The organism is Aeromonas sp. 61P (assembly GCF_051919545.1).
GTDB lineage: Bacteria > Pseudomonadota > Gammaproteobacteria > Enterobacterales > Aeromonadaceae > Aeromonas > Aeromonas veronii.
This window is the reverse complement of the sequence record NZ_JBQBEL010000001.1, coordinates 1345001-1402261: the sequence shown is the minus strand read 5'-3', so window position 1 is coordinate 1402261 and position 57261 is coordinate 1345001. Positions and strand designations below refer to the sequence as shown.

At 60.6% G+C, this 57261-nt stretch carries 46 protein-coding genes, 6 tRNA genes, 2 rRNA genes, 4 pseudogenes and 1 riboswitch (2 of these 59 only partly in view); of the genes and pseudogenes, 30 read left to right on the top strand and 28 right to left on the bottom strand.

Annotation, left to right across the window (positions count from 1 at the left end):
* A protein-coding gene (gene dmeF / locus ACTG2O_RS06880; protein ID WP_203119323.1) for a CDF family Co(II)/Ni(II) efflux transporter DmeF crosses the window boundary here: on the bottom strand, positions 1-213 show its 5' end (the start). It extends 753 nt beyond the left edge of the window; the window shows 213 of its 966 coding nt (coding positions 1-213); it begins with the start codon at positions 211-213; the stop codon falls past the left edge of the window.
* A 71-nt stretch (positions 214-284) separates the two neighbouring features.
* On the opposite strand from dmeF, the gene ACTG2O_RS06875 reads away from it, so the two are divergent.
* The 3 genes from ACTG2O_RS06875 (at position 285) to ACTG2O_RS06865 (ending at position 2979) form a co-directional block, all read left to right on the top strand.
* Positions 285-560, top strand: a complete 276-nt coding sequence (locus ACTG2O_RS06875) for a metal/formaldehyde-sensitive transcriptional repressor (RefSeq protein WP_005340299.1) — start codon at positions 285-287, stop codon at positions 558-560.
* A gap of 127 nt (positions 561-687) precedes the next feature.
* Positions 688-1884, top strand: coding sequence for an amino acid aminotransferase (locus ACTG2O_RS06870; protein WP_236285435.1), 1197 nt, complete (start codon positions 688-690; stop codon positions 1882-1884).
* 162 nt (positions 1885-2046) lie between these two features.
* Complete coding sequence (locus ACTG2O_RS06865; protein WP_439975507.1) at positions 2047-2979, top strand: LysR family transcriptional regulator; 933 nt, start codon at positions 2047-2049, stop codon at positions 2977-2979.
* A 63-nt stretch (positions 2980-3042) separates the two neighbouring features.
* Here the strand turns inward: ACTG2O_RS06865 and ACTG2O_RS06860 are convergent, their stop codons facing one another.
* The 4 genes from ACTG2O_RS06860 to ACTG2O_RS06845 form a co-directional block, all read right to left on the bottom strand.
* On the bottom strand, positions 3043-3366 hold the full coding sequence (locus tag ACTG2O_RS06860) for a DUF1820 family protein (RefSeq protein WP_005340296.1): 324 nt from the start codon (positions 3364-3366) through the stop codon (positions 3043-3045).
* A gap of 138 nt (positions 3367-3504) precedes the next feature.
* The gene (locus ACTG2O_RS06855) at positions 3505-4392 is read right to left on the bottom strand and encodes a YjjW family glycine radical enzyme activase (protein ID WP_439975506.1); all 888 of its coding nucleotides are present in this window, start codon (positions 4390-4392) and stop codon (positions 3505-3507) included.
* Positions 4393-4402: 10 nt separating this feature from the next.
* A complete protein-coding gene (locus tag ACTG2O_RS06850; RefSeq protein ID WP_139403007.1) occupies positions 4403-5929 on the bottom strand; it encodes a YjjI family glycine radical enzyme in 1527 nt (508 codons plus the stop codon).
* A 162-nt stretch (positions 5930-6091) separates the two neighbouring features.
* A complete protein-coding gene (locus tag ACTG2O_RS06845; RefSeq protein WP_031227763.1) occupies positions 6092-6571 on the bottom strand; it encodes a L,D-transpeptidase family protein in 480 nt (159 codons plus the stop codon).
* Positions 6572-6849: 278 nt separating this feature from the next.
* On the opposite strand from ACTG2O_RS06845, the gene ACTG2O_RS06840 reads away from it, so the two are divergent.
* Positions 6850-10017 carry a S41 family peptidase gene (locus ACTG2O_RS06840; RefSeq protein WP_439975505.1) on the top strand — a complete coding sequence of 1056 codons (3168 nt, stop codon included), beginning with the start codon at positions 6850-6852 and terminating at the stop codon, positions 10015-10017.
* 15 nt (positions 10018-10032) lie between these two features.
* On the opposite strand, the gene ACTG2O_RS06835 is transcribed toward ACTG2O_RS06840, so the two are convergent.
* Positions 10033-11331, bottom strand: a complete 1299-nt coding sequence (locus ACTG2O_RS06835) for a ferredoxin reductase family protein (protein ID WP_439975504.1) — start codon at positions 11329-11331, stop codon at positions 10033-10035.
* A 307-nt stretch (positions 11332-11638) separates the two neighbouring features.
* On the opposite strand from ACTG2O_RS06835, the gene ACTG2O_RS06830 reads away from it, so the two are divergent.
* A complete protein-coding gene (locus tag ACTG2O_RS06830; protein WP_439975503.1) occupies positions 11639-11875 on the top strand; it encodes a hypothetical protein in 237 nt (78 codons plus the stop codon).
* A gap of 80 nt (positions 11876-11955) precedes the next feature.
* On the opposite strand, the gene ACTG2O_RS06825 is transcribed toward ACTG2O_RS06830, so the two are convergent.
* Positions 11956-13821, bottom strand: a complete 1866-nt coding sequence (locus tag ACTG2O_RS06825; RefSeq protein ID WP_439975502.1) for a M3 family metallopeptidase — start codon at positions 13819-13821, stop codon at positions 11956-11958.
* A 276-nt stretch (positions 13822-14097) separates the two neighbouring features.
* Between ACTG2O_RS06825 and ACTG2O_RS06820 the strand changes: the two genes are divergently transcribed.
* The gene (locus ACTG2O_RS06820; protein ID WP_439975501.1) at positions 14098-15780 is read left to right on the top strand and encodes a methyl-accepting chemotaxis protein; all 1683 of its coding nucleotides are present in this window, start codon (positions 14098-14100) and stop codon (positions 15778-15780) included.
* A 264-nt stretch (positions 15781-16044) separates the two neighbouring features.
* A riboswitch (cyclic di-GMP riboswitch) is annotated at positions 16045-16130 on the top strand.
* A gap of 65 nt (positions 16131-16195) precedes the next feature.
* A complete protein-coding gene (gbpA, locus tag ACTG2O_RS06815) occupies positions 16196-17617 on the top strand; it encodes an N-acetylglucosamine-binding protein GbpA (protein WP_439975500.1) in 1422 nt (473 codons plus the stop codon).
* Positions 17618-17676: 59 nt separating this feature from the next.
* Here the strand turns inward: gbpA and cbl are convergent, their stop codons facing one another.
* The 6 genes and pseudogenes from cbl to ACTG2O_RS06785 form a co-directional block, all read right to left on the bottom strand.
* Positions 17677-18624: an HTH-type transcriptional regulator Cbl gene (gene cbl / locus ACTG2O_RS06810; protein WP_042030338.1), complete on the bottom strand. Its 948-nt coding sequence runs from the start codon at positions 18622-18624 to the stop codon at positions 17677-17679.
* A gap of 123 nt (positions 18625-18747) precedes the next feature.
* The gene (locus tag ACTG2O_RS06805) at positions 18748-19815 is read right to left on the bottom strand and encodes a sulfate/molybdate ABC transporter ATP-binding protein (RefSeq protein ID WP_128834901.1); all 1068 of its coding nucleotides are present in this window, start codon (positions 19813-19815) and stop codon (positions 18748-18750) included.
* Positions 19816-19837: 22 nt separating this feature from the next.
* Positions 19838-20728, bottom strand: a complete 891-nt coding sequence (gene cysW, locus ACTG2O_RS06800; RefSeq protein ID WP_439975499.1) for a sulfate ABC transporter permease subunit CysW — start codon at positions 20726-20728, stop codon at positions 19838-19840.
* A complete protein-coding gene (gene cysT / locus ACTG2O_RS06795; RefSeq protein ID WP_439975498.1) occupies positions 20725-21564 on the bottom strand; it encodes a sulfate ABC transporter permease subunit CysT in 840 nt (279 codons plus the stop codon). The genes cysW and cysT overlap by 4 nt, the downstream gene beginning before the upstream one ends.
* Before the next feature lie 271 nt (positions 21565-21835).
* The gene (locus ACTG2O_RS06790) at positions 21836-22411 is read right to left on the bottom strand and encodes an RBBP9/YdeN family alpha/beta hydrolase (RefSeq protein ID WP_058058574.1); all 576 of its coding nucleotides are present in this window, start codon (positions 22409-22411) and stop codon (positions 21836-21838) included.
* Between the two features lie 56 nt (positions 22412-22467).
* A pseudogene (locus ACTG2O_RS06785) lies at positions 22468-23467 on the bottom strand (sulfate ABC transporter substrate-binding protein).
* A 215-nt stretch (positions 23468-23682) separates the two neighbouring features.
* Here ACTG2O_RS06785 and ACTG2O_RS06780 point away from each other — a divergent pair.
* The 4 genes from ACTG2O_RS06780 (at position 23683) to ACTG2O_RS06765 (ending at position 26284) form a co-directional block, all read left to right on the top strand.
* Positions 23683-24945, top strand: coding sequence for an MgtC/SapB family protein (locus ACTG2O_RS06780; RefSeq protein WP_421313744.1), 1263 nt, complete (start codon positions 23683-23685; stop codon positions 24943-24945).
* Between the two features lie 86 nt (positions 24946-25031).
* On the top strand, positions 25032-25622 hold the full coding sequence (locus tag ACTG2O_RS06775; protein ID WP_043820589.1) for a sugar O-acetyltransferase: 591 nt from the start codon (positions 25032-25034) through the stop codon (positions 25620-25622).
* Positions 25619-25957, top strand: coding sequence for a DUF1294 domain-containing protein (locus ACTG2O_RS06770; RefSeq protein ID WP_374845032.1), 339 nt, complete (start codon positions 25619-25621; stop codon positions 25955-25957). The genes ACTG2O_RS06775 and ACTG2O_RS06770 overlap by 4 nt, the downstream gene beginning before the upstream one ends.
* Positions 25958-26071: 114 nt before the next feature.
* Positions 26072-26284 carry a hypothetical protein gene (locus tag ACTG2O_RS06765; protein WP_198505418.1) on the top strand — a complete coding sequence of 71 codons (213 nt, stop codon included), beginning with the start codon at positions 26072-26074 and terminating at the stop codon, positions 26282-26284.
* Between the two features lie 67 nt (positions 26285-26351).
* Here the strand turns inward: ACTG2O_RS06765 and yrfG are convergent, their stop codons facing one another.
* A complete protein-coding gene (gene yrfG, locus ACTG2O_RS06760) occupies positions 26352-27032 on the bottom strand; it encodes a GMP/IMP nucleotidase (protein WP_439975497.1) in 681 nt (226 codons plus the stop codon).
* A 144-nt stretch (positions 27033-27176) separates the two neighbouring features.
* On the opposite strand from yrfG, the pseudogene nudE reads away from it, so the two are divergent.
* The 3 genes and pseudogenes from nudE (at position 27177) to ACTG2O_RS06745 (ending at position 30342) form a co-directional block, all read left to right on the top strand.
* Positions 27177-27783, top strand: a pseudogene (gene nudE, locus ACTG2O_RS06755) (ADP compounds hydrolase NudE).
* A 37-nt stretch (positions 27784-27820) separates the two neighbouring features.
* The gene (gene cysQ, locus ACTG2O_RS06750) at positions 27821-28633 is read left to right on the top strand and encodes a 3'(2'),5'-bisphosphate nucleotidase CysQ (RefSeq protein ID WP_139478335.1); all 813 of its coding nucleotides are present in this window, start codon (positions 27821-27823) and stop codon (positions 28631-28633) included.
* 437 nt (positions 28634-29070) lie between these two features.
* Positions 29071-30342, top strand: coding sequence for an aromatic amino acid transport family protein (locus tag ACTG2O_RS06745; RefSeq protein ID WP_439975496.1), 1272 nt, complete (start codon positions 29071-29073; stop codon positions 30340-30342).
* A gap of 67 nt (positions 30343-30409) precedes the next feature.
* Here ACTG2O_RS06745 and ACTG2O_RS06740 read toward each other — a convergent pair whose 3' ends face one another.
* The 3 genes and pseudogenes from ACTG2O_RS06740 to metJ form a co-directional block, all read right to left on the bottom strand.
* Positions 30410-30748: a tRNA-binding protein gene (locus tag ACTG2O_RS06740; protein WP_069530010.1), complete on the bottom strand. Its 339-nt coding sequence runs from the start codon at positions 30746-30748 to the stop codon at positions 30410-30412.
* Positions 30749-30832: 84 nt separating this feature from the next.
* Positions 30833-31586, bottom strand: a pseudogene (locus ACTG2O_RS06735) (helix-turn-helix domain-containing protein).
* Positions 31587-31592: 6 nt separating this feature from the next.
* A complete protein-coding gene (gene metJ, locus ACTG2O_RS06730; RefSeq protein WP_005340251.1) occupies positions 31593-31916 on the bottom strand; it encodes a met regulon transcriptional regulator MetJ in 324 nt (107 codons plus the stop codon).
* Between the two features lie 205 nt (positions 31917-32121).
* Between metJ and metB the strand changes: the two genes are divergently transcribed.
* Complete coding sequence (metB, locus tag ACTG2O_RS06725; RefSeq protein ID WP_439975495.1) at positions 32122-33294, top strand: cystathionine gamma-synthase; 1173 nt, start codon at positions 32122-32124, stop codon at positions 33292-33294.
* Positions 33294-35750, top strand: a complete 2457-nt coding sequence (locus tag ACTG2O_RS06720; protein WP_346212944.1) for a bifunctional aspartate kinase/homoserine dehydrogenase II — start codon at positions 33294-33296, stop codon at positions 35748-35750. The genes metB and ACTG2O_RS06720 overlap by 1 nt, the downstream gene beginning before the upstream one ends.
* Positions 35751-35844: 94 nt before the next feature.
* Here the strand turns inward: ACTG2O_RS06720 and ACTG2O_RS06715 are convergent.
* Positions 35845-37109 (bottom strand): annotated as a pseudogene (locus ACTG2O_RS06715) (inorganic phosphate transporter).
* 25 nt (positions 37110-37134) lie between these two features.
* Positions 37135-37815, bottom strand: coding sequence for a TIGR00153 family protein (locus tag ACTG2O_RS06710; RefSeq protein ID WP_439975494.1), 681 nt, complete (start codon positions 37813-37815; stop codon positions 37135-37137).
* 169 nt (positions 37816-37984) lie between these two features.
* Between ACTG2O_RS06710 and ACTG2O_RS06705 the strand changes: the two genes are divergently transcribed.
* Positions 37985-38953 (top strand): CYTH domain-containing protein, encoded by a 969-nt coding sequence (locus ACTG2O_RS06705; RefSeq protein WP_231720290.1) that lies wholly within the window; start codon positions 37985-37987, stop codon positions 38951-38953.
* 78 nt (positions 38954-39031) lie between these two features.
* Here the strand turns inward: ACTG2O_RS06705 and dapA are convergent, their stop codons facing one another.
* The gene (gene dapA / locus ACTG2O_RS06700) at positions 39032-39904 is read right to left on the bottom strand and encodes a 4-hydroxy-tetrahydrodipicolinate synthase (RefSeq protein ID WP_439975493.1); all 873 of its coding nucleotides are present in this window, start codon (positions 39902-39904) and stop codon (positions 39032-39034) included.
* Positions 39905-40185: 281 nt separating this feature from the next.
* Here dapA and rsmC point away from each other — a divergent pair, with 281 nt between their 5' ends.
* From rsmC to ACTG2O_RS06655, 9 genes are all read left to right on the top strand, one after another.
* A complete protein-coding gene (gene rsmC, locus ACTG2O_RS06695; RefSeq protein ID WP_439975492.1) occupies positions 40186-41214 on the top strand; it encodes a 16S rRNA (guanine(1207)-N(2))-methyltransferase RsmC in 1029 nt (342 codons plus the stop codon).
* Positions 41215-41365: 151 nt separating this feature from the next.
* Complete coding sequence (glgC, locus tag ACTG2O_RS06690) at positions 41366-42583, top strand: glucose-1-phosphate adenylyltransferase (protein WP_005340236.1); 1218 nt, start codon at positions 41366-41368, stop codon at positions 42581-42583.
* Entirely contained in the window at positions 42573-44033 is a 1461-nt protein-coding gene (glgA, locus tag ACTG2O_RS06685) for a glycogen synthase GlgA (protein ID WP_236285764.1), read from the top strand. The genes glgC and glgA overlap by 11 nt, the downstream gene beginning before the upstream one ends.
* Before the next feature lie 128 nt (positions 44034-44161).
* A tRNA-Leu gene (locus tag ACTG2O_RS06680) sits at positions 44162-44247 on the top strand.
* 53 nt (positions 44248-44300) lie between these two features.
* Positions 44301-44386: transfer RNA gene (locus ACTG2O_RS06675), tRNA-Leu, on the top strand.
* A 44-nt stretch (positions 44387-44430) separates the two neighbouring features.
* Positions 44431-44516 (top strand) — tRNA-Leu (locus ACTG2O_RS06670).
* 46 nt (positions 44517-44562) lie between these two features.
* Positions 44563-44648, top strand: a tRNA-Leu gene (locus tag ACTG2O_RS06665).
* Positions 44649-44719: 71 nt separating this feature from the next.
* Positions 44720-44805: transfer RNA gene (locus tag ACTG2O_RS06660), tRNA-Leu, on the top strand.
* 109 nt (positions 44806-44914) lie between these two features.
* Positions 44915-45187: a late competence development ComFB family protein gene (locus ACTG2O_RS06655; RefSeq protein ID WP_005343036.1), complete on the top strand. Its 273-nt coding sequence runs from the start codon at positions 44915-44917 to the stop codon at positions 45185-45187.
* Here ACTG2O_RS06655 and ACTG2O_RS06650 read toward each other — a convergent pair.
* Positions 45182-45391 (bottom strand): hypothetical protein, encoded by a 210-nt coding sequence (locus ACTG2O_RS06650; RefSeq protein WP_005357820.1) that lies wholly within the window; start codon positions 45389-45391, stop codon positions 45182-45184. The two genes, ACTG2O_RS06655 and ACTG2O_RS06650, sit on opposite strands and share 6 nt — an antisense overlap.
* 301 nt (positions 45392-45692) lie before the next feature.
* On the opposite strand from ACTG2O_RS06650, the gene nhaC reads away from it, so the two are divergent.
* Complete coding sequence (nhaC, locus tag ACTG2O_RS06645; protein WP_019446455.1) at positions 45693-47102, top strand: Na+/H+ antiporter NhaC; 1410 nt, start codon at positions 45693-45695, stop codon at positions 47100-47102.
* Between the two features lie 138 nt (positions 47103-47240).
* On the opposite strand, the gene erpA is transcribed toward nhaC, so the two are convergent.
* The 3 genes from erpA to clcA form a co-directional block, all read right to left on the bottom strand.
* Entirely contained in the window at positions 47241-47591 is a 351-nt protein-coding gene (erpA, locus tag ACTG2O_RS06640; RefSeq protein WP_005340225.1) for an iron-sulfur cluster insertion protein ErpA, read from the bottom strand.
* An 87-nt stretch (positions 47592-47678) separates the two neighbouring features.
* A complete protein-coding gene (locus ACTG2O_RS06635) occupies positions 47679-48374 on the bottom strand; it encodes a DUF6776 family protein (protein WP_005343032.1) in 696 nt (231 codons plus the stop codon).
* A 91-nt stretch (positions 48375-48465) separates the two neighbouring features.
* The gene (clcA, locus tag ACTG2O_RS06630; protein WP_019446454.1) at positions 48466-49854 is read right to left on the bottom strand and encodes a H(+)/Cl(-) exchange transporter ClcA; all 1389 of its coding nucleotides are present in this window, start codon (positions 49852-49854) and stop codon (positions 48466-48468) included.
* A gap of 244 nt (positions 49855-50098) precedes the next feature.
* On the opposite strand from clcA, the gene hemL reads away from it, so the two are divergent.
* Positions 50099-51385 carry a glutamate-1-semialdehyde 2,1-aminomutase gene (hemL, locus tag ACTG2O_RS06625; RefSeq protein WP_139494971.1) on the top strand — a complete coding sequence of 429 codons (1287 nt, stop codon included), beginning with the start codon at positions 50099-50101 and terminating at the stop codon, positions 51383-51385.
* A 217-nt stretch (positions 51386-51602) separates the two neighbouring features.
* Entirely contained in the window at positions 51603-52400 is a 798-nt protein-coding gene (locus ACTG2O_RS06620; RefSeq protein WP_439975491.1) for a hypothetical protein, read from the top strand.
* On the opposite strand, the gene ACTG2O_RS06615 is transcribed toward ACTG2O_RS06620, so the two are convergent.
* Complete coding sequence (locus tag ACTG2O_RS06615) at positions 52333-53235, bottom strand: sulfite exporter TauE/SafE family protein (protein ID WP_064338862.1); 903 nt, start codon at positions 53233-53235, stop codon at positions 52333-52335. The two genes, ACTG2O_RS06620 and ACTG2O_RS06615, sit on opposite strands and share 68 nt — an antisense overlap.
* Before the next feature lie 296 nt (positions 53236-53531).
* Entirely contained in the window at positions 53532-54281 is a 750-nt protein-coding gene (locus tag ACTG2O_RS06610; protein WP_139461907.1) for a DsbA family protein, read from the bottom strand.
* 197 nt (positions 54282-54478) lie between these two features.
* Between ACTG2O_RS06610 and ACTG2O_RS06605 the strand changes: the two genes are divergently transcribed.
* Positions 54479-54566 (top strand) — tRNA-Ser (locus tag ACTG2O_RS06605).
* A 618-nt stretch (positions 54567-55184) separates the two neighbouring features.
* On the opposite strand, the gene rrf is transcribed toward ACTG2O_RS06605, so the two are convergent.
* Positions 55185-55299 (bottom strand): 5S ribosomal RNA (gene rrf / locus ACTG2O_RS06600).
* Positions 55300-55420: 121 nt separating this feature from the next.
* Positions 55421-57261 (bottom strand): 23S ribosomal RNA (locus ACTG2O_RS06595) (it continues 1047 nt past the right edge of the window).

Here is a 57261-nt window from a genome sequence, read left to right as displayed (position 1 = left end):
GGCCAGCACCGAGAGACCGAGCGCCAGGGCGTGGGAGCTCATGTGCCAGCCATCGGCCAACAGCGCCATGGAGTTGTAGAACCAGCCGCCGCCAATCTCCGCCACCATCATGATGACGGTCAGCAATACGGCCCAGCGGGTCTTCTGTTCGGCCAGCGGATTGCCCTCGTGGATGACGGGTTGATGGCAGTGTGATTGAGCGAGGGATGACATGGATTTCTCCTGAGAGCGACGATGCAATATACTATACCCCAGTATAGTTTTATTGATCGAGAGGATCCGTCATGTCCCACACCATTCACGACAAAAAGAAGCTGCTGGCACGGGTGCGCCGCATCAAGGGACAGGCCGGTGCGCTGGAGAGCGCGCTGGAGCAGGAGAGCGACTGCACCGCCATTTTGCAGCAGATCGCCGCCATCCGCGGCGCCGTCAACGGCCTGATGCTGGAGGTGCTGGAGGGGCATATGCGCGAGCATCTCGGCGCCCCCGATGCCACCCCGGCCGAGCGATTGGAGGATCTGGATCAGGTGGTCAGCGTCCTGCGATCCTATTTGAAGTAAGCAGGATCGCGGCGCCATCCCTTCAGGCTCGACCAGCGTCGGGCTTGAGCCACCGCCAGCTTTGCGCCATGATGTCCAGCCCGGCTGACCGCCGGTTTTACTGGACAGTCAATTTCAAGGATCCCCCATGTTTGAACACGTCGATGCCTATGCTGGCGACCCCATCCTGACGCTAGTCGAGACCTTCCACAAAGACACCCGCGAGCAGAAGGTGAACCTGGGGATCGGCCTCTACTACGACGAGCAGGGCCGCATTCCGCTGCTGCCGTCGGTGCAGCAGGCCGAAGCCCAGCGCGCCGCCGCCCCGGCCCCGCGCCCCTACCAGCCGATGGAAGGCGCCGCCAACTACCGCACCGCAGTGCAACACCTGCTGTTTGGTGCCGACCATGAAGCGGTCAAGGCGGGACGTATCGCCACCATCCAGACCATCGGCGGCTCAGGCGCGCTGAAGATCGGCGCCGATCTGCTCAAGCGCTACTTCCCGACCTCCGAGGTGTGGGTCAGCAATCCGACCTGGGACAACCACAAAGCGATGTTCGAGGGAGCCGGCATCAAGGTGCATGACTACCCCTACTACGATGCGGCCACCGGTGGTGTGCAGTTCGATGCCATGATCGACTGCCTGAGCACCCTGCCGGCCAAGAGCATCGTGCTGCTGCACCCCTGCTGCCACAACCCGACCGGGGTGGATCTCTCCCGCGCCCAGTGGGATCGGGTGATCGCGCTGGTGGTCGAGAAGAACCTGCTCCCCTTTATGGACATCGCCTACCAGGGCTTCGGTGACGGGCTGGAAGAGGATGCCTACGCCATTCGCGCCATGGTGGCTGCAGGCGTCAGCTTCTTCGTCAGCAACTCGTTTTCCAAGAACCTCTCCTTCTACGGCGAGCGCTGCGGCGGCCTGTCGGTCATCTGCAAGGATGCCGAAGAGGCGAGCCGGGTACTGGGTCAGATGAAGGCCACCGTGCGTCGCAACTACTCAAGCCCGCCCACTCACGGTGGCCAGATCACCGCGGCTGTGATGAGCCAACCCGAGCTGCACGCCATGTGGGTCGATGAAGTGACCGAGATGCGCACCCGCATCAAGGCGATGCGCCAGAAGCTCTACGAGGTGTTGAGCGCCAAGGTGCCGGGCCGCGATTTCAGCTACTTCATCAACCAGCGCGGCATGTTCAGCTACACCGGCTTCACGCCGGAGCAGGTTGACAGACTGCGCGAAGAGTTCGCCGTTTATCTGGTGCGCTCCGGCCGCATGTGCGTGGCGGGCCTCAACAGCCGCAACGTCGACTATGTGGCCGACGCCATGGCGGCCGTGCTCAAGGGCTAATCCGCACCAGCCCCGCTTTGGCGGGGCTTTTTGTCTGTTGCGTTCGCAGTCACCTCTTGAGGAGTCTGCTCACCCTCCCCCTGCTGTGAGAGAATGCCAGCAGGTCACGCTGAATCTCCCTGATTCCAAGCCTGTTTATCTTCATCAATTTCAGGAGCCACTATGGATCTGATCGCTCTCTCTCGGCTGGGAGGTCGCCATCTGGTCACCCTGCACCTGTTGCTCGACAACCAGAGCGTCACCCGCACCGCTGAGCGGCTCTGCACCACACCTTCCACCGTCAGCAAAACCCTCAACCAGCTGCGGGATCTGCTGGGGGATCAACTGCTCTACCGCCAGGGCAACCAGCTGCTGCTCACCCCCATGGCCGAGCGACTGGCCCCCACCCTGCATCGACTACTGGGGGAGCTGAACGGCCTCACTCGCCAGAACGCCTTCAACCCGCAGCAGTGGCAGGGCACATTGCGGCTGGGATTGCGCGAGAGCGTGATGACCTGGCCGGTGGGCCCCATTCTGGGTCAGCTGATTAAAGAGGTGCCGGGCATGGTGCCGGAGATCTGGAACAAGGATGAGCAGGGGCTGGAGGCGCTGGCAGCGGGCAAACTCGACTTCGTGATCCTGCCTCATGACCAGAGCCAGCCGTTGCCGCGCCAGCCCGGGCTGGTGTGGGAGACCCTGCGGGAAGAGAAACTGGTCTGCCTGCTGCGCAAAGACCACCCCGCGCTGGCCAAGCCCTGGGATCTCGATGCTTATCTGAGCTGGCGCCATATCGCCATCCGGGATCAGGAGCTGGCCAACCCCTTCTTCGAGCAGAGCCTGGCCCAGCAGCAGATGCGTCGCCAGATTGGCGCCACCCTGCCCGATTTTGCCAGCGCGGCGGCCCTGCTACCCCAGACTGACCTGATCCTCACCGCCATCGGTGGCTGGGCGGCCTGCATGGCCAGTCAGCCGGATCTGGTGATGCGTCCGGCACCGTTCGATTACGGCAAGGTGAGTCACAGTCTGGTCTGGTATGGCCCGGCCGGTGATGGCTCGGCCCGTCACTGGTTCCGCCAGCGGATCCTGCAACTGGGTCGCGAATTGATTGAGCCCTGAGCCGGGCGACAGCGAGAAGAGGTTGATGTTTCGCCGCGGCGAAACATCAACGGCAATGAGGGATCAGGGGCGTTTGGTATAGATGGGGCTGGGGAAGGAGGCGACGTTGCTGCCCAGATCCGTGATGCGGGCTGCCCCCTGCTTTTTCACCTGATCGATGCGCAGCACCTGATGCATAGGGATAAGAGTCTGGCGCACATCGGCAAATTCGCTCTTGAGCTTCTCGTGACTGGGATCGACGATAAGCGCCGTGTGGTTGTCCCAGACAAAGTCGGCAATCTCGATAAAACCGAACAGCTGGCCCTGATTGACTTCGCGCACATAGACTTCGTAGCGCTCGCTGTGGCAAATAAACTGAACCCGATATAACGCCTTGCTTTCACTCATGATTATCTGTCATTGAGGGGTAAGAAGATGGCCATTATTCTAGCCGCCGTTCTCGCCCCCTCCAATAGACAGAAATCACAGTTGCGGCCTTTCCATGCCGCACCTCACGCCATGACGGTCACCGGATGACGCAACCACTCAGCCCATCAAGGCAGGCAGTGAGACCGGCCCCAATCCCGCTGCACGCAAACGGCTGGCCAGCTGTTCCAACTCGGTTTGGTGAGCCTGCGGCCATTGCGCCGCCTCTCCCCGCACTCCGTGATGGCGAAAGCCGTTCAGGCGAATGGGCACAGGCCCCAGCCGCTGCAAGAAGGCGGCAAGATCTGCGTCCAGCTCACCACTCGCATCAAGAAAATCGCTCTTGCCAGGTACATGGAGCAGCCGCAGTTCGGTCAGCTTGCCGTGGCGTGCCAGCAGTTGCAGCGACCCTAGCACCCGCTCGCGACCATAGCCGGTCAGGGTGTGATGCACCGAGTCACGCCACCCCTTGAGATCGAGCATGGCGCCGTCGAGCACCGGCAGCAGCCGCTGCCAGCCGGTTTCGGCCAGCGAACCGTTGCTGTCGAGCAGGCAAGTGAGATGGGTCAGACCCGGCGCGGCCTTGATGGCGGCAAACAGCGCAACCACGAAGGGGAGCTGGGTGGTCGCCTCACCACCGGAGACGGTAATCCCGCTCAGCAAGGGGCCGTAGCAACGCAGCAGGGCCAACACCTCGGCCACCGTCATGGTGGCAGTCTTGGGATTGGCACTGCGCGGGCAGACATCCAGACAGGCGTCGCAATCGGTGCAGAGCGTTGCCTGCCATTGCACCTTGCCCTCGCTCATGGAGAGGGCGCCGCTCGGACAGACCTCGAGGCAGTCGCCACAATCGTCGCACAGCCCTATGGTGTGCGGGTTGTGGCAGCCGGGGCAGCGAAAGTTGCAGCCCTGCAGAAACAGCACCAGCCGGTTGCCCGGCCCGTCGACACAGGAGAACGGCAGCACCCTGCTTACCAGGGCGCTGCGTGTTGGCAAAACATCAGCCATCGGTGCGAACTCAATACTCGCCGATAGTCGATTCGTGGGCGACCACTCGTGGTGCCCGCTGACGAATGGCGGTCACTTCACTCGCCTCGGCACCGAGACAGGTGGTCTGCAAGCGCGACCCCTCCTCTGCGAAGCGGGCCACGTCGCTCTTGCGGATCATGTAGCCGGTCACCCGCACCAGATCGCTGTCGGCCACGTTGGCGGTGAACTCGCGCATACCGATAGCGAGCGCCCCTTTGCAGAGCTGCAACAGCGCCTGCGGGTTCTGGCGGATGGTGGGATCCAGCGTCAGGATCTCGCTGATCCCCGAATGGTAATAGGTGTGGTGCGGCGCCAGCGCCAGCACATGGCTGGTCGGATCCGGCTCATGCCCGTAGGGAATGCGCACCCCGGGGGTAACAGCCACATCGATGCTGAGGCCACCTTGCGAGTGCAGCAGGGCGCGCCCCCCCCAGGCATGGGTTTGCGGCGTCGCAGTGACATATTCCGAGAGCTGGGCCGAGATGCGATAGCCAAGCTGGTTCGCCTCCTCGCCATGGCCATAGCGATCCGGAAGATTCTCTTTATCCATCAGGATATTGACCGCTTCCGCCATGCCGTAGATGCCAAACATGGGGACGAAACGATCCTCATCCAGCAGCCCCTCCTTGACCAGGAAGCTGTCGAAGAAACCGGACTCATCGTGGAGGAATGCGGCCCGCGCTTCGATCAGCTGGGAGGCCAAACGGCAGTAGTGGGGCAGCAGGCAGCCGAGGAAGTCGTCGATCCCCTGACACTGCTCGGCGACCCGCTTGAGGGAGATGCGCACCAGGGTATTGGCGCCACCGGCCTGCGGCAGGGCGTTGTAGCAGCTGACGATACCAAAACCACGCTGGTCGAAGGTATCGCGGTGGATCGGGTAGTTGGCGATGTGCGGCTTGCTGCACTCGGCGATATTCTTCACCGCCTGCAGCAGCAGGCTGTCCGGGGTCTGCTCCGGATCGTGGAAGAAGGTGAGGTTCGGCGCCACCTGCTTGAGCTCGTTGTCGATGCGCAAGATCAGGCGGCAGATACGGTTGTCATCGGGACCGATGTTGACGTGCATGAAGGCGTCCGGCAGCACCCTGTCCAGATAGACCCAGAACCCCTTCAGCTTGCGATAGAGGGTCTCGTCATCCAGTTCGCCGACAAACGGCAGCAGCAGATGGTCGAGCCGACCCAGCCAGACCGGCATGCCGGTGACTGAGGGGACATGGTGATAGAGGATGCGCAGGGCGTTGAGCGCCTCGTCGAAATCCTGCGGCGCCGCCAGCTCCAGCCAGGCAGAGCCCTGAGTCAGGAATTTTTCATAGTCCGGCAGCACATAACGCGGCTTGTAGGGGGCGTGCCCTTCGAACATGTCGCAGATAAATCCCTGCTCCATCGCCTCGGCGACTGCGGCAGGCAGGTCGGGGTAGGGCAACGCATTCTCGGCGGCCAGCGCCAGCGCGTGGCTCTTCTGGGCGGCGGAGAGATGGGGATCGCGCACGATGCGCTGACAGGTTTCGATCAAAGACATGGGACACTCCTCCAGATAGAACCCATATCCTCACCATTTGCAGGTTTTTTTTGAAGTGACATTAACAACAATACGAATGTCTCAAAAAGACATCCGTGAGAGAGGATCACACCCCAAACAGAACGGGGGCCTTGTCTGCCGACAAGACCCCCGTTGTGCGGATCAGGGCTCGATGACGATGGGCGTACCCGGGTCAACGGCGTCCCACACCTCATCCAGCTCGTGGTTGAGCATGGCGATGCAGCCGTTGGTCCAGTTGGAGGGCTGAACCCTGCGGTTGCCAATGCTGTTGCGCTGGCCGTGGATCATGATCATGCCACCCGGACGAACACCCAGCTCATTGGCGCGCTTGATGTCATCCAGGTTCGGATAGTTGATATGGATGGCTTTGTAGTAGCCGGAATTGGTCTTCTTGTAGTCGAGGGTGTAGCGCCCTTCCGGCGTACGCTGATCCCCTTCCTGCTGCTTGTGCCCCTTGGGCGCCGGGCCCAGAGCAATCCAGTAGCGCTTCAGTTCTTTGCCATCCTTCATCAGGGTCAGGCTATAGGTCGACTTCTTGACCACCACCAAATCGGCTTTTTCGGTCAAGGCAAAACTCAATGCGGGCCAAAGCCCCAACAAACACAGTAATACGGCTCTCATTCCATCCCTCGACAAGCCTCTGGTGCGGGCTTTTCTTGTTACCAGATCATCTGAACGATGCCCGCCGAGCGGCGAGCGAGCGCCATGATATTGGATCGCCATCAATACTCAATATGCTCGGCAAAACATATCTTGCCGCAGCCAGGCCATCTTCCTTGAACGCCGTCATTTGGCATTGGTAATTAACAGTTAAAACAACAAGATACAAAAATTATCGCGCTGGCACCCGGGGCAATGATCGGCGAAGATAACACTCCACTCCCCGACAGGATCATGCCATGCGCTCTTCGTGCCGCCTCGCCACCCTGCTGTTCTCGCCACTTCTGCTCTGGCTGCCCGCCAGTGTCGCCGCCGATGCACTCTGGCTGCGCGAGCCCGCCCTCTCCCCCGATGGCAAGCAGCTTGCTTTCACCTGGCAGGGGCGCATTTTTGTCGCCAGTGCCGAGGGTGGCCCCGCTACGGCGCTCACCGGCAGCGACTACCTGAGCCAGCGGCCAATCTGGTCACCGGATGGCAAAAAGCTCGCCTTTGCCGCCAATCTCTACGGCAACGAGGATGTGTTCGTGGTACCCGCCAACGGCGGCGAGATGGTGCGCCTCACTCGCGATTCGCGCACCGATCTGCCGCAAGCCTTCAGCGCCGATGGCAAACGGCTGCTGCTGAGCAGCCAGCGCCTGGGGGCGCCCGATGCCGATCATTTTGTCGCGGAAGGCTACCAATGGGGCGAGCTCTACTGGACCCCGATCACCGGCGGCACCTTGCAGGCCGATCTGCCGCTGCCTGCAACTCTCGCCCGCCCCCACGGGGAGCGGCTCGTCTACCAGATGCCCGCGGCGGATCAACCCTTTCGCAAGCATCAGCACTCGTTCGCGGTGCCCCGTCTCTGGCTGTTTGATGGCAAGCAGCACAAGCAGCTGACCGAAGATCGGGTGGCAGCCACCGATCCGGTCTGGAGCGACAAGGGAGATACCCTCTTTTACCTGAGCGAGCGCAGCGGCGATTTCAACGTCTGGCGCCGGGATCTCGCCAGCGGCAAGGAGCAACAGCTGACCCACTATCAGGGCCATCCGGTGAGGGGGCTCAGCGCCTCTCGCAATGGTGATCTGGTCTGGTCATGGCTGGGTGAACTCTATCGCCTTGATGCCGGTAGCAGCGAGCCACGCAAGCTGACCCTCACCCCACAAGTGGCGAGCGCGCCGGATGAGGCGAGCGAGGCCCTGACCCTGGCAGACGAAGCGCTGGTCAGCGAAGAGGCGGACGAGCTGATCCTGGTGAGCGAGGGCAACCTGTTTGCCGTCGACCCCGAGCGGGAGCGGGTGCGCCAGCTAACCCGCGATCCGAGCGAGCAATCCAGCCCTCTCTTCGCCGAGCAGGGCCGCGCCCTCATCTATCTGTCGGAGCAGCAGGGGCACGCCGCCCTCTATCGCCTGCGCAAGGGGGACCCTGATCTGCTGTTCAGCGATCCCGGCACTTTGACCGAGAGTCTGCTGCTGGCGATTCCCGACAAGGGGATCAGCCGTCCGGTGCTCTCCCCCGATGGCAAACAGCTCGCCTTCGTGGTGGATGGCCAGGCCATCCACCTGCTCGATCTAGCGAGCAACAAGCAGCGGGAGCTGGTGCCTGCCAGCTTCAACCCGTCGCGCCACGAGGTACATCTCGCCTTTGCCCCCGACTCACGCCATCTGGCGCTCACTTTCCGCCCCGATGCGGCAGAGCAGGAGATCGCGGTGATCGACACGGCCAACCTCAAGGCCAAACCGGTCAATGTCAGCCTCAACGGCTATCAGGATGGGCAACCGGGCTGGAGTCAGGATGGCGCCATCCTCTACTGGCAATCGACCCGGTTTGGCGCACTGGGGCCCGATGGCGAGCCCCTCGTCACCAACCTGCTCGGCATTTACAGCAGCCGCGCCGCCAGAGCCGATGCGATTGCCGAACTGGAGCCGCCGAAAGGGGGATACGGCTTTGAGAGCGATCGTCTCAACCATCGCGAAGCGCTGCTGCTGCAACCCACCGGTACCCTGCTCGCCAGCCGCATCATCGGCGACCAAGTGATCTATCTGGTGGAAGAGATGGGGGTCAACAGCGAGAGCGAGATCAAGGGCTACAGCCAGGATCTGCGCAAAGGCAAAACCAGCGAACTGTTTGGCGAGCAGCCCGGCCCAGCGCTGGCAAGCCTCAACCAGCAGGGCACCCTGGCTACCCTGGTGCGGGATGGGGAGATCACCCGGATCCACCTCGACTCCGGCGAGGCCACCAGCGCCCCCTTCGCCTTGCAACCCACCAGCCTCTGGCAGGAACGCATGACCGCCGCCTTCGATCAGATCGCCCGGCTCACCCGGGACGAGTTCTATCTGGACGATATGAACGGGGTGAATTGGGATAGCTATGTCGCCGCTTACCGCCGCCTGCTGCCGGGCATCGGCAACCCGCGGGACTTTGGCAACCTGCTGGCGGAGCTGGCTGGCGAGCTCAATGTCTCCCACACCTGGGGCAGCGGCCCCGCCCCCTTCCCGCGCATGGCGGACGAGACCGCCAGCCTTGGCGGCTACTGGCAGGATGGCAAGCAAGGGGTGATGCTCACCGCTCTGCTCTCTGGCGGCCCGCTGGATCAGGAGAGCGATATCGCCCCGGGCGCCCGCCTGCTCGCCATCAACGGCGTCCCGATTGCCAATCTGGCCGAGCTGGATCAAGCCCTTAACCATCAGGCCGGTGCCCGGCTCGCCCTCACCTTCCAGCAGGAGGGCAACAAGCAAACTGACGAGGTGGTGCTCACCGCCATCGACAAGCAGCAGGAGTACCAGCTGCAACAGGATCGCTGGATTGAGAAACGGCGGGAGCTGGTGGCCAGGCTGAGCGGAGGACGGGTCGGCTACGTCTATCTGCCGGCAATGAATAGCGAGGTCTACGATGCGGTGGTGGCGGATGCCCTCGGCAGACAGCGCAATCGCGATGCGCTGATCGTCGATGTCCGCTTCAACAGCGGCGGCTATCTCGCCAATACCCTGGTGGAGTTTCTGACCGGCAGCGGCAGCACCAAGGGAATGGCCAGCAGTTGGCCCCGTCAGGGCAAGGGTGAAACCGACGCCGCCACTCGCCAGTGGACCAAGCCCTCGGTGGTGCTAGTCAACGCTGGCAGCTACTCGGAAGGTTCCGCCTTCCCCGAGTACTACCGTGCCCTCAAGGTCGGCCCCATCGTCGGCGATCCGGTGCCCGGCACCGGCACCATGGTCTACAGCCACGACTCCCGGCTGATCCCGGGCCTCTCCTACGGCATTCCGACCCTGGGGCTGCGCAAGCCGGACGGCACCTTTTACGAGAATCAGGAGCTGATCCCGGATCTGCAGGCGCCTCTCACCCCCGCCGACATGGTGGCCGGGCGGGATCCGCAACTGGAGGCCGCGGTACAGGCCGCCCTCAAGCAGCTACCCGCCAACGCCAAATAACGGCGCCCATCGAGCTCAACGAAAGCGGAACAGCTCGCGATGCAGATGCCCATCCGGCAACAGCCGAGTCAGGGCATCTGCCATCCCCTCCGGCCCGCAAAACCACACCTGCTCGGGCGCATCCTGCGCGATGCGGGCCAGATCCAGCCGCCCGGCCGCCTTGTCCAGATGCAACTGATAACGCACACCGGTGCGATGACAGAGCTCGGCCAACCGTTGGTGGTAGACAGCCCCCGCCAGGTCCGGCGCGCACTGGATCAGGGTGTTCCCCTCGCCCCGCTCCCCACGGGCAGCCAGCCCCTCCAGCCAGGCGACGAACGGCGTGATACCGATCCCGGCCCCCAGCCAGAGGGCTCGGCCTCCCCCTTGCGGCGCAACAAAGGCGCCATAGGGGTCGGTCACCACCACCGCATCCCCGACGCGCGCCTCTGCCACCAGCTGGCGGGTATGATCCCCGAGCGCCCGCACCGCGATCACCAGCTGGCGCCGATCCGCTGACACCCGCACCAGGGTAAAGGGGTGCGGCCCCTCCTTGGCGTCAAATTCGAAAAAGGCAAACTGACCCGGGCGGTAATGGGCGAGCGGCCGCTCCAGCTGCATGGTCAGCTCGCAGGTCTGATCCGCCAGCGTCCGCACCGCAACGACCCGGCCGGGATGGCGCTTGCGCGCCCCCACTTGCCCCAGCAGGGAGTAGAGGGCCCCGATAGCGCCGATCCCACCGATCAACCAGATCGCTACCCCAACCGGCGTCATGGCTCCCACCTGAGGCAGCAGGCAGAGCCCGTGCCCCCAACCCGCCAGATAGATGAGCGGCGCCAGCCGGTGGATCAGCCGAAAGCGGCCATAACTCACCAGCGCCAGCAAGCTCACCACCACCAGCGCGATCAGCAGATAGAAACTCCACTCCCCCAAGTTATTGCCAAGGGCATGGAGCGAGATGCCATTGCCTGCTCCTGCACCAGCTACGGCCGCGCTGGCCCCACGCCTTGCGGGACGGCTCAGCCAACCCGCCGAGACCGCCCACTTGGGCGCCTCCACCAGCAGCCAGTGAGCGGTCAGTGCCAATGCGCCGCCGATGGCCGTCTGGCGGTGCAATCGCAACATCCGGTCCAGACCGCCACACCACACCTCCAGCCGCGGCAGGCGCAACGCCAGCAACAGCGAAATGGCCATATAGGTCATCCCCAGCAGACCCGTCAGCAGCAACATCTCATGGCGCCAGGGCCACACCCCGTTGGCATCCCCCGCATAACCGAGCCACCAGACTCCGACCGCCAGCAGCGGCAACAGCCACCACACCCATTTGTTCGTCATAACATGCTCCCTGGTTCCATCGCGGCAGGGCCTCATCTCCCTGCTCATGGCACCATTGCACACCTGTCTGGTCACAAGACTTTGCCAGAGGGGGAAGCTTGTGTGGCAATGTGTGACAAACGGAAACAAAAGAGGGGCCCGCTGGCCCCTCTGGTCACCCTTGCTGACCGGCCCTCTCTTCATGGGGAATAGCGCAAAATCCACCTCTGCCGTGATTGACGACCTGCCTGCAAAAGGAATCAAATGGGGACGACACATATCTGCGGCGGAAAACCTGCCGCCCACTCCCCCGGACCAGGAGCCCCCCTTGCTTTCATCCACCGAACAACGCTACTGCCCGAGTTGTCAGCGCGAGACCAACCATGTCGTGGGGCTGGTCGACAAATCATTTGGCAAACAGCCGACACCGGAGCAAAAACGCACAGCATTCATCAAAGACTTCATTACCGGCTGGGCCGCCGACCCCTTTCTGGCCAACATGGATCGCTTTGAACGACATGCCATCTGTGAAAATTGCGGAAATAAAGTCATTGATGAATCGTGAATAATGAAAAAAAGAATGGCAGGAAGGTCGCCCCTCCTGCCAATTGCCTATTCATAACAAGCCAGCCTTCATCACATCACTTACTGCACGCAGCTCAACCCATCTCTGACCTTCCCAGCACAGTAGCGTTGGGCGATCCACGCTTCGAAATCGGCCAGCATACGGGTTTCCGACTCGCTGTTGTCGGCGATAAGCTCGGCGCCGTGTACCACCCGGATATGGGCATCGAGTGGGCTTCCCTCACCAGCCACGGGGCGCTGCTGCGCGGCAGCCATGCAGGCCTGAGCTTGTTGCCACGCCTCGGCGGCGCTCAGGTTGCATGCCTCGGCCAGCGGCACTGCGCTAAACCCCTCGCCGGTCAGGCTGCGCAGGGTCTCATCATGACTCATGCCGTTGCCCGGCCCCCAGTAGTGGGCGGCCAGATCCGGCCCGATACGCGGGTTGTCGGTGAGGTAGCCATCACGTTTGAGGAAAAAGGCGCGGGTCTGCTCCACCGCCATCAGCGCCAGCAGGTAGCCGTGATAGGCGCAGGCCGACTCCTGATTAAGGAGGTGCGGAATGGCCAGCAGCGGGCGCGGGCTCTCGACCCCGAGGATCTTGCGCTCCCACTTGCGGGCCAGTGCCAGCACAGCCTCGGGAGTGCGCTCGCTCTCTGCCATGGCGTAGAGATCCCGCTCGAAGTAGGCCACCAGCGCGATCTGGCGTTCGTTAAACGCGCGAAACGGCTGACGCGCTTCAATCATCTCCTTGATGAGGGCGTCGGGAACAGCCTCTCCCGCCGCATTTCTGGCGTAGCGCTTGAGCCAGTCGGCATCGTCCAGCAGGCTGTCGCAGAACATCGACTGGGTCTCGGCATAGGCCATGGAGGTGGGCGGAAACTCCTGTGAGAAGCAGGGGGCGTTGCCGGTGACATTGGCAAAATGCGCGGCGTGGCCTCCCTCGTGGAACAGGGTGTTGAGGCCACTCCAGCCGCTGCCCACCTGCGCCGGATCGGCCAGGCTGGTGAAGTTGACCACTGCTGGCACCCACTCCCCCTGTTGGAAGAAGCTCGGTACCGGGCCGTGGCAGAAGCCGTTCTCGTATTTCCCCTCCCGGGTCAGCAAATCCAGGGTCAGGGTCGCCCCGCGATACTGGATGCCGAGCCGGCGGAAGCTCTCGACCCAATCTCGCAGCGCCCGCGAGAAGGGCACGTAAGGATCGAGCTGACGGGTCACGTCGCCGCTCACGCTGTAACGCAGGTTGTGAGGCAGCAGGGCCGCCTCGCCCTTGGCGGCCTTCAGCTCGGCCAGGCTCTGCTGCAACCGAGCGTCGGTGCGGGCAATAAAGTCGTCGAGGATGGCGAACAGCTGCTCCGGGCTCATCTGCTCGTTCTTGCGCACCTTGTAGTCGAAGTAGTCGCGATAGCCCATGGCGCGGGCAAAGCGGTTGCGGATCGCCACCACCTCGAGAAAACCGTTGCCGACCACCCACTGCTCCAGGGTGTGGAACATGGCGAGCGCGCTCTGGCGCACCGCCTCGTTCGGGCTGGCGGCAAGGGAGGTACTCGCGGCGGGCAGGCTGCCTGCGACCTGCTGGCCCTGCTCATCCAGCAGGGTCAGTTTCAGCCCCTTGCGGCGGGCGAACAGCGCCGCCTCGGCAGCCACCAACTCATCCATCAGGGCGGATGCGGCGGGATCTTCAATCACATTGCACTCGAAGAAGGCGATCCAGCCTTGCAGACCGCGCTTGAGATCATCCTCGTCGGCCTGCGCCAACATCTCCCGCAATTCGGGCAGACGGGCCGGATTGGCACAAAAGGCCTTGTAGGCCTGCTCGGCCGCGGTGAAACCGGCCTGATCGTCGCTGGTGCCCATATAGGTGGACCAGAAGAGATCCTCCTTGCGCCTGTGCACCTGCAGGTAGTCGGCGTTGAGCTGGTTGAAGTAATTCCTGGCAATGGAACTCATAAATTCCCTCTTGTTATGGGGTCACCCGCAGCGGGGCCCACTCCTTTTTTTAGTGAAATGCCAAATGATTCACACTCTTTGGCAAAAATTGCGCAGGGATGCGCATCAACACGCTAGCAAAAAGTGGGGGTTGCTGTCTGCTGACTATACTGATGTTAAAACGCTCATTTGAGAAAGCTCGGCAAGAGACTGAAAGTAAATGAGTTGTTAAATCTTGCGAACTGGCTGCCGCGGTACAGAGCCACATAAAATCAACAGGGAAATGAGGGTTTAGTCATGTTCAAGCTCGGTGATATCACCGTGAGCCGCAAATTGATCTTGCTGCTCGCACTGGCGTTTGTCGGTTTTGTCTCGCTGCTGCTTATCTCGGCCAACGCGCTCCAGCGCAATCTGATGAGTGAGCGAGAGGCGCGGCTCAATGCGGTACTGGAGCAGGCCATGAGCCAGATCCAGTTTCTGGCCAGCACCCTGCCGGCAGAGCAGGCTCAACAGGAGGCGCGCAAGCTGCTGACCAACACCCGCTTTGATGGCAACAACTATTTGTTCGTCATCGACGAGAACCGCACTATGGTGGTTCACCCCATCCGCCCCGAACTGGTCGGCCAGAAGATGGGTGAAGGGGGTGCCGCCACCACCGGACAGTTCTGGTATCAGATGGTGGATATCGCCAAAGGGGGCAAACAGGGCACCCTGCAATATGTCTGGACAGGCCCATCGGGCGAAACCGCCGACAAGCTCTCCATGGTCTCCGGCTATCAGCCCTGGGGCTGGATCCTCGGTTCCGGCATGCTGCTGCAGGATATTCAGCAGACCATCTGGGCCCAGTACATGAAGATGGGTACCGCCACCGCCATCGTGATCCTGCTGATGGGGCTGTTGGGCTGGCGTATCACCCACTCCATCGTCTCCCCCCTCAGCCAGATCAACCACGCCATGCAGCGGGTCGCCAAGGGGGATCTGGTGGTGAGCATCCCGGTACAGGGCAAGGATGAGTTGGGAGTGGTCGCCCGCTGCACCAACCAGAGTCTCGATGCCATTCGTCACGCCCTGCTGGAGGCCAGCCAGGGGGCTCGCAACGTGGCGGATGCCGCCCTGCGCATCGCCGCCTCTGCCGAGCAGACCAATCAGGCGGTGACCAGCCAGCGGGATCAGCTGGCCCAACTCGCTACCGCCATGAACGAGATGAGCGCCACCATCTCCGATGTGGCCGGACACGCCGAAAATACCGCGCGGGATACCCAGGAAGCGACCGGTGAAGCTGGCCTCGGCAACCGCGACGTTCACGCCAGCGTGCACGGCATCAAGGCGCTGGCCACCGAGGTGGAGCAGGCCACCCAGCAGGTCAACCAGCTCAAGGAGGGGGTGATGCAGATCAGCGAAGTGACTGCTGTCATCAGCGCCATTTCGGAGCAGACCAACCTGCTGGCCCTCAACGCCGCCATCGAGGCAGCCCGTGCCGGTGAGCAGGGCCGCGGCTTTGCCGTGGTGGCCGACGAGGTGCGCCAGCTGGCCAGCCGCACTCGCCAATCCACCGAAGAGATCCAGAGTACCATTGCCCAGCTGCAGCAACGGGCCGTCACCGCCGCCAACGCCATGGATACCAGCCGCAAACTGGCAGAGAGCAGCGTCAACCAGTCCCAGCAGGCGGGGCAGGATCTCACCCTGATCGTCAACCACATCCAGCATGTAAGCGACATGGCGACCCAGATCGCTACCGCCGCCGAGCAGCAGAGCATGGTGGCCGAGGATATGAACCGCAATGTCAGCGGCATCAACGACTCGGCGCTGGAGATGTCCCAGTCCGCCTCGCAACTGGCGCAGGAGAGCGAGCTGCTGGCCGGTCTCTCCCGCAGCCTGGATGAGCGGCTTGCGGTGTTCAAACTGGGCAAGGAGTCCTCCACTGCGCCGATGATGGCGCCCCTGTCTCCCCCCTCCGGAGAACAGCGCCCCCGTCATTGAGGGCGTCAACCCGTGTCGCCTTGTCACCCGACCTGCCAGCCAAGCTGGCAGGTTTTTTTACGCCGCCAACACGCAATCAGCATGCATCTTATCGGCATATTCAACGTTAATCGGCGCCATTCACAGATAAGAGAACAATTTAAAAACAGTCAGTTAGAATAATTTTCGCGCCATGGGATGATGCATTTAAACATTCAACTTCAAATAACGAATCAATGCAGTGCACAATGGTGATGGCCGAACATTTGGCCCATCACTAACCATCTAGTCATTTGGCAAACTGACCGAAAGGTCGGGACGCAAAGCCTCCGGTCTACAGACGTTTTGTCCAGGATAGCGGGGTTGCCACACGCAAGTGTGCATCGGGGAACTCCCCGGCCAACTGACTGCCCACATCTATCGAACAGAGGAATGTATGGCAGCAAAAATCCAACTTAATCACATCGCGGCGATGCTGGCCCTGTTGGCCAGCGGTAGCGCCCTGGCTCATGGCTACATCAACCAGCCAGAGAGTCGCAACTACCTGTGCAAAACCGGTGGCAACAGCCAGTGTGGCGGCGTGCAGTGGGAGCCCCAGAGCGTGGAGGGCCCATCAGGCTTCCCGCAGAGCGGCCCGCAGGATGGCCAAATCGCCTCGGCGGGCAGCCCGCGCTGGAGCGAGCTGAACATCCAGACCAGCGACCGCTGGACCAAGCGTGAAGTACAGCCCGGCCCCTTCACCATCAGCTGGACCTTCACTGCCAACCACGTCACCCGCAACTGGCGCTACTACCTCACCAAGCAGGACTGGAACCCCAACCAGCCGCTCACCCGCGCCTCGTTCGACCTGACCCCCTTCTGCGTCATCGACGGCAACATGGTGCAGCCGCCCAAGCAGGTGACCCACAACTGTGTCCTGCCGGATCGCACCGGTTATCAGGTGATCCTCGGCGTGTGGGAAGTGGGCGACACCAGCAACAGCTTCTACAACATCATCGATGCCAAGTTCAAAGATGGTAGCCAGCCGCCGCTGGAGTGGAGCCAGGCAGGCACCATCTACCCCTCCATCGACCTCGCAGTGGGTGACAAGGCGATGACCCGGGTGTTCGATGCCAACGGCGAGCGCCCCGATCTGCAGACCGTGCTGACCATCACCACCGCCGAGCAGGGCCAGAAGAACAGCTGGGCTCATGCCCTCGCCAGCAAGATCAACGCCGAACAGAGCCTGATCCGCGCCGGTCAGCAAGGAGCCGATGGCCAGTTCAATCCGATCTACGGCATGAACCCCGTCTATCTGCATCGAGACAGCAAACTGGATCGAGTCGAGATTGACCTGCAACAGCTGCAGCCGCCGGTAGTGGACAGCATCAGCGTCAGCGGTCTGGCCAGCGACTATGTGCTGGACAACGGCAAGGCAACCCTCGATTTCACTGTCACCGCACAGGGCGATCTGGCCGTCACCAACACCCTCTATGACCACGGCGGCGTCGCCAAGGGTGAAAGCAGTGCCGACATCAGGGACAGCAGCAACTCCTTTACCATGGCGCTGGAAGGGCTCAAGGCAGGTCACCACCAGCTGGTGATCAAGGCCACCCCGAAAGCGGGCGGCGAGGCCATTCAGCAGACCATGGATCTGATGTTCAAGGAGCAGAGCAGCGGCGAATACGACTTCGTCTTCCCGAACTCGCTCAAATCCTATGCCGCCGGCACCAAGGTGCAGCAGCCGAAAAATGGCAAGGTCTATCAGTGCAAGCCCTTCCCCTACAGCGGCTACTGCCAGCAGTGGACCACCACCGCAACCCAGTACGAACCGGGCATCGGCTCCCACTGGCAAATGGCGTGGGATGAAGTGAAGTAACTCGCCACCGGATAGCAAAAGGGGAGCCATTGGCTCCCCTTTTGCTCTTATCTTCCGATTCAAATCTGGAAGTCGATGGCAGGCTCGCTGCCCATGGCGCGGGCCTGAATATCCGCCAGCGCCAGCTCGGGGTTGCAGAGCTGGATAAACTGCCAGGCAAAGTTGTGCTGGAACTGCCCCTGCTTGAGGCCAATCCAGGCGGTGTGGGGGGCAAACAGATGGCTGCCATCGAGCTGCACCAGCCCCTGATCCCGCTGGGCATCGAACGCCATGTCGGCCAGTATGCCGACCCCCATCTCCAGCTCGACATAGGTCTTGATGACATCGGAGTCCTGCGCCGTCAACAGGATCTGCGGCTCGATACCAGCCGCAGCAAAGGCTTCATCCACCCGTACCCGCCCGGTCAACCCGGCTTGATAGGTGACGATAGGCCAGTTGGCCAGCGCCGCCAACGTCAGATCCCGCTCACCTGCCAGCGGATGTTGCTCGGGCACCACGATATTGTGGTGCCAGCGGTAGTAGGGAAATGCCACCACCCCTTCGCTCTTGTCGAGCTGCTCGCTGCTGATGCCGATATCCACCTCGCCGGTCTGCACCAGCCGCACAATCTCCTCCGGGCTGCCCTGACGCAGCTCCAGCTGTACCAGCGGAAACTGCTCGCGAAACGCCTTCACCACCCGCGGCAGGGCATAGCGGGCCTGGGTATGGGTGGTCGCCACCAGCAAGCGGCCCGAGTCGCGGTTGGCAAAGGTACTGGCCAGTTTGCGGATGTTGTTGGCGTCATTGAGAATGCGCTCGGCAATCACCAGCAGCTCCTTGCCAGGCTCGGTCATACCGAGCAGCCGCTTGCCGTAGCGGATAAAGAGCTCGATACCGAGCTCCTCTTCCAGCTCGCGGATATGGCGACTCACCCCGGATTGCGAGGTAAAAAGGGCGTTGGCCACCTCGGTCAGGTTGTAATCCCGCCGCGCTGCCTCCCGGATAATTCGTAACTGCTGAAAATTCACCTTGTCGCCTCCTGCGAAGAGTGGGTGACACAAGCTGGTCAACCCCTCATTTTTGTTATTTGGCCGGATCATGCCCCGGCAGAGCGCCTGAACCCGGGCAGCCATGCCACCCGCAACACCACATCAAATCTGGTAATCGGGATAGAACTGCGCCTGTCTGGCCACCAGCCGCACCCCCTGTCCCGGAGCAAACTGCTTGGCCGCCTCCTTGCTCAGCTCCGCCTCATAGTGGGCCCCTTTGGTCTCGCCATCGCCACGCAGCTCCACCCGAATGCGTGGCCCCATGGGCAGCAGACGGGTGATGGTGGCACGGATCCCGCCCGGCGCATCGGCTGGCAAGATCTCCAGCTCATGGGGACGGACATAGGCGATGGCGGCACTGCCGTGAGCCAGATGAGAAGCCGACGGCCCGCCGAGCAGCTGCTCGCCGATGCCGAATCCCTGCTCCGCCACCCGACCGCGGAACTGGTTCACGCTGCCGAGGAAGCTGTGGACGAAGGAGCTGGCGGGCTGGTCGTAGACCTCGGCCGGGGTGCCGATCTGCTCGACCCGTCCGGCATTCATCAGCACCACCCGATCCGCTACCTCAAGCGCCTCCTCCTGATCGTGGGTCACGAACAGGCTGGTGACATGCAGCTCGTCGTGCAGCTCGCGCAACCAGCGGCGCAGCTCCTTGCGCACCTGCGCATCGAGGGCGCCGAAGGGCTCGTCCAAGAGCAGTACCTTGGGCTGCACCGCCAGCGCGCGGGCCAGCGCGACCCGCTGACGCTGGCCGCCGGAGAGCTGGGTCGGGTAGCGCTCGGCCACGTGACTGAGCTGCACCAGATCCAGCAGCTCCTTGACCCGGGCACGAATGGCCGCCTCGGCCGGGCGTTCACTGCGCGGTTTGACCCTAAGGCCAAACGCTACGTTTTCGAACACCGTCATGTGGCGAAACAGGGCGTAGTGCTGGAACACGAAGCCGACGTTGCGCTCACGCACATGGAGATCCGAGGCGTCCTCACCGCGGATGATGACGTGGCCAGAGTCGGCCTGCTCCAGCCCGGCGATGATCCGCAGCAACGTGGTCTTGCCGCAACCGGAGGGGCCGAGCAGCGCCACCAGCTCACCGTCGTGAAAGTCGAGGTTGATGTCTGCCAGCGCCGCGTATTGATTGAAATGCTTGTTGAGTTGTTGAACCTGAATGCTCATGGCTGCCTCTTTAAAACGGTGATCAGTGAGATTTGGTGGGCTGGGCACGCAGCCGGGCCAACAGGGTTTCCCCGAGCAGGGTGAAGATCCCGAACAGAGCCAAGAGGCTTGCCACTGCAAAGGCGGCGCCGGTCTGGTACTCGTTGTAGAGGATCTCGATATGCAGCGGCAGGGTATTGGTCTGGCCGCGAATATGACCGGAAACCACCGACACCGCGCCAAACTCCCCGACCGCACGGGCGGTACAGAGCAGCAGGCCGTACATCAGGCTCCAGCGAATGCCGGGCAGGGTGACGCGCCAGAACATCTGCAGACCGTTCGCCCCCAGCATGATGGCCGCCTCCTCCTCTTCCGGGCCGCGCGCCTCCATCTGGGGCAGCAGCTCGCGCACCACGAAGGGCACGGTAATGAAGGTGGTGGCCAGGATGATCCCCGGGGTGGCGAAGATGATCTTGATGTCATGTTCGCTCAGCCAGTCACCGAACCAGCCGCGGCTGCCGAACATCAACACCAGCATCAGACCGGCGATCACCGGCGACACCGAGAAGGGCAGATCGATGATGGTGATGAGCAGCTGCCGACCGGGGAAGCGGAAACGGGCGATGGCCCAGGCCGCAGCGATCCCGAACAGCAGATTGAGGGGAACGGCGCAGAGGGTCACCAGTGCGGTCAGACCGAGAGCGCTCAGGGCATCCGGCTCGCTGATGGCGTGCCAGAAAAAAGCCAGCCCAGGGCTCAGCGCCTGAATAAAGACGGTAGCCAACGGCAGCAGCAACAGGGCGGCAAACCAGCCCAAACCGACCGTGATGAGCAGCCATTTGACCCATTGGGGCTCGCGGATCACGGTCGGAGCCTTGCGCGCGGGAGCAACCTCCACAGGGGCCGCCTCAATGGCGATAACAGATGAACTCATATCCGGCTCCCTCCGATGCGAGACCAGCTCCAGGCCTGCAACTTGTTGATTAGCAATAACAAAATGAACGAAATCAGCAGCATCACCACTGCGATGGCGGAGGCACCGGCGTAGTCATACTCCTCCAGGTGGCTCATGATCATCAGCGGCGCGATTTCCGAGACCATCGGCAGGTTGCCGGCGATGAAGATGACGGAGCCGTACTCCCCCACTGCACGGGCAAACGCCAGCGCAAAACCGGTCAGCAGGGCAGGCACCAGGGTCGGCCAGAGCACCCGCAGAAAGGTCTGCCAGCGATCGGCGCCGAGGCTGGCGGCGGCCTCCTCTTGCTCGGTTTCAGCCTCCCGCAGCACCGGCTGCAGGGTACGCACCACAAACGGCAATCCGATAAAGGTGAGTGCGATGACCACCCCGATAGGGTTGTAGGCGAGCTGGATGCCGAGCGGCGCCAGCAACTGGCCGATCCAGCCGTTGGGGGCGAAGATGGCGCACAGGGCGATGCCGGAAACGGCGGTCGGCATGGCGAATGGCAGGTCGATCAGCGCATCCACCAGACGACGACCGGGGAAGGTGTAGCGCACCAGGATCCAGGCCAGGATCAGGCCAAACAGGCTGTTGAGCAGCGCCGCGAAAAAGGCCGCACCGAAGCTCAGGCGAAAGGAGGCGAGCACCCGGGGTGAACCGATCACCTGCCAGAACTCGGCGGCGGTCAGGTTGTTGATCGCAAACAGCACCAGGGCCGAGAGCGGCAACAGCACCAGCAGGCCCAGATAGAGCAGGCTGAACCCCAAGGTGGGGCCAAAACCGGGCAGGACAGAATAAGAACCAAATCGCATAACACATCCATCTGTTATGAAGAATTTTCGATATGGTGATTCTGCTCACTCCCCTCATCGGCAACAAACATCAATTGCGACTTTGCTAATCACTTTTTTGTCTAACCGCAGAGTCACAAGGCTCTTGGCGCACTCCAAATAAAAAAAGGTCTTTTATATAAATAAAAGACCTAAGAAATGGAGCAATACGGAGCGGAGCATTCAAAGAACGGGGGTATGGAGTAGCCAGCGAACAGCGCGCTCGCCAACCCTCCAACCACTTAACAGATACCTAGCGAAAGCCCAGTACGACCGGCCGGGGCGATGCGGTCTTGACCGGTGCCACCACCAGCTCACCACGGCGATAGAGAGCCCCCAGCAAATGCAGCCCTTGATGCCAGTCCCCATGACCGGACTGGGCATTGATATGGCCAGCCTCACCGGCATCGAACAGCGGCACCTGCCACTGGCGACTCCAGTATTCGGCCCGTTCAAAGCTCATCCAGGGATCGTTGCGGCTGGCCACCAGCTGGGCCGACACCTGCAGCGGCCCGGCCAAGGCCTCATCCGCAATGCCAAAACGGGCGGGATCGGCGGGCGCCACCAGAAAGATCGAGGCCACCTTCTCCGGCTGCAAGCGGGCCGCCGCGATGGCAGTCAGGGCGCCGAAAGAGTGGGCCACCAGATGGACCCGGCTGCGGCGACGTTTCAGCTTGCTCGCCAGCTTGGCACTCCAGACCCTGAGGTCCGGCTTGTCCCACGGTAGCCCGGTCATCCGCTGCCATTGGGGAAAATGATCGTGCCAGCGGCTCTGCCAGTGATCCGGCCCACTGTTGTGCAGACCGGGAACCAGGAGGATCTTGTTCATCTTGGTGCTCCTATCGGCTGGCACAGGGGCCAGTTCAGTGATGGATAACGAAGCTATCAACGACCCGGCTGATAGATCTGGTCAAACAGACCGCCCTGGGCGAAGTGTTTCTTCTGGGCTTTCTCCCAATCCCCTTCCAGATCCTTGACGGTAAAGAAGGCAAGCTGCGGGAACTGGGCTGCCGTCTCCTTCAGGATCGCCGGGTTGCTGGGGCGATAGTGATGTTTGGCGACGATATGCTGCCCCTCGTCAGAGTAGAGATAATCGAGATAGGCCTTGGCCACAGCTTCGGTACCGTGCTTCTTGGCCACCTTGTCCACCACCGCGACTGGCGGCTCCGCCAGAATGGAGACCGAAGGCACCACCAGCTCGAACTTGTCGCTGGCACCCGCCTGACCAAGCACCAGCAGGGCTTCGTTCTCCCACGCCAGTAGCACGTCACCGAGACCGCGCTCGGTAAAGCTGGTGGTGGCACCGCGGGCGCCTGAGTCCAGCACCTTCACGTTCTTGAATAGATCGCCAACAAACTGCTTGGCCCCCTCTTCATTGCCACTCTTCTTCAGGGCATAACCCCAGGCGGCCAGATAGTTCCAGCGGGCACCGCCGGAGGTCTTGGGATTGGGGGTCACGATGGCTACATCCTTGCGCACCAGGTCGCCCCAATCCTTGATCTGCTTGGGATTGCCCTTGCGTACCAGGAAGACGATGGTCGAGGTGTAGGGCGCTGCATTATTGGCCAGACGGTTCTGCCAATCCGCAGCGATAAGACCTTGCTTGGCAACGGCGTTGACGTCGTAGGCAAGCGCCAGCGAGACCACGTCAGCTTCCAGCCCGTCCACAACGGCGCGAGCCTGCTTGCCGGAGCCACCGTGAGACTGGCTCACCACCACATCGTCACCGGTTTTGGCCTTCCACTCCTTGGCAAAGGCGGAGTTGTACTCCTGAAACAGCTCGCGGGTCGGATCGTAGGAGACGTTGAGCAGGTGCACTTCTGCGGCGTAGGCCTGGCCAAAGGCCAGCACGGAGAAGAGGGAGAGCGGTCATTCGCAGTTTCATGGTGATACTCCATATCGTTGGGTTGAGAGCAGCATGCCGCGGAGTTGTTATGCCGAGAAGAAAGAAATAACTCTTTGCTTATCTCTTTTGCTCATATCAGCTCAGCTACCCGCACCGGGAGCCGGACGCACACTCTGTGAGCCATGCCCCTCTGTGACCTCAAGCGCTGTGCCATCATGGGAACAAGGCAGGCAGATGACGAAAAGGAAGTCGTTATGTGGATCAATGCAGAACCCGTCAACGGTGCCCTGGTCTCGCTGGCCATCGGCCTTATCATCGGGCTGGAGCGGGGCTGGCAGGTGCGCCAACTGGGGGATAACCAGCGCATCGCCGGGATGCGTACCTACGGCCTTATCGGCCTGCTCGGTGGGGTGTGCGGTTTGCTGCTGCCCACCCTGGGCCCCTGGCTACCGTTGCTCGGCCTGCTGGCGGTGGTGATCGGCTGCGGCCTCTCGGTCTGGCTGGCCCAACGCTGGCAGGGGGAGTTCGGCCTCACCAGCTCGGTGGCTATGCTGCTCACCTACCTGCTGGGCCTGATGTCGGTGCTGCTCAGCCCGAGCGAAGCGGTGGCCTGCGCCGTGCTGGCCGCCCTGCTGATGGGGCTCAAGGGCAAGATCCAGCAGGGGATGCTGTTTCTCAGCGAAACCGAATTCCACGCCACCCTGCGCTTTCTGCTCATCTCGCTGGTACTGCTGCCGGTACTGCCCAACGAGGAGATGGGGCCCCTCGATGCCTTCAACCCCTTCAAGATCTGGCTGATGGTGGTGGTGATCGCCGGCATCTCGTTTTGTGGCCACTTTGCGGTGCGGCTGCTCGGCACCCGTGCCGGACTGGTGCTCACCAGCATACTGGCAGGACTGGCCTCCTCCACCGCCCTCACCCTGCAGTTCGCCCGCCTCAACAAGGAACAAGGGGGGCTGGAGCGGCTGCTGGCTACCGGCATCCTGCTGGCGGGGGCCACCATGTGGCTACGGCTGCTGGTGCTGGTGTTGCTCATTCACAGCGAACTGGCGATGCGCCTCATCGCCCCCCTGTTGCTGCTGGCCACCACAGTCTACGGCTTTGCCTTCTGGTTCTGGCGTCAGCGCGAGGAGCTGACCGACGGCCCGGTGCAGCCGGAAACCAGCAACCCGCTCGATCTGGCCACCGCCATCAAGTTCGGCCTGCTGCTGGCACTGATCGGCTTTATGGCCACCCTGTTGCAGAGCAAGGTGGGCAACTCCGGGGTCTACCTGCTGGCGCTGGTGTCGGGGATCACCGATGTGGACGCCATCACGCTGTCGCTCTCCCAGCTCTCCCACAAGGAGCTGGCGCTGGAGGTCGCCGCCCGCGGCATCCTGCTCGCCGGGCTGGTCAACTCGCTGGTGAAGGGGCTGCTGGCCCTCGGTATCGGCGGTCGCAGTCTGGGGCTGCGGGTGCTGCTCCCCTACTTCATCTCGGCCCTGCTGATCCTGCCCCTCGTCTGGCCCGCTGGTTGACGAGGATCACCTGCAACAAGTGACAGACTGACGGCGTCCCTGACAGTCACGTATACTGCCCCCTCTTGCAGCATGGGGAGGTAGCGATGGCGAGCGACTGGGACAAGGTACTGGCTGGCGGGGCACTGGATAGTCAGAGCGAGGAGATAGCCAACGACCGGATCCGCGGTCAGGCGCTGCTGGCCAAGCTCAACGGTTCATCGGCGGGCGATGCCCCTCTGCGCCAGCAGATCTGCCGCGAGCTGTTCGGCCACTGCCCCGACTCCTGCTGGATCAGCACGCCGTTTACCTGCGAATTCGGCCGCAACATCCATATCGGCGAGAAGACCTTCTTCAACTTCAACGTCACCATTCTCGACGTGGGCGAAGTGCACATCGGCAGCCATGTGCTGCTGGCCCCCAACGTGCAGATCTACACCGCCACCCACACCATGAACTATCTGGAACGACGCAACTGGACCGCCTACAACAAGCCGGTGCGGATCGGTGACGACTGCTGGATTGGCGGCGGCGCCATCATCTGCCCCGGCGTCACCATAGGGCCGCGCTCCATCATTGGCGCCGGCGCAGTGGTCACCCGCGACATCCCGGCCGACTCGGTGGCGGTGGGCAATCCGGCCAGGGTGATCCGCACCCTCAAGCAGGATGAGGAGCGCTGCTGGGAGCTGGCCCAATGATGGCGCTGGCGTTGCTGCCGCTGGGCGCCGCCCTCTGGCTCGGCCTCGACAGCCAGCAGTGGTGGCCACTGGCCGCACTGCTGACCATGAGTCTGCTGACGCTGGCGGCCTACGCCTGGGACAAGCGGCAGGCGGTGCGGGGCGAGTGGCGCATTCCCGAATCGAGGCTCCATCTGCTGGAGTTGTGCGGCGGCTGGCCGGGGGCACTGGTAGCTCGCCAGTGGCTGCGCCACAAAACCCAGAAGCGCAGCTACCGGCTGGTCTTCTGGTTTATCGTGCTGCTGCACCTCACCCTGTGGGCGCTCTGGGTCGGTCGGCCACTCTGGCAGCAATAGCAGTCTGCGTCACAAAGGGACAATGGGCCCCATTGCGGCCGCCCGGCGGCTGTGAGAAAACAGAGCAGATCTCATCAGCGTTTTCGCCGTCTATAGACGACAAGGAGTCGTGACATGACCATGTGGACAGGCATAGTCCTGATCGTATTTATCAGCGTATTGTTCGGATATCTCGGCAAGCGGGCCCGCTATCAGATGGGGGATGCCCGCATCACCGACCGCCTCGGCAGGCAGGATATGATCATCAGAGAGTTGCAGGAGCGAGTCGCCAATCTGGAGGCGATCGTCATCGAAGAGGAGAAACGGCGACCGTTCCGGGAGCTGTGATCTTTCACCGCCAGGTTTCAGATACAGAGAGGGCTGCATGTTGCAGCCCTCTCTTGTTTGAATAGATTCAGATTACCAACGGCAGCAACTCGGCATAGTCGCGGATCGCCGGAAAAGCGGTAATGCTCTGCTCCGGCTTGCAGCTATCCGGATTCTGGATCGCCAGCTGATAGCCGATGCCATAGTCGGCGGCAGCCCGCAGGATCCGCTCACTGTCATCCACAAACAGGGTGCGGGCCGGATCGAACGCCAGCCGCTCGGCCAGTGCCAGCCAGCAGAGCTGGCTCTCCTTCGACCAGCCCAGCTCGTGGGTACTCACCATCAGATCCAGATGGTCGCTCAGCCCCAGCTGCGCATCCTTCACCGACAGGCTGGCGGGGTGGGCGTTGGTGAAAAGCACCAGCTGCTTGCCCGCGGCGCGTAGCGCGGCCAGAAAGGGGATGGCGTGGGGTCGCCACTGGATCTTCGCCAGCAGCTCCTGCTTGAGGGCACGAATGTCGAGCCCCAGGGTCTCGCTCCAGTAATCCACGCAGTACCAGTTGAGGGTGCCGTTGACGGCGTGATAGTGGACGTCGATCTGCGCTTTGGCTTCATCCAACGGCAGCCCGAGTCGCTCGGCGTAACGCTCCGGCACCAGCTGCTGCCAGAGGTGGTTGTCAAAATGCAGATCGATCAGGGTGCCATCCATATCGAGCAAGACGGTATCTATCTGGTGCCAGGGCAAGGTGGTGGAGCGGGAGTGTGGCATCGGGCCTCTTGATCGCGGATCTCGGAAAACGGGGCGGCAGTATAACGGATTTTTCCTCCCCCTTTGCCATCCCTGGCCCGTGGTGTTCGGTGTGAGAGTCGTTTACTCTTGAAGCACTATTTTTTAACGAGCAGCCAGCGTCCGATGAGCGACCCCCACAAGAGCAAACCCGAGCACATCTCAGCCGACCAACTGGATCACCCCAAGTGCAAGCCGGAGATCCTCAAAGCCGATATCGTGGCCGAGAGCCGACTGTTCAAGGTGGAATCGCTACACCTCAAATTCTCCAACGGCGAAGAGCGGGTTTACGAGCGAATGCGCGGCGGCAACCGGGGCGCCGTCATGGTGGTGCCGCTGTTCGATGCCCACACCCTGCTGCTGGTGCGCGAATATGCCGCCGGCACCCACCTACGAGCTGGGCTTTCCCAAGGGGCTGATCGACCCCGGTGAAGATGCCTTCGAGGCGGGCAACCGGGAGCTGATGGAGGAGGCGGGGTTTGGCGCCAACAGCCTGACTCTGCTCAAGCAGGTGTCGCTGGCGCCGGGTTACTTCTCCAGCCGGATGGACATTTTACTGGCACGGGATCTCTTCCCAGAGCAGCGGATCGGCGATGAACCCGAACCGCTGGAGGTGATCCCCTGGCCGCTGAACCGGATCGATGAATTGCTGGCGCGGCCCGATTTCACCGAGTCGCGCAGCATCAGTGCCCTGCTCCTGGCCCAGAAGTGGCTGGCGGAGCAGGCAGAGTAGCCCGCAGACGGGCAGTTAACAGACAGAGGATAACGAGATGCAGGAGTTGTTGGCCTGGGTGCCGGGGGTCAAGGAGATTGCCCGCGAAGCCGGAAGGATCCTTCACGACATCTATCACGGCGGTCAGTTCGAGCGTCAGCTGAAGGAGGATGCGACCCCGGTCACCAGTGCCGATCTTGCTGCCGATGCCTACCTTAAACAGGCGCTCTCAGCGCTCACCCCCCATGTGCCGGTGCTGACAGAAGAGGCGGCCGACATCCCCTTCAGCCAGCGCGCCAACTGGCGGCAGTACTGGCTGGTGGATCCCCTCGACGGCACTGGCGAATTTATCGCCGGCAGCGGCGACTTTGCCACCCTGATCGCCCTGGTGCGGGACAATGTGCCGGTGCTCGGGGTCATCTACGCCCCCGAGTCCAACGTGCTCTACTGGGCGGTGCGCGGCTACGGCGCCTTCAAGGAGGTGAATGGCGAGGTGTTGCCCATCAGCGCCATGCACCACGAGCATGACCAGCCTGACTCGCTGGTGGTGGCCATCAGCCGCCGCCAGAAGCTGGAGAACCTCACCCGCCGCCTCAACCCGGCCATCAACTACGAGCTGATCCCGCTCGGCTCCAGCTCCCTCAAATCCTGTCTGGTGGCGGAAGGGGCGGCCGATTGCTACGTGCGACTCGGCCCTACCGGCGAGTGGGATACCGCCGCCGCCCAGTGCATCGTCGAGGCAGCCGGTGGCCGTATCCTCAGCCTGGCGTTGCAGCCACTCAGTTACAACGAAACCGAGTCGCTGGAGAACCCTGACTTTATCGTGATGGGAGATCCGGATCTCGCCTGGGGCAACATTCTGGCCCACTAGGCGGATAGCGATATCATCACACCCGACAAGCAGGCGGCCCGATGGCCGCCTGCTTTTTCAGGGAAGTTGCCCCGGGTGATGGCCGGTGTGATCCGCTGGTCAAGGCGCTCTTGAACAGCGTGATACGCTGGCAAAGAAGCGAAATGATAGTGAAACATCACAATCGGTCGGCGAGAAATGGTACGATTTTTCACGTAATTCTGAAAACACCTGATTAGCCAAAATAAAAAAATGACAGTAGGTTAAATTTTGGTTTTATATTTCAGATAAATCACAAATATCAGTTTTGTTCCATTCTGTGACCCAGATTCCATTCCCAATCTCGCTGGCTAAACCCCGCAATGGCAGTGATATGTTTCAGTCTCGCTTTTTGAGAATTAAATCCCGATAAACCACAATGAACTCAGATTAAAACACTAACAAAAAGTGAATTAGTAATGAGTTTATCTGTAGAGGCTACCAAGGAGCTATCCGGTTCCTGCTCCACCACGTCCAGCACCACCCGCTGGCGCCGTCACGACACCCACTGGGTCATCAGTCTGTTTGGCACCGCCGTTGGCGCCGGCATCCTGTTCCTGCCCATCAATCTGGGTCTGGGCGGGATCTGGCCCCTCGTTATCGTCGCGGTACTGGCAGGCCCCATGACCTTCCTCGCCCACCGCGGGCTGGCGCGCTTCGTGCTCTCCTCGTCACGCCCCCACGCCGACTTCACCGAAGTGGCGGAGGAGCATTTCGGCAAGATGGCCGGTCGCCTCATCTCGGCGCTCTACTTCCTCTCCATCTTCCCGATCCTGCTCATCTACGGGGTCGGGCTTACCAATACGGTAGAGAGCTTCATGGTCAACCAACTCGGCATGGCGGCTCCGGATCGGGTGATGCTCTCCGGCGTGCTGGTATTTGCCATGATCGCCGTGATGCTGGCGGGTGAGAAAGTGATGCTGCGCGCCTTCGCCTTTATGGTTTATCCGCTGGCGGCCATTCTGGCGGCCCTCTCCTGCTACCTGATCCCTCAGTGGCAATGGCCGGAAGTGACGGCGTTTGAAGGGGTCAGCTTCCTCAACACCGTCTGGCTGGCGCTGCCGGTCACCGTGTTCGCCTTCAGCCATGCCGCCGCCATCTCCGGCTTTGCCAACGTGCAGCGCCGTGAATATGGCGAGCAGGCGGAAGCCAAGAGCGGCCTGATCCTGCGCAACACCACAGTAATGCTGGTGGGCTTCGTGCTCTTCTTCGTCTTCTCCTGCGTGCTGAGCCTCTCGCCAGCCCAGCTGGCCGAAGCCAAGGCCCAGAACGTCTCTGTGCTCTCCTATCTCGCCAACATCACCGACAACCCGGTGATCGTGACTCTGGGACCGCTCATCGCCTTTATCGCCATCAGCTCCTCCTTCCTCGGCCACTTCCTCGGTGCCCGCGAAAGCCTCAAAAGCCTGATCGCCAAGCCCACCGGCCTGCCGCTGGCCAAGGCGGACAAAGTCGGCATCGCCCTGATGTTCTTCTCTATCTGGGGGGCCGCCGTCATCAACCCGGGGATTCTGGGGCTGATGGAGACCCTCTCCGGCCCGGTCATCGCCATGATCCTGTTCATCATGCCGGTGATTGCCATCTACAAGGTGGAGGCGCTGGCCCGCTTCCGTCACGGCTGGACCAACGGCTTTATCCTGCTGACCGGTTCGCTGGCGGTATCGGCGCTGATCTTCAGCCTGTTGAAGTAACCGCAGCAGAAAACAAAAAAGAGAGGCGACCTTGGGTCGCCTCTCTTGTCTCTGTTCGGGTGTGAACTCAGCCCAGCCTGGCGCCGTTCTCCACCGCCCGCTCGGGAATGGCCATCACTACGGCGCCATCCGGCCGATAGAAACCGGTCAGCAGAAATTCAGACTGAAACGGCCCTATCTGTTTGGTCGGGAAGTTGACTACGGCGATGATCTGGCGGCCCACCAGCTGCTCTGGCTGGTAGAGTGCGGTGATCTGGGCGCTGCTCTTGCGAATCCCCAGTTCAGGGCCAAAATCCGCCCACACCTTGTAGGCCGGTTTGCGCGCCTCGGGGAACGGCTCGACCCGCACCAGGGTGCCCACCCGGAGCTCCACCATCTCGAAATCCTGCCAGCTAATCGTCTCCATTTCGGCTCCTGTTTATCGTGCACCTTGCATGACCCGCAGCATGGCCCAAAGAGAGCATCCCGTCTTCGGCGATCAGCCGTTTCGTTACGGCAGGCGGCCGTTTTGTTGGCGCCAGAGGGATGGAGTGAGCCCGATCTCGGCCAGGAAGCGCTCGCTGAAGGCCCCCTGATTCTGGTAACCACAACGGCTGGCAATCTCGCCGACGGGCAGCTGCGTGCTGGCAAGCAGGGTACACGCCAGCGCCATGCGCCGACTGCGAATGTAGTGGGAGACGCTCACCCCCAACTGCTGGCGAAAGGCGAGCTTGAACTGGCTCTGGCCAAGGCAGGCGATGGCGGCGAGTTGCTGATTGGTCAGCGGGGCGGCGAGGTTGGCATCGATATGGCGTTGCACCTTGAGGATGCGGGCGGCAAGGCGTGGAATGGCTGCGCTCTGCATCCCCTGCCCTTCCGCCAGCAGGGAGAGCCACACCTGCTCCATGCCCGCCACCTGCCGCCCCTCGGCCACCATGCGGTGCAGAAAAGCGAGGTAGTGACGCTGGGGTTCATCCAGCTCGATAAAGGGGCGGGCCGCCAGATCGCCGGGCAGCCAGTCGCTCTCCTGCACCAGAAACGAAAGCGCCGGATCGGCGGCATAATCGTGCCGCTCGCTGGGAGCGATGATGCAGGCAGAACCGGGGACAAGCCTGCCCGGCCCTGCACCTCGATCTCGAGGGGGCCGTCGAGGGGGATCACCAGCTGGGCAAAGTCGTGGCTATGGCTGCAGACGTGGTGGTGATAGTGGCGCAGGCTGAAGCGGGACATGGCAGATAGCAATGACGCGGCCAGGGCCGCGTCATTGGGGGTTATTCCTTGTCGAAATCTTCGATCTCTTTGCCCAGCGCTTCCATGATGGCGCGCGCTTCGGCCGGGACACTGTCCGGTTGATCCTTGCGCAAGTCTTCGTCGCAAGGGAGCGGCTGGCCGGTGAAAGCGTGCAGGAAGGCTTCACAGAGCAGCTCGCTGTTGGTCGCATGACGCAGGTTGTTCACCTGACGGCGGGTGCGCTCATCGGTCAACACTTTCAACACCTTGAGCGGGATCGAGACGGTAATCTTCTTGACCTGTTCGCTCTTCTTACCGTGTTCCGCGTAGGGGCTGACGTAGTCGCCGTTCCACTCTGTTCCCATGACTCACCTGTTCTCATTTAGCCGTGAGCGCGGATTTTAACCCTTAAGGAAATTAATGGCAATCCAACAGCAAAGCCATTTAGACGTCTGGAAGTGTTGACGGCTTTTTTAAGCTGGCGTAGTGTGGTTGTCCATGAGCCCGCAATGGCGGGATGGCGCGTGGCAGCAAGATGCCGGCGTGTAAAGAGACATCAAGGAGAGAAACATGACCCACAAGGCCACCCTGGCGGTTCGCACCGGGATTGAGACAGACCAGCAGCACGGTGCCGTGGTGCCCCCCATCTACCTCTCCAGCAACTACACCTTTGCCGACTTTGGCGAGCCCCGTCAATACGATTATGCCCGCTCCGGCAATCCGACCCGCACCAATCTGGCGGACGCGCTGGCGTCGCTGGAAGGGGGCGCAGGCGCCGTGGTCACCGGCACCGGCATGGGCGCTATCCATCTGGTCACCACTGCCCTGCTCAAGTCGGGGGATCTGCTGATCGCCCCTCACGACTGCTACGGCGGCACCTGGCGTCTGTTTGAGTATCTGGCGGCCAAGGGCCACTACCGGGTGCAGTTTGTCGATCAGGGTGACGAGGCCGCTCTGGCCGCCGCGCTGGCGCAAAAGCCTGCGCTGGTATGGGTGGAGACCCCCTCCAACCCGTTGCTGCGGGTGGTGGATATCCGCGCCATTGCCAGCGCCGCCCACGAGGTGGGTGCGCAGGTGGTGGTGGACAACACCTTCCTCTCCCCCCTGCTGCAACAGCCGCTGGCCCTTGGTGCCGACGTGGTGGTGCACTCCACCACCAAGTACATCAACGGTCACTCCGACGTGGTGGGCGGAGTGGCGATTGCCAAGGAGGCCGCACTGGCCGAGTCGCTGGTGTGGTGGGCCAACTGTCTGGGGCTCACTTCCGGGGCGTTCGACTCCTACCTCACCCTGCGCGGCCTGCGCACTCTGGCCCCCAGATTGCGCACCCATCAGGAGAATACCGATCGCATCCTCACCTTCCTGCAACAGCAGCCGCTGGTGAAACGCATCTATCACCCCAGCCTGCCGAGCCATCCGGGCCACGATATTGCGCGCCGTCAACAGTCCGGCTTCGGCGCCATGCTAAGTTTTGAACTCGATTGCAGCGAGGCGGGCATTCGCTCCTTCCTCGCGGCCCTCACCCTCTTCTCGGTGGCCGAGTCCCTCGGCGGGGTGGAGAGTCTGGTGGCCCATCCGGCCAGCATGACTCACAGGGCCATGACCCCGGTCGCACAACAGGCAGCAGGCATCAGCGCCCAGCTGCTGCGGTTGTCGGTCGGTATTGAACACGGTGAAGATCTGGTGGCCGATCTGGCACAGGCTTTTGCACAGGCGCAGCAGGCAGAACAGGTAGCGAAGTAATGGAACAGCAGCAACAAGGAGAGATCGCGGTGGCAACAGAAGCAGGCTTGAAGCGACGTCACGTCCACAAATTCGGTGGCAGCAGTCTGGCGGATCCGGTCTGTTATCGCCGGGTCGCCAGTATCGTTGAACAACAGGTGGGCGGGGATGAACTGATCGTGGTCTCCGCCGCCGGCAAGACCACCAACCGGCTGATCCAGCTGGTGGAGCTGGCCGAAGCGGGGGACGAAGCCGCCGGTGAAGCCATCTCGGCCCTGCAGGCCTATCAGCAGAGCCTGATCGACGGCCTGCTGGAGGGCGAGCTACAGCTTGATCTGAGCAAGCAGCTGGCCGACGACATGCAGCTGATCGCCAAAACGCTGGAGGGACAGTTTGACCGCTTCGCCCGCAACGGACTGCTCGCCTTTGGCGAAGTGTGGTCGGCGCGCCTGCTGGCAGCCCTGCTCACCAGCCGCGGCGACAAGGCTATCTGGCTCGACGCCCGCAGTTTCCTGCGCGCCGAGGATGGCGCTCTGGTCAAGGTGGATACCGCCCTCTCCAGCGAGCTGCTCAAGGCGCGACTGGCGGAGCATGCCGGTCGCATCGTCGTAACCGGCTTTATCGCCGCCGACATGGAGGGGCGCTCCCTGCTGCTCGGTCGCAACGGATCCGACTACAGCGCCAGCCTGTTGGCGCTGCTGGCGGACGGCGAATCCACCACCATCTGGAGCGACGTGGCCGGTGTCTACAGCGCCGACCCGCGCCGGGTGAAGGAAGCGCGTCTGCTGGAGCGCCTGAGCCTCGCGGAAGCCAACGAGCTGGCCCGTCTTGGTTCTTCGGTATTGCATTCGCGCACCCTGCAACCTGTGGCCGACAGCCGCCAGCGCCTTACCCTGCGCTGCAGCTACAACCCGGATGAGGGCTGTACCCATATCCTGCGCCGCGCCCCCCGCTCCGGCGGCGCCCGCATCGTCTCCTCGGTGGATCAGATCGCCCTCATCGAGTTGAAGGTGCTGCCGCAAACCAACTATGAGCAGACGGTGGCCACCATCGAGGCCCATCTGGCCCGTCACCGCCTCAACCCGCTCACCCTGCAGCGCCAGCCGGATCGCCGGATCCTGCGCCTCGCCTACACCCTCGAGGTGGCACAAGGCGCCTTCGAGCTGCTGCGCGACTTCCAGCTGCAAGGGAGCTTCACCGGCCTCATCCAGAAAGAGGGGTTCAGTCTGGTGGCGCTGGTCGGCGCCGGTGTCACCGACAACGCGGAGCAGTGTCACCGCTTCTATCAGCTGCTGGCAGATCAACCGCTGGAATTCGTACAGGTGGCCCGAGATGGCCTGAGTCTGGTGGCCGTGCTGCGTCAGGTAGTGCTGGAGCCGCTGCTCATCGCCCTGCACAGCGCCCTCTTCAGCCGCCCGACCCGGGTTGGACTGGTGGTGTTCGGCAAGGGCAATATCGGCGGCCACTGGCTCAGCCTCTACGCCCGTGAAAAGGCACGGCTGGAACATGAGCTCAATCTGGCGCTCACCCTCTACGGGGTATTCAGCTCGGAAGGGGGCCTGCTCGATGAAGAGGGGCTCAACCCCCTCAAGGTACAGGACAACTTCAATCCCAAGCCGCTGATCTGGCCGGAGTTGCTCTCCCAGCTTGAGCAGCACGGCTTCGACGCGCTGATTGCGCTGGACATGACCGCCAGCGAAACGGTGAGCCGCTACTATCCGGATTTTGCCCAGCTCGGCATTCACATCATCGCTGCCAACAAGTTTGCCGGCGCCGCCGACAGCGAGTTCTACCAGCGCATCAAACAGACCTGCCGTGACCATCAGGTACAGTGGCGCTACAACGCCACCGTGGGCGCCGGGTTGCCAATCCAGTCCAGCATCCAGATGCTGCGCCAGAGCGGCGACCGCATTCAGGGGGTCTCCGGCATCTTCTCCGGCACCCTCTCCTGGCTGTTCCAGCAGTATGACGGCACCCGCCCCTTCTCCGAATTGGTGGACGAGGCGTGGCAGCACGGCCTGACCGAACCGGATCCCCGCGAGGATCTCTCTGGTCAGGATGTGCGGCGCAAGCTGCTTATTCTGGCTCGGGAGGCAGGCTTCGAGCTCGACTCCGCCGATATCGAGCTGGAGAATCTGGTGCCCGTTACGCTGCGCAAGGTGACCGCCGATCAGTTTATGGACAGACTGAAAGAGCTGGATGGCCCGATCCAGACCGCCTTCGAAGGGGCAAAGCGCCTCGGCAAGGTGCTGCGCTACGTGGCTCGTTTTGAACATGACGGCAAGGCGCGGGTCGGACTGGAGGCGCTGGAGCCCCACCACCCGTTTGCCAACCTCTTGCCGTGCGACAACATCTTCGCCATCGAGAGCGACAGCTACCGCACCAACCCGCTGGTGATCCAGGGGCCGGGCGCAGGCCGGGAAGTGACCGCCGCCGCTATCCAGTACGATCTGTGGCAGATCTGCGCCAGCCTCTAAGGCTGATATGCAAAGGGAGCAGCACCTCAGCTCCCGCGCACAATAAAAAAAGCCCGAGTCGATGACTCGGGCTTTTTGCTGAATGCCGCTTCGATTAGGAGAAGCAGGCCTGCAGCACGTAGAAGATGGCGATAGCCAGAATGGCACCGGCAGGCAGGGTGATGATCCAGGAGACCACGATGTTGCGCAGCACCCCTAGGTTCAGCGCCGCAATACCGCGCGCCAGACCGACACCCATCACAGCACCGACCAGAGTCTGGGTGGTGGAGATGGGCAGACCGGTACCGGAGGCAATCACCACGGTCGCGGCCGTGGCCAGCTGGGCGGCGAAGCCGCGGCTCGGGGTCAGGTGAGTGATGCCGGTACCGACCGTCGCCATCACCTTCTCGCCCATGGTCGCCAGACCGATCACGATACCGATACCGCCGAGGGGCAGGATCCACCAGGCAATGGCTGCCTGACTGGAAATCTCGCCACCGGAAGCCACGATAGAGGCCACCGCAGAGAGCGGGCCAATGGCGTTGGCCACGTCGTTGGAGCCGTGGGCAAAGGCCATGGCACAGGCAGTGATCACCATCAGGATGCCAAACACCTTCTCCACGTTGGCGAAGTGCATCTTGCTGTCATCCTGCGGGTTGTACTTCTGGCCGCGAATGTAGATCCAGCCGGCAAACGCCACTGCGATGGAGATGGCGATGGAGAGCAGAATGCCCTCGCCATCGCTCAGGTGCAGACCGACGTGGGTCAGCCCCTTCTTGATGGTCACCAGACAGATCACCAGCGCAGTCAGGAACATGTAGAACGGCACATAGCGCTTGGCGTTGTTCAGGGGATCATCGGTGTTGAAAATAAGCTTCTGCACGCTGATGAACATGAAGTAGGCGATAACACCTGAGATGGCCGGGGTGATGACCCAGGAGCCGACGATGCCGCCAAACTTGCTCCACTGCACCGCTTCCGGGCCAATGCTCACCACCGCAAAACCGACGATGGCGCCGATGATGGAGTGAGTGGTAGAGACGGGCCAGCCGAAGTAGGAGGCGAGGATCAACCAGGCGCCCGCCGCCAGCAGGGAGGCGATCATGCCGAGCACCAGCAGGTCCGGGCTATCGACAAACGCATTGCTGTCGATGATGCCGTTACGGATGGTGGCCGTCACTTCGCCACCGGCCAAATAGGCACCGGCAATTCGAAGATCATGGCAATGATGATCGCCTGACGGATGGTCAGGGATTTGGTGCCGACCGATGTTCCCATGGCGTTGGCCACGTCATTCGCGCCAATGCCCCAAGCCATCAAAAAGCCGAACAAGGCCGCCACGAGCACCAGAGTGGTGCCGTAATTCGCGATAATGTCCATTAGTAGTGTTTACCCAGTCAGTCGATTACGAACGAGCCAGCATCAGTTCCAGACGGGCGCCTACGCGCTCGGCCTGATCTGCCAGGTCACCTACCCATTCGAGGATCTTGTAAAGGAACATCACATCGATCGGATTGTAATTGTGCTCAACCGCTTGCAGCTGTTGGCGCAGTTCGATCTGCATGGTGTCTGTATCGTCCTCGATCAGATCCAGCTGGTGGATCATCTCGGCAACCATTTCCACTTCCCGTCCTTTGAAGCCGGTCTCGAGCAGCTCGTCGAGCTCCCCGATCGCTTTCTCGGCCTGAGCGGTCGCATCAATACAACGTTTGAGGTAAGCCATGAAATCCGTCCGCATTTCGGCGGGGAACTCCATGCGACGGCCAAGCATGCGGCCGGAGATATCCTTGGCACGGTTGGCAATCTTGTCTTGCTGGGTCAACAGCTCCAGCAGGTCGGTACGTGCAACCGGCAGGAACAGGCCGCGAGGCAGTTTCAGACGGATTTCACGCTTGAGGGTATCTGCCTCTTTTTCCAGTTGGGCGATCTGCTGCCGGATCTTCTCGGCATCTTCCCAACGGTCTTCGGCAACGGCGTCAAAGAATGGAACCAACTGCTGGGAGCACTGGTGAACCTTGACGATATGCTTCTGCAGCGGCTTGATGGGGGACTTGGCAAAAAGCCCCAAAATAGTATTTACTGGCATGGCCAAACCTGTGTCGGTGAAAAAACACTCGATACGATTTTATGAGGCGCGCATGGTAACCGAACTGCGCCCTCAATTAAACCGCGAATTAATCTAGTCGTCTCGCGGGCATTATATCCCCGCGACCCGAATCCTGCCCCCCAAAGTTGCCTGCCAGCCCGGAATGACTATGCAAACTGAGATCGAGATAAAGTTTTTTGTCGCCCGCGACATTCAAGCCAAGTTATCCAACCTGCTGAATTCTCTTGAGATTAAAGAATCGTCACAACAGCAGCTCGGCAACGTCTATTTCGATACGCCGACCCTGGCTCTGCGCCAGCTGGAGATGGGACTGCGGATCCGCCGCTGCGATGCCTTCGCCGAGCAGACCATCAAATGCCGTGGCCAGGTGGTGGGCGGCCTGCATGCCAGACCCGAGTACAACGCTCCCGTGAGCGGCGATCTGCCGACCCTCTCGGCCTTTCCCGATGAAATTTGGCCGACCCTGACCGAGCGTGACCACATTCAGCAGCAGCTGGTCGCCCAGTTTCGTACCGACTTCCTACGCCGCCATTGGCTGATCGCCTTCGAGGGGGCCGAGATTGAGCTGGCCTGGGATCAGGGAGAGATCGTCGGCAGTCAAGGCAGCACCACCATCAACGAACTGGAACTGGAGCTCAAATCAGGCGCTACCGCGGCGCTGTTTGCACTGGCCCGGCGCCTTGCCAGGATCGGCGGGCTGCGCCTTGGCGCCCAATCCAAGGCCCAGCGCGGCTATCGACTGGCCGGGCTCGGCAAACCGCTGGCTCTGCAGGCGCTGGTCGAACATGAAGGTATGGATGGCATAACGGGGGTAAGCGAGGGGCTGCGTCACTGGCAGCATCACGAGCAGCTCTGGCTGGAGCATCCTCAGGATAAAGGCATTCAACAGCAGGCACTCGCAGCCCTGTGCCAGGGGATCGATCTGGTCGCCCGCGGTGCGGCCACGCTGCCACAACCCGCACCTTGGCTGCCAGCTCTGACCAGCCTGCACGCCCATCTGCAAGCCGAATCGGACGAGCAAAACGAGTGGCCTGCCGAACTGGCCGATCTCTTCCTCTATCCGGCGTATGTCGAGTTGCAGCTGGCCATCGCCGCCTGGCTGCATCACGCAGCCTGAGTGGTGCGATGTCGTAAATAAAGGCCAGAAACAAAAGCCAAAAACAAAACGGGTGAGCCTTGGCTCACCCGTTTTGCATTACAGCAGGTTGAGCTGCTGCATGGCGCTGCGAATGCGCTCGCGAGTCGCCTCCGACAGCGGCATCACCGGCAGGCGACACTCCTCGCTGCAGAAACCGAGTAGGGAAGCGGCATATTTGGCACCGGCCGGGCTCGGCTCGGCAAACATCGCCTGATGAAGCGGAATCAGCTGGTCTTGCAGTTCACGCGCTTCTTGCCACTTGCCGGCCAGCGTGAGGTTCTGCACCTCGGCCACCAGCTTGGGGGCCACGTTGGCGGTCACAGAGATACAGCCCTGACCACCGCCGATGTTGTAGGCCACAGCCGTGGCATCTTCACCGGATAGCCAGGCGAAAGGCTTTTTGATCAGCTGGCGTTCGGTCCAGGGGCGCGCCAGATCGCCAGTCGCGTCTTTCACCCCGGCAATGCGCGGCAGTTCGGCCAGACGGGCCAGGGTCGCGGGCTGCACATCGACAATGGCGCGCGGCGGGATGTTGTAGACGATGATCGGCTTGGCAGTGGCATCGTGTACCGCCTTGAAGTGGTGGTAGAGCCCCTCCTGATTGGGACGGTTGTAGTAACCGGCCACATGCAGGGTGGCATCGGCGCCCACCCGCTCTGCATGGAGGGTGTACTCGATGGCTTCGACCGAATTGTTGGAACCCGCCCCGGCGATCACCGGAATACGGCCAGCGACCTGTTTGACCACCAGCTCCACCACCCGGCAGTGCTCGTCGTGGGTCAGGGTCGGACTTTCCCCCGTGGTACCCACCGGCACAATGCCGTGAGTGCCCTGTTCGATATGCCACTCCACCAGACGCAGCAGCGCCTCTTCATCCAGCTTTCCCTGTCGAAACGGGGTGATCAACGCAACGATTGAACCTTGAAACATGGGATCTCCTTCTCCTAAATGACGCGCATATGGCAATAAAAAACCCCGGTACGATGTGCGCAACCGGGGTTTGAAGCTTCTCAGGGATGAGAGGTTACGCGCGAACGTCGGCAGGCCCGAATTTCAGGCTTTTTTTGTGCTTTCGTTTCAACCCGTTGAACCGCATTTCGTCATCTCTGGTCAAAAAAATGGTGTCTGGGCATATTTCGGGAACACGGCATAAATGTCAAGGCGAAAGGGGCTATGTATAATGGCCGCCCAAAATTGCGTGGAGAGACCCGATGAGCAGCCCAATCAGTGCCGTCAGCCAGATGCTGGAACGAAACCAAGCCCTCTTTGTCGGCAAGCGGCTACTTGTCTGCGGCGCGCTGGAGGATGACTACCCCCGCCAACTGGCGAGCCTGGCCCGGACCCTGACCGTCTTTACCACCGATTACTGCTACTACCGCAGCCAGCAGGCCGTCCTCGGCGAGGCTATCCTGTTCGACCACCAGCTAGGTGGTGCCCCCCGCTTCGATGCCCTGTTGCTGCTGATGCCCAAGGCCAAGGCCGAGGCACAATATCTGCTGGCCATGATGACCCCCTTGCTGGAAGCGGGTGCCGATCTGTTCCTCGCCGGTGAAAACCGCGGCGGCATCAATGGCGCCGACAAGCTGCTGGCCCCCTATGGCGAAAAGCCGATCAAGCGCGATTCGGCCCGCCGCTGCTCCCTCTATCACGGTGAGCTGAGCAAGCCGGTTGACCCCTTCAATCTGGATAGCTGGTTTGGCCGCTATCAGTGCAAGGCGGGTGATACCGAGCTAACCGTGCTGGCGCTGCCCGGCGTCTTCAGCGCCGCCGAGCTGGACCTCGGCACCCAGATGCTGCTGGCCGCCGTGCCGCCGATGAAGGGCGAGCTGCTCGATTTCGGTTGTGGCGCCGGAGTGATTGGGTCTGTGCTGGCCAAGCGCAATCCGGATCTGCAGGTCAACATGGTGGATATCAGCGCGCTGGCGCTCGAATCGAGCCGCCGCACCCTGGCGATCAACGGTCTGCAGGGCAAGGTCACCGCTTCCGATGTCTATTCGGATGTCTCCACCCGTTTCCAGCACATCGTCTCCAACCCGCCATTCCATGCGGGTCTCAAAACCTTCTATGCGGCGACCGAGCAGTTCCTGGCCAAGGCGCCGGCATTTTTGCTGCCAAATGGTTCGCTGACCATTGTTGCCAACGCCTTCTTGCGCTACCAGCCTATACTGGAGACACACTTCAAACGGACTGAAGTGATCAGCAGTGATGCCAAATTCAAGGTCTATCTGAGCAAAATGTAAATAAGTGTAAGCAGCACAATAAAACAGCTAGAGAGCGCCATCCGGCATCTGATAAGGTATTAAGCACACGATAAAAACCACCCCTTTAGGGGTGTTTTTATAGCGAACATTGAAAACCTTTTCATGTTGTTAATTCAGGGAGAGAAATACGATGGCAGGCATTTTGACCATGATCCTGGCTGGTGGCGAAGGTACTCGCCTGCAGCCTCTGACCACTACCCGCAGCAAGCCTTCCGTCCCCTTTGGTGGCAGCTACCGGCTGATCGACTTTGTCCTCAACAACTTCGTCAACGCCGACTTTCTGCGCATCTATGTACTGACCCAATTCAAATCACAGTCCCTCTACCTGCACATGAAGAAGGGGTGGAATATCGTCGGCATCACCGACCGCTTTATCGACCCTATCCCGGCCCAGATGCGCATGGGCAAACGCTGGTATGACGGCACCGCCGATGCCATCTACCAGAACCTCGGCTTTATCGAGCGGGCCGAACCGGATCATGTCTGCATCTTCGGCTCCGACCACATCTACAAGATGGATGTAAGCCAGATGGTCACCTTCCACAAGCAGAAGAACGCCGCCATGACGGTCGCGGCACTTCGCATGCCCATCGAAGAGGCGAGCGCCTTCGGGGTGATCGAGGTGGATACCGAAGGGCGGATGATCGGCTTTCAGGAAAAGCCGAAGCAGCCCAAGCACATTCCCGGCGATCCGACCCAGGCGCTGGTCTCCATGGGCAACTACATCTTCGAGACCGATGCCCTCTGCCGCGAGTTGAAGCGGGATGCCGCCGAAGAGAACTCCAGCCACGACTTTGGCAAGGATGTGATCCCGAGCCTCTACCCGCGCGCCCCCGTCTATGTCTATGACTACAGCACCAACGTCATCCCCGGCGAGAAACCGCACGTCTACTGGCGGGATGTGGGCACCCTAGACTCTTATTGGCAAGCGCACATGGACCTGGTGGCCGACAATCCCCCCTTCTCCCTCTATAACCGCAAGTGGCCCCTGCACACCCACTATCCAGCGCTGCCGCCGGCCACCTTCATCGACAGCGACGAGTGCAAGGTGAAGATCGCCAACTCGCTGATCTCCGCCGGTTGCTTCATTCAGGGCAGCCAGATCCAGCGATCCATCCTCGGTTTCCGCTGCAATATCGGCGCGTGCAGCCATATCAGTGAATCCGTGCTGCTGGGGGATGTGAAGATTGGTGAAGGGTGCTCCATCCGGCGCGCCATCATTGATAAAAACGTTGAAATTGCGCCCGGCACCGTTATCGGTGAAAATCTGGACCACGATAGAGAGCGATTTACCGTATCCGAAGGCGGTATCGTGGTGGTACCTAAGGGAGCAAGAGTTGGCTATTAACCCACTGAAAATCCTGTTTGTTGCCTCGGAAGTTGAGGGGCTGGTCAAGACCGGGGGCCTGGCCGATGTCGCCAGAGCCCTGCCGATGTACCTGGCCCAGAAGGGGCATGACGTCAGGATCATGCTCCCCTTCTACAAGACGATAAAGCGACGGGATGAGGCCAGACTGGTGGCGTCACGCTGGTTGCCAACCCACCCCGGGCTGCCTGATATCGGTTATCGCATCTACCAGATGGAGCTGGATGACGTCTGCGTCTATCTGCTCGACAGCCCGCAATATTTCGATCGTCCCCAGCTCTACGCCGAGAACAATCAGGCCTATCCGGATAATGGCGAGCGCTTTGCCTTCTTCTCGGCCGCGGCCCTCCATGCCTGCGAGCAGCTCGGCTTTGCCCCGGATATCGCCCACTGCAATGACTGGCACACCGGCCTGCTGCCACTGCTGCTGAAAACCCGTCACGCCCACAACCCCTTCTTTCAGCGGACCCGCAGCGTGATCAGCATTCACAACGCGGCGTTTCAGGGGGTGTTTGGCCGCGAGCAGTTCTGGGCCATGCCCGAGATCGCCGACTACGAACGCCGCATCAACTACGACTACGGCCACGTCAATCTACTCAAATGCGGGGTGCTCTACGCCGACAAGATCAATGCGGTCAGCCCCAACTATGCCCAAGAGCTGCTGACTCACCTCGGCGCCCACGGCATGGCGCATATCTTCCAGCAACGGGCCGCGGATCTCTGTGGCATCCTCAACGGCTGCGATTACAAGGACTGGGATCCGGAGTTCGACGAATTCCTGCCTGCGACCTACAGCATCGACAACATGGCTGGCAAACAGATCTGCAAAGAGAGCCTGCAACAGGAGGCGGGGCTGGCCGTGGCGGACTTGCCCATCTACGGCATGGTTTGCCGCCTGACCGAGCAGAAGGGCGTTCCCCTGCTGCTCCCTGCGCTGGAGAAATTCCTCCACCATCAGGTACAAGTGGTGATCGTCGGCTCTGGCGATCCTGCGCTCGCCACGCAACTGCAAACCATGGCCCGGGATTATCCGGGCAAGCTCGCCTTCATCAACACCTATGACGATCGGCTGGCTCATCTGGTCGAAGCCGGTGCCGACTTCTTCCTGATGCCCTCTCTGTTCGAGCCTTGCGGCCTCAACCAGATGTACAGTCTCGCCTATGGCACCCTGCCACTGGTGCGCGCCGTGGGTGGTCTGAAAGATACCGTGGTGGATTGGGATGCCGATCCCGAGCATGCCACCGGCTTCTGTTTTAACGATCCGACTGCCGCCATCCTGCTCGATACCATGCGCCGCAGCCTGCTCTATTTCCTGCAGGACAAAGAGCGTTTTACCAAGGTACAGCGCAATGCCATGAGCACCCGCTTCAACTGGCCTGACTCGGTCACCCAGTATGAACGGATGTATCAGAGCGCATTGGGCCGTTACTGAACGCCAAACGTCAGCTGATTGCTGAAGTTTTGTACCCTTGGCGCCACTTTGAGCGTCAACAGCGAAAAAAGTCCCCTTTGGCTGTTGACGCTCCCCCAAAACTCTATAGAATCCCCCTCCGCAGTGATGCGAAGGTGGCGGAATTGGTAGACGCGCTAGCTTCAGGTGTTAGTGTCCCACGGATGTGAGGGTTCGAGTCCCTCTCTTCGCACCAATACTGCCATGCTGATTCAGCAGCATGTAAATCCAACTAGAAAACCCGAATGTGCGAAGGTGGCGGAATTGGTAGACGCGCTAGCTTCAGGTGTTAGTGCCCCCCGGGTGTGAGGGTTCGAGTCCCTCTCTTCGCACCATGCTTCTCCAGACAGCATGTAAATCAAAACTGGTAACACAATGTGCGAAGGTGGCGGAATTGGTAGACGCGCTAGCTTCAGGTGTTAGTGTCCCACGGATGTGAGGGTTCGAGTCCCTCTCTTCGCACCATGCTTTATCCAGACAGCATGTAAATCCAGACTGGAAACCCGAATGTGCGAAGGTGGCGGAATTGGTAGACGCGCTAGCTTCAGGTGTTAGTGCCCCCCGGGTGTGAGGGTTCGAGTCCCTCTCTTCGCACCATGCTTCTGACATGTAAAAACAGAGCAATGCGCTCCAACCGCATTTAAAAACCAGCTGGAGAAAATCAGTGTGCGAAGGTGGCGGAATTGGTAGACGCGCTAGCTTCAGGTGTTAGTGTCCCACGGATGTGAGGGTTCGAGTCCCTCTCTTCGCACCATTCATTACGCAAAAGGCCCATCACGAAAGTGATGGGCCTTTTGTTTTTACTCCTTGTTATGGCTATGCTTTTGACGACTCACCGCTCATCGTCATGCCAAGGAACGCATATGATACTGGATACCGACATTCACAACTTTTACGAACATCTGGTGCTCAAGGAGATTGAGAAACAGGGGCTGCAGCAAAAGCTCAACAGCGATCAGATGGCCGACCTCTGCTGCCTCACCCTCAACCAGCTTCCGGCCCACTATATTCGCCACAATGTCGACATGATCTACTTCCTGACCGACGCCAAGCGCACCGAAATGGAAAAGCTGGTGGTCGAATCGCTCAAGGTGGCACAGCAGAAGATCAAGCAGGCTCCCGTCAAAAGCTCATAACCAGGGCTGCTGCCAGAGCAGGGTAACGATACCGGTCAACCCGGCCACTGGCAGCAAGATCAAGGCGGGCCGCAATCCGGGCTCCAGCATCACCCAGGCAGCCAGCAGAAAACCGGCACTCCAGGTGCCGTACTCTTTATCCTGACCCCATGCGAGTACGGCCACCGCCACCAGCAACATCATACCCCGCAATATCCAGCGCATTGTTTTCTCCCCAACCAACAATTGATAATAATTATCATCTTCATCTACTGGGGATGCAAGTGGCGTCACGGGCAAGCTTCGTATGTGGCCCTTTGTGTCAACAGGCCGCTCAAAAACGGGTTATGAGATCAACTAATTTGTGATTTTTTCAATCAAATGTGCATTTTTGCCAATTTGATGGGGCTTTAACCCGCCGGGTTTGTGGTAGATTGCGGCCTCTTTTTGGGTTGCCCCCTCGGGATCGATGTATCCACAGGACGAGAGGGAGTGACCTTGGCGAGCAAGAGTTTAGGAAGTATCTATGCAAAACCAACAAAACCACATCCGACTACCGGGCATGGCACAGGTATTTGCCTGTCTGGCCATTTTCCTGGCCCTGGCATTCTCGTTCACCAGCGTGCTCGATCTGCCGATCCAGCTGGCGTTGTTCATCGCCTGGTTCGTCATCATGGGGCTTGGCATCAAACTTGGCCACGATTACAAATCCCTGGAACAGGCAGCCGTTGACGGCGTTGCCAAGGGAATGGGGGCCATCCTGATCCTGGTCTCCGTCGGTGCTCTGGTCGGCACCTGGATTGCCGGTGGCATAGTCCCCAGCATCATCTACTTCGGCCTCAAGGTGATTCACCCGTCCATCTTCCTGCTGGCAACCCTGATCATCTGCTCCCTGACCTCGCTGGCCACCGGCACTTCCTGGGGCTCTGCTGCCACGGCCGGCATCGCCATGATGGGGATCGGCCACAGCCTCGGCGTGCCTGCGCCGCTGGTAGCCGGTGCCGTGCTCTCCGGCGTCTACTTCGGTGACAAGCTCTCTCCGCTCTCCGACTCAGTAGTGCTGGCCTCTACCATGTCCAACGTCGATGTGGTGGAGCATATCAAGGGGATGCTGCCCATCAGCCTGCTCTCCTATGTCATCACCGCCGTACTGTTCACCGTGGTGGGCATGCAGTATTCGGGCAACGTCAGCCTGGAGCAGGTCAATCTGGTGATGGAGGCCCTCGACAGCCAGTTCAACATCACCCCGCTGGCCATAGTGCCGGTGGTGCTGGTACTGGGCCTGTTGGCCATTCGCAAGCCTGCCTTCCCGGTGATCAGCTTCGGCGCCCTGCTAGGCCTGATCTGGGCCATCGCCTTCCAGGGCATGGATCCGGTCAAGGCGATGCACTCGGCTTATAGTCCATTTGCCATCACCTCCGGCATCGATTTTATCGACAACATTCTCGGTCGCGGTGGCATGGAGTCCATGCTGGGCTCGGTCGCGGTCATCATCTTTGGTCTCGGGTTTGGCGGCCTGCTGGAGAAGGTCGGTATTCTGGAAGTGATCGCCAGCGCCTTCGAGAGGCGCATCAACAGCGTCGGCAGCCTGACCAGCCACACCATCGGCACCGCGTTTCTGGCCAACGTGTTTGGCTCGGCCATGTATGTGTCGCTAATCCTGACCCCCAAGATCATGGCCAAAAACTACGACCGACTGGGACTGGCGCGCAAGAACCTCTCTCGCAACGCCGAGTTTGGCGGCACCCTCACCTGCGGCATGGTGCCCTGGAGCGACAACGGCATCTTCATGGCCGGGGTGCTGGGGGTGGCAACCCTCGACTACCTGCCCTACATGTGGCTGAGCTTCACCTGCATCATTGTGACCATCACCCTCGCCTATATGGGCAAGGCAGTGAACCGGATCCCGCTGGTCGCGGCGGCAAGCTCCCGCTAAGCCATCCTGAAACAACAAAGGCGCCATCGAGGCGCCTTTATCGTTTTAGAGAAATGCTGTTTGATGGCGTTCACTGATCACCACAAACAAAAACAGCCCTCGTTGCCGAGAGCCGTTTCATCAGACCGATAATGCCGATCAGATGGAGAAGCTGGAGCCACAGCCACAGGTCGTGGTGGCATTGGGGTTGGTCACGGTGAAGCGTGAACCTTCCAGACCCTCGGTGTAATCCACACTGCCGCCTACCAGATATTGCAGGCTCATGGGATCGATCACCATGGTGACGCCATTCTTCTCGACTACGGTGTCCCCGTCGTTGATCTTCTCATCAAAGGTAAAGCCATACTGGAAACCGGAGCAGCCCCCACCCGTGATGTATACCCGCAGCTTCAGCTCGGGATTCTCTTCCTCGGTGATCAGGTTCTTCACCTTGTTGGCCGCCGCATCCGTCATCTGGATGGGCAACGGGGCTTCTGCTACTGCACTCATTACTGACCTCACAACCATTAGATCCACAAACATGGAAACCGCGAAATTATCCAATACCCGACCATTCAGTTCAAGTATTCACCACGTTTAACCGGCCGCGGGAACCGGAGCAGGCGGTGCAGCGACCAGCGGCTTGATCACCTCACCCCACTCAACCAGCAGCTCTTGCGCCGGTTGCCTGCCGTCCTTGTTGATGGTGACACGGATCCGATCCGGCACAAAGCCTTCCGGCAACTGCCAATTCCCTTCCAGCAGCTGGAAATAACGCAGGGCATAACGCCACTCGCTCACCTTCATTCCGAGATCGCGACCGGTCAGCGTCTTCGGCTTGTCAGCCAGGCTCCCCTCGACCCGGATCTGCACCTGACCACGGAACAGCTCCCGCTTTTTGGCGGGCTGGGTCAGGGCGAGACGATAGTGGTAGCGACCGGGAATGCTGGTCTCCTGCAGGGTCAGGTTGTCGATCACTACCCCCACCTGTTCGCCGGTGGGGCGCATGATCCGCTCGAAAAAGGCCAGCTGGCGTTTGAGCTCCTGCACCTGCGCCTCCTGACTCTTCAGGGTGGTCTGCAACTGCTCAAAGGCCGCTTTCTGGGTCGCCAGCTGGGTATCTTTCACCCCCAATTCGGTCTTGAGCTGGCCGATGGCCTTGCCCTGACGATCCAGCGTCTCCTGCTGTACCACCAACAGACTGCTCTGGGCCAGCTCCTGACGGTTACCGACAAAGTAACCGATGAGCCCGCCAACGGCTAACACGACCAATAACTTCAATAGATTGGACATAGCCCCTCATCCCGTTATCACGCCATTTACGGCAGCGCCTCTCCCTTCACTATACCGCCCGGACCGGGGTCACAGGCGATAAAGGGAAAAATTAACTGGCCGTGGCGCTGCCATCACCCCGCTTTTGACGCGCGGCAAGCCGTAAAGTTCGCTCCAGGATCTGGGAATAGATGGGCCGGCCACCCAGCCACTGGGCAACCAGAGTCGCCCCGACCGTGGTAATCATCATCGGCAGGATCAGCTGATAGTTGTCGGTCATCTCGGTGACCAGCACGATACCCGTGATGGGGGCACGCACGGTGGCAGCAAACAGCGCCCCCATTCCGGCGATGGCAAAGGCGCCGGGCTCGATGCCAAGCTCCGGAAACGCCGCATGAAACAGATGGCCAAACACCACGCCAAACAGGGTGCCCAACGCCAGGGTCGGCGCAAACACCCCGCCCGGGGCACCGGAGCAGAAGCAGATGAGGGTCGCGACCAGCCGCACCGAAAAGATGAGGAACAGGGTTGCCATCGCATACTCATCCCCCATCAGATGGGGAATAAGCTCGGTGCCGCCCCCCGTCACCGAGGGGGCGAACAGCGACAGCACACCAAACGTTCCGGCGACCAGCATGCCGATGGCCACGAAACGGTGGCGCTTGTTCTGATGCAACGCCAGATAGCCATCCTGACAGGCCAGCACCAGCTTGTTGAAGACAAAACCGAGCACCCCGAAGGTGGCCCCCATAAAGAGGAACAGCCAGAGTGCCTTGAGGGCGGGCGCATCGTAGTGGGGCAGAGTGATCACCGCCCCCTGGCCTTTCATGTTCTGCAACATCAGGGTCGCCATGATGGCGGAGATCCCCACCGCCTTGATGGCCAGAAAAGAGTAGCGAAACTGCGGCCGCATCTCCTCCATTACGAACAGGATGCCCGCCAGCGGCGCATTGAAGGCTGCCGCCAGACCGCCCGCCGCACCGGCGGCCAACAGGGCGTGGCCATGCTCCTTGGGCAACCGGAAGATATCAGCCACCATCTTGCCGAGGTTGCCGCCGATCTGTACCGAAGGCCCCTCCCGCCCCAGCACCATACCGGAGCTCAGGGTACAGATGCCGCCGAAGAACTTGACCGGCAACACTCGCCACCACCGCACCGGGCGCAGATCGTCCATCGCCCCCTCGATCTCGGGAATGCCGGAGCCGCCCGCTTCCGGGGCAAAGGTATGAGTGAGGAAGTAACCGACAAATCCCAGCAAGGCGCTGAAGCCAAAGCCAAGCAGACCGAGCTGCCACCAGGGACGGTCTGCCAGCAAGGCGATACGTTGTTCTGCCAGCCAGTGGACACCAGATTCGAACAGACCGCACACCAGTCCGGCCAGGGTGCCGACCAGGGCCGCCAGCAACAGCACCAGCAAGGGCATCTTGTCTTGCCGGATAATGCGGGAAAGCGGCCCCCGCGCAGAGGTATCGGCTTCAGAGGAGAGAGCTTGTTGCGCCATCTTGTTACACCAACTTGGAAAAACCATATCGTCAGCTAGCTGAGATCAGGATCACCCGGCGCGTTGCTCGGCTGCCCAGAGCTGGGGCTTTCTGCTATAGTCGGCCCGTTAAATTTTTGTCACGGGAGCAGACCGAGAGTCCGGGTGGCGAGAGCGCAAAGCATACTCCTGATGCTCCGGCCTGCCGAGTCTCAATCGGCTGCAATCCCTTGTGTGACGACCAAAATCCCATTAAGGATGATCCATGTCAAAATCAGATCAGCTGTTTGAACAGGCCCGCCAGACCATTCCGGGTGGCGTCAACTCACCGGTCCGCGCCTTCAATGGGGTCGGCGGCACGCCCCGCTTCATCGATCACGCCGATGGCGCCTATCTCTATGATGTGGATGGTCAGGCCTACGTGGATTACATCGGCTCCTGGGGCCCCATGCTGCTGGGTCACAACCACCCGGCCATCAAGGCTGCCGTCATCAAGGCGGTGGAAAAAGGGCTGAGCTACGGTGCGCCGACCGAGATCGAAGTGCTGATGGCCGAGAAAGTGCGCCAGATCGTCCCCTCCATGGAGCAGGTGCGGATGGTGAACTCCGGCACCGAAGCCACCATGAGCGCCATTCGTCTGGCCCGTGGCTACACCGGCCGCGACAAGATCGTCAAATTCGAGGGTTGCTACCACGGCCACGCCGACTCCCTGCTGGTCAAGGCCGGCTCCGGCGCCCTGACCCTGGGTCAACCGAACAGCCCGGGCGTTCCGGCCGATTTCGCCAAACACACCCTGACCTGCGTCTTCAACGATCTGGATTCGGTGCGTGAAGCCTTCACCCAGTACGGCAACGAGATTGCCTGTATCATCGTCGAGCCGGTGGCTGGCAACATGAACTGCATCCCGCCGGTACCCGGCTTTCTGGAAGGGCTGCGTGCCATCTGCGACGAGTTCGGCGCCCTGCTGATCCTGGACGAAGTGATGACCGGATTCCGCGTCTCCTTGCGTGGTGCCCAGGGTCACTACAACATCGACCCGGATCTCACCACCCTCGGCAAGATCATCGGTGCTGGCATGCCTGTTGGCGCCTTCGGCGGCAAGAAGAAGGTGATGCAGCACATCGCCCCGACCGGCCCTGTCTATCAGGCGGGTACTCTCTCCGGCAACCCGGTGGCCATGGCAGCCGGTCTGACCATGCTGGATCTGCTGCTGGAGCCAGGCCTCTATGAGCAGCTGAGCGCCAAAACAGCTCGTGTTGCCGAGGGACTGAAGGCAGCCGCAGCCAAACACGGTATCCCGCTCGCCATCAACTATGTGGGCGGCATGTTCGGCTTCTTCTTCACCGAAGAGAACGAAATCACCCGCTACGAGCAGGTTACTCGCTGCGATATGGAACGCTTCAAGCGCTTCTACCATCTCATGCTGGAAGAGGGCGTCTATCTGGCGCCGAGCGCCTACGAGGCGGGCTTCCTGTCATTGGCTCACGGCGACAAGGAGATCGAACATACCCTGGCTGCCGCCGAGCGCAGCTTCGCCAAGCTGGCTGGCTAAATCGCCGCTGGTGGTCGCAAAGGGCCCGTCATGGGCCCTTTTCTATCGCAGTACCTTCATCACCACACAGCTCTTCGATACGCCCAGTTCTGGTGCATTCCCCCATCATCATCCGCCGATTTGTCATCCTCTGGTGCAACTTGCCCTGCCATCCCTGTCATAAAGCAGGCCCACTATTTGCACATTCACCACAAGAGCCCACGTCACCGAGGTCCATATGGCAGAGATGAGCCCCATCGATGTGCTGCGGCGCTATCAGGAGTATCAGGAGGAGTTGACCCCGCTACTGCAGGGGCTGCTCAGCGCCCCCCTTGTCTCGCTCAAGGGGTATCCCTTTGTGGTCAGCATTGACCACTATCAGGGGCCGATGTGCATCCAGCCTGCGGCACCGGCCGCCCATAACCGGCTGCACCTTATCGTGCAGGGGCAAGGACGGGAGATCACCGTCTGCCTGAATCAGTTGATTGGCTGGTTGATGGGAGACAGGGAGCGCCGCCGCGCCATGCCCTGGTTCAAGGCGGTCTATGTGGTGCTCAGCATGGCGCTGTTTTTGATCGTCGCCACCCTGATCTGGCACGGGCTGGAGCAGCTCTACCAGCTATTGTGCGGCGAGCAGCAGAACCAGCTCGGCGCCTTTAGCGCCATCATCTTCCTGACGCTGGCACTGGCGGTGTTCGATCTGGGCAAGACCATTCTGGAAGAGGAGGTACTACTGCATAAGGATATCTTCCGCCACAGCGCCATTCGCCGCACCATCACCCGCTTTATCGCCGCCATACTGATCGCGGTCTCCATCGAGGGGCTGTTGCTGCTGTTCAAAGGCTCGCTCGGCCAGAGCGAGCTGCTCTGGCCAGCGGTCGGAGTGATGGGGTGTGCGGTGGGTTTGCTGCTGGCGCTTGGCCTCTATGTTTTTCTGGGGGCCAAGGCCGAAGCGGCACTGGTACAGGCTAGCCTGCGCTCTCCACCGTCAGCTGCACAGGGGAGCGACGCGCCGCCCGCCAGGAAGCGTACATAGTCCAGGAGGTATAGATGACGATAAAGGCAACCAACCACTTCAGCATCTCCATATCCATGGATTTGACCAGCATGGCTGCCAGCACCACACCGATGGGGCCGAAGATGGCCACCGCCAGCACGGCTTTGGCATCAAACGCCCCTTTGCGGATAAAGGTGCCTGCGGAGAAGACGCTGAGCACGGCGGTGGAGCCCATCATGATCGGAAACGCCGCCAGCGGATTCATCCCCAGCAGATAAACCAGCGTCATGCAGGGGGCAAACAAGCCGATACCGACATTCATCAGCACTCCGAAGATGAAGTTGCCAAGCAGGGCGATCGCCAGCTTGTAGCCGCTGAGCCCCATCGCATCGCCGCCTACAGGGAAAAGCCCCAGCAGACCGGCAAAGATAAGCCCTGCAACGACCAGTAAGGAGATAGCCATCACCAACCGGATGGTCTGCCGATCAAACGAGGCCACATGGCGAGCGCCCCAGGCTGCGCCCGCTGCGGCGGCCATCATCATGCTGATCAGCGTCAACGGCTCCACCGCTACTGCGCCGACGAAGATCAGCGACTGAGTCACGGTCGGCAGCACGCACTGCCCATTGAGGGTACCCGGCAGCACCCGATCATCGATCAGCTTGAACTGCTTGTAGCAGGCGGTCTTTACCGCAAAGCTGCCCACCCCCAGGGTATCGAGGAAGTTGGCAACCCCACCGATCAGCGCCACCGGCCAGAAGGGGGTCGCCTCAAAGGATCCACTCTGCTTCTTCCGCCAGCAGGCTTGCACCAGCATAAAGATGAATACGAGGCCTCCGGCTATAAAAACCAGCCGTAAAATATCAACTAACATAGGGGTTTCTCCTGCAACGGGCGGCGATTCTAAGGCAAGCAGCAGAAAAAATCTTGACCGGAATTAAGCAATGCTCACGACACGCCTCTGCAAGGTGAAATATTTATCAATAGACTCCGAACGACTCTGCTAATACTTGTTACTGAGGCCAACAGGCCGGGTCCTGAGCACGTTGTTATGGTCCTTTCGCGACGACCACTTGTGCCAAAGGACATAATAAAAAAGAGGGCCGGTAGTGATACCGACCCTCTTTCTGTATCTGGCCGGGGCGCTGGGCACTCGACCATGACAACCGCTTATTGAATGCTCTTGCCGGCACGCACGTCCTTGATAAACCCCTTCAGGCTGGCCAGATCACGGGGAGCACCGCGCAGGATCTGATCACCGATGATGAAGGCCGGGGTACCGGAGATACCGAGCGCTTCAGCCAGCGCACGGTTGGTACCGAGGTTCTGGTCAATGCTGCCATCCTTGATCTTGGCTTCCACCTTGCTCCAGTCCACACCGGCCGCCACAGCCAACTGCTTGACCTGTGCTTCATCAGCGAGCGGGCCCTGATGGCTATAGAGCTTCTCGTGGAACGCCTGGTACTTGTCAGGCTGACCCAGCTGGACCGCCAGCGCAGCACGAGCGGCGAAGTAGGAGGACTCGCTCAGAATGGGGAACTGCTTGTAGATGTACCGGATGTCTTTATCTTCCGACATCAGCTGCTTGACCAGCGGATGGGCCCGTTTGCAGTAACCGCAGTTGTAATCGAAAAACTCCACAATGGTCAGAGATGCCTTCGGATTCCCCATCTCGGGATCCTGATTGGCATAAAGCTGCTTGGAGTGAGCCTTGATCAGCGCCTTGTCACTCTCGGCCTGCTGGCTCTCCTGCTTGGCACGCAGGGCATTGGACATCTCGACCAGGATCTCGGGATTCTTGACCAGATAGTCGCGAACGATTTGCTCGACATCGCTTTTGGTCAGCTCGCTTGCATGTACCGGCGTCGCCAGCAGGGTCACGCCAGCCAGCGCGCAAAACAGGGCATTTTTAATAGTCATAACGTTATCTTTCAGAGGATATGATAGAGGCCACTATAGTGGTTGAGTCTGTTTTCAAGTCAAGCTATCTGGCCAAAAAAGCGCTTGATGCGCCCTGATTGCCACTTTTTCATGTCATTTCGCGCAATTAACCAGCAATCAAACCGGACAGGGATTTACAAGCCGGATCAGCATGGTAATATTCGCCGCACTGCTGCGGAGGGGTGGCAGAGCGGCTGAATGCACCGGTCTTGAAAACCGGCGATGGGCGACCATCCGTGGGTTCAAATCCCACCTCCTCCGCCATTCATACCGAGCCTATGCAACCATGTTGCGTGGGCTTTTTATTTGCCTGCGATTTGCCACTCCTCATAGATCTCAACACATTAGTCTTCTTCAACTCCTTTCTTGATCTTCTCACCTGCGAGCTAAATAGCTGCCACAAGATCACCTACCAACATCGAACCTCTGAGTTCCTGCGCGTTTCCCTTCCCAATTCCTTATTACCCCAAACAACAAGGACCCAAAGCAGCAACCACTGCGCCTACGTGTTAGCACAGCCAACACACTCTCTGGCATAACGTCAGTGGGCGACTAACAAAATCATGGACAAGCAGAGGGCTCAAAAAAGAAAGACTTCAGCTAACACAGGACGCAGATGCCCAGGAAAGATCGCAAGCAAGAGATCGTGGCGTACAGGCGAGCATAGGATTCGTCGGTCATGACTACGCCAGAGCCGCCATACAGAGCGACAGCGGTTCAAGAGTACCAAGCGGAACATCAGGCTATTTGTGGAACCAGAAAGCAGCGGCGAGTAACAATAAGAACAGAGGAAAGGAGATAAGGCCGATCAAAAATCAGGCTGCTTTCTGAGTTTCAGTTAATAAAAAACCCCGCTCGATGAGCGGGGTTCTTAAATTGAGTGCCTGGCAGTGTCCTACTCTCGCATGGCGAATGCCACACTACCATCGGCGCTACCGCGTTTCACTTCTGAGTTCGGCATGGGATCAGGTGGTTCCACGGCGCTATGGCCGCCAGGCAAATTCTTCAATCCAGAAAGCTGACGTGAATAACGATGTTGCTCGTGGCTTGTCGTTATCACTGAATTAGTAGTTCGCTTGGTATTTGCTACAAGCCTTAGAACACTTCTTGGGTGTTGTATGGTTAAGCCTCACGTAATTAGTACGGGTTAGCTCAATGCATCGCTGCACTTACACACCCCGCCTATCAACGTTGTGGTCTCCAACGGCCCTTTAGGACCCTCAAGGGGTCAGGGATGACTCATCTCAGGGCTCGCTTCCCGCTTAGATGCTTTCAGCGGTTATCGATTCCGAACTTAGCTACCGGGCAGTGCCACTGGCGTGACAACCCGAACACCAGAGGTTCGTTCACTCCGGTCCTCTCGTACTAGGAGCAACTCCCTTCAATCATCCAACGCCCACGGCAGATAGGGACCGAACTGTCTCACGACGTTCTGAACCCAGCTCGCGTACCACTTTAAATGGCGAACAGCCATACCCTTGGGACCGACTTCAGCCCCAGGATGTGATGAGCCGACATCGAGGTGCCAAACACCGCCGTCGATATGAACTCTTGGGCGGTATCAGCCTGTTATCCCCGGAGTACCTTTTATCCGTTGAGCGATGGCCCTTCCATTCAGAACCACCGGATCACTATGACCTACTTTCGTACCTGCTCGACCTGTCCGTCTCGCAGTTAAGCTGGCTTATGCCATTGCACTAACCTCCTGATGTCCGACCAGGATTAGCCAACCTTCGTGCTCCTCCGTTACTCTTTGGGAGGAGACCGCCCCAGTCAAACTACCCACCAGGCACTGTCCGCGAGCCCGATTCAGGGCCCTGCGTTAGAACATCAAACATACAAGGGTGGTATTTCAAGGACGGCTCCAGCGCAACTGGCGTCACGCCTTCAAAGCCTCCCACCTATCCTACACATGTAGGTTCAATGTTCAGTGCCAAGCTGTAGTAAAGGTTCACGGGGTCTTTCCGTCTAGCCGCGGGTACACCGCATCTTCACGGCGAATTCGATTTCACTGAGTCTCGGGTGGAGACAGCATGGCCATGGTTACACCATTCGTGCAGGTCGGAACTTACCCGACAAGGAATTTCGCTACCTTAGGACCGTTATAGTTACGGCCGCCGTTTACCGGGGCTTCGATCAAGAGCTTCGCTTGCGCTAACCCCATCAATTAACCTTCCGGCACCGGGCAGGTGTCACACCCTATACGTCCACTTTCGTGTTTGCAGAGTGCTGTGTTTTTGATAAACAGTCCCAGCCATCTGGTCACTGCGACTCCCGACAGCTCCATCCGCAAGGGACTTCACCATCAAGAGCGAACCTTCTCCCGAAGTTACGGTTCTATTTTGCCTAGTTCCTTCACCCGAGTTCTCTCAAGCGCCTTGGTATTCTCTACCCGACCACCTGTGTCGGTTTGGGGTACGATGACTTGTAATCTGAAGCTTAGAGGCTTTTCCTGGAAGCAGGGCATCAATGGCTTCCACACCGTAGTGTGTTCGTCTCGTGTCTCAGTGTTGTGTCTCCGGATTTGCCTGGAAACACCACCTACGCACTTTCACCAGGACAACCGTCGCCTGGCCCACCTAGCCTTCTCCGTCCCCCCATCGCAATTACAAGTCGTGCAGGAATATTAACCTGCTTCCCATCGACTACGCCTTTCGGCCTCGCCTTAGGGGTCGACTCACCCTGCCCCGATTAACGTTGGACAGGAACCCTTGGTCTTCCGGCGAGGAGGCTTTTCACCCCCTTTATCGTTACTTACGTCAGCATTCGCACTTCTGATATCTCCAGCATACCTCTCGATACACCTTCGCAGACTTACAGAACGCTCCCCTACCACTCACACATAAGTGTGAATCCGCGGCTTCGGTGCCTGGTTTGAGCCCCGTTACATCTTCCGCGCAGGCCGACTCGACTAGTGAGCTATTACGCTTTCTTTAAATGATGGCTGCTTCTAAGCCAA

Coding starts and splice junctions, on each gene's coding strand:
- ACTG2O_RS06740 (WP_069530010.1), bottom strand. CDS start 30,748: ATGGAGACGATTAGCTGGCAGGATTTCGAGATGGTGGAGCTCCGGGTG.
- ACTG2O_RS06655 (WP_005343036.1), top strand. CDS start 44,915: ATGATACTGGATACCGACATTCACAACTTTTACGAACATCTGGTGCTC.
- ACTG2O_RS06770 (WP_374845032.1), top strand. CDS start 25,619: ATGATGGCGCTGGCGTTGCTGCCGCTGGGCGCCGCCCTCTGGCTCGGC.
- ACTG2O_RS06780 (WP_421313744.1), top strand. CDS start 23,683: ATGTGGATCAATGCAGAACCCGTCAACGGTGCCCTGGTCTCGCTGGCC.
- ACTG2O_RS06710 (WP_439975494.1), bottom strand. CDS start 37,815: ATGCCAGTAAATACTATTTTGGGGCTTTTTGCCAAGTCCCCCATCAAG.
- glgC (WP_005340236.1), top strand. CDS start 41,366: ATGGCAGGCATTTTGACCATGATCCTGGCTGGTGGCGAAGGTACTCGC.
- ACTG2O_RS06805 (WP_128834901.1), bottom strand. CDS start 19,815: ATGAGCATTCAGGTTCAACAACTCAACAAGCATTTCAATCAATACGCG.
- ACTG2O_RS06745 (WP_439975496.1), top strand. CDS start 29,071: ATGAGTTTATCTGTAGAGGCTACCAAGGAGCTATCCGGTTCCTGCTCC.
- gbpA (WP_439975500.1), top strand. CDS start 16,196: ATGGCAGCAAAAATCCAACTTAATCACATCGCGGCGATGCTGGCCCTG.
- ACTG2O_RS06720 (WP_346212944.1), top strand. CDS start 33,294: ATGGAACAGCAGCAACAAGGAGAGATCGCGGTGGCAACAGAAGCAGGC.
- ACTG2O_RS06835 (WP_439975504.1), bottom strand. CDS start 11,331: ATGACGAACAAATGGGTGTGGTGGCTGTTGCCGCTGCTGGCGGTCGGA.
- ACTG2O_RS06635 (WP_005343032.1), bottom strand. CDS start 48,374: ATGTCCAATCTATTGAAGTTATTGGTCGTGTTAGCCGTTGGCGGGCTC.
- yrfG (WP_439975497.1), bottom strand. CDS start 27,032: ATGCCACACTCCCGCTCCACCACCTTGCCCTGGCACCAGATAGATACC.
- dapA (WP_439975493.1), bottom strand. CDS start 39,904: ATGTTTCAAGGTTCAATCGTTGCGTTGATCACCCCGTTTCGACAGGGA.
- ACTG2O_RS06765 (WP_198505418.1), top strand. CDS start 26,072: ATGACCATGTGGACAGGCATAGTCCTGATCGTATTTATCAGCGTATTG.
- ACTG2O_RS06845 (WP_031227763.1), bottom strand. CDS start 6,571: ATGAGAGCCGTATTACTGTGTTTGTTGGGGCTTTGGCCCGCATTGAGT.
- hemL (WP_139494971.1), top strand. CDS start 50,099: ATGTCAAAATCAGATCAGCTGTTTGAACAGGCCCGCCAGACCATTCCG.
- ACTG2O_RS06870 (WP_236285435.1), top strand. CDS start 688: ATGTTTGAACACGTCGATGCCTATGCTGGCGACCCCATCCTGACGCTA.
- erpA (WP_005340225.1), bottom strand. CDS start 47,591: ATGAGTGCAGTAGCAGAAGCCCCGTTGCCCATCCAGATGACGGATGCG.
- ACTG2O_RS06790 (WP_058058574.1), bottom strand. CDS start 22,411: ATGAACAAGATCCTCCTGGTTCCCGGTCTGCACAACAGTGGGCCGGAT.
- ACTG2O_RS06820 (WP_439975501.1), top strand. CDS start 14,098: ATGTTCAAGCTCGGTGATATCACCGTGAGCCGCAAATTGATCTTGCTG.
- ACTG2O_RS06620 (WP_439975491.1), top strand. CDS start 51,603: ATGGCAGAGATGAGCCCCATCGATGTGCTGCGGCGCTATCAGGAGTAT.
- ACTG2O_RS06610 (WP_139461907.1), bottom strand. CDS start 54,281: ATGACTATTAAAAATGCCCTGTTTTGCGCGCTGGCTGGCGTGACCCTG.
- clcA (WP_019446454.1), bottom strand. CDS start 49,854: ATGGCGCAACAAGCTCTCTCCTCTGAAGCCGATACCTCTGCGCGGGGG.
- cysQ (WP_139478335.1), top strand. CDS start 27,821: ATGCAGGAGTTGTTGGCCTGGGTGCCGGGGGTCAAGGAGATTGCCCGC.
- ACTG2O_RS06850 (WP_139403007.1), bottom strand. CDS start 5,929: ATGTCTTTGATCGAAACCTGTCAGCGCATCGTGCGCGATCCCCATCTC.
- ACTG2O_RS06705 (WP_231720290.1), top strand. CDS start 37,985: ATGCAAACTGAGATCGAGATAAAGTTTTTTGTCGCCCGCGACATTCAA.
- rsmC (WP_439975492.1), top strand. CDS start 40,186: ATGAGCAGCCCAATCAGTGCCGTCAGCCAGATGCTGGAACGAAACCAA.
- metJ (WP_005340251.1), bottom strand. CDS start 31,916: ATGGGAACAGAGTGGAACGGCGACTACGTCAGCCCCTACGCGGAACAC.
- cysW (WP_439975499.1), bottom strand. CDS start 20,728: ATGAGTTCATCTGTTATCGCCATTGAGGCGGCCCCTGTGGAGGTTGCT.
- ACTG2O_RS06775 (WP_043820589.1), top strand. CDS start 25,032: ATGGCGAGCGACTGGGACAAGGTACTGGCTGGCGGGGCACTGGATAGT.
- nhaC (WP_019446455.1), top strand. CDS start 45,693: ATGCAAAACCAACAAAACCACATCCGACTACCGGGCATGGCACAGGTA.
- ACTG2O_RS06650 (WP_005357820.1), bottom strand. CDS start 45,391: ATGCGCTGGATATTGCGGGGTATGATGTTGCTGGTGGCGGTGGCCGTA.
- ACTG2O_RS06855 (WP_439975506.1), bottom strand. CDS start 4,392: ATGGCTGATGTTTTGCCAACACGCAGCGCCCTGGTAAGCAGGGTGCTG.
- ACTG2O_RS06875 (WP_005340299.1), top strand. CDS start 285: ATGTCCCACACCATTCACGACAAAAAGAAGCTGCTGGCACGGGTGCGC.
- ACTG2O_RS06860 (WP_005340296.1), bottom strand. CDS start 3,366: ATGAGTGAAAGCAAGGCGTTATATCGGGTTCAGTTTATTTGCCACAGC.
- ACTG2O_RS06615 (WP_064338862.1), bottom strand. CDS start 53,235: ATGTTAGTTGATATTTTACGGCTGGTTTTTATAGCCGGAGGCCTCGTA.
- cysT (WP_439975498.1), bottom strand. CDS start 21,564: ATGCGATTTGGTTCTTATTCTGTCCTGCCCGGTTTTGGCCCCACCTTG.
- ACTG2O_RS06865 (WP_439975507.1), top strand. CDS start 2,047: ATGGATCTGATCGCTCTCTCTCGGCTGGGAGGTCGCCATCTGGTCACC.
- ACTG2O_RS06825 (WP_439975502.1), bottom strand. CDS start 13,821: ATGAGTTCCATTGCCAGGAATTACTTCAACCAGCTCAACGCCGACTAC.
- metB (WP_439975495.1), top strand. CDS start 32,122: ATGACCCACAAGGCCACCCTGGCGGTTCGCACCGGGATTGAGACAGAC.
- ACTG2O_RS06840 (WP_439975505.1), top strand. CDS start 6,850: ATGCGCTCTTCGTGCCGCCTCGCCACCCTGCTGTTCTCGCCACTTCTG.